At 39.6% G+C, this 57,671-nt stretch carries 50 protein-coding genes and 5 pseudogenes (1 of these 55 running past the window's edge); 43 read left to right on the top strand and 12 right to left on the bottom strand.

Annotated elements, in window-relative coordinates:
• Positions 1-858: the 5' portion of an ABC transporter ATP-binding protein gene (locus O3633_RS07515; RefSeq protein WP_371620876.1), read on the bottom strand. 234 nt of this gene lie to the left of the window's left edge; only the first 858 of its 1,092 coding nucleotides appear in the window; its start codon is at positions 856-858; its stop codon lies beyond the left edge, outside the window.
• Between the two features lie 12 nt (positions 859-870).
• Positions 871-1,911 (bottom strand): ABC transporter substrate-binding protein, encoded by a 1,041-nt coding sequence (locus O3633_RS07510; protein WP_371620875.1) that lies wholly within the window; start codon positions 1,909-1,911, stop codon positions 871-873.
• Between the two features lie 320 nt (positions 1,912-2,231).
• Here O3633_RS07510 and leuS point away from each other — a divergent pair, with 320 nt between their 5' ends.
• The 4 genes from leuS (at position 2,232) to O3633_RS07490 (ending at position 6,654) form a co-directional block, all read left to right on the top strand.
• Positions 2,232-4,733, top strand: coding sequence for a leucine--tRNA ligase (gene leuS, locus O3633_RS07505; RefSeq protein WP_371620874.1), 2,502 nt, complete (start codon positions 2,232-2,234; stop codon positions 4,731-4,733).
• A gap of 259 nt (positions 4,734-4,992) precedes the next feature.
• Positions 4,993-5,406 carry a YjdF family protein gene (locus O3633_RS07500; RefSeq protein ID WP_371620873.1) on the top strand — a complete coding sequence of 138 codons (414 nt, stop codon included), beginning with the start codon at positions 4,993-4,995 and terminating at the stop codon, positions 5,404-5,406.
• Between the two features lie 121 nt (positions 5,407-5,527).
• Positions 5,528-6,220 carry a GNAT family N-acetyltransferase gene (locus O3633_RS07495; protein WP_371620872.1) on the top strand — a complete coding sequence of 231 codons (693 nt, stop codon included), beginning with the start codon at positions 5,528-5,530 and terminating at the stop codon, positions 6,218-6,220.
• A gap of 11 nt (positions 6,221-6,231) precedes the next feature.
• Complete coding sequence (locus O3633_RS07490; protein ID WP_371620871.1) at positions 6,232-6,654, top strand: GNAT family N-acetyltransferase; 423 nt, start codon at positions 6,232-6,234, stop codon at positions 6,652-6,654.
• A 289-nt stretch (positions 6,655-6,943) separates the two neighbouring features.
• Here O3633_RS07490 and O3633_RS07485 read toward each other — a convergent pair whose 3' ends face one another.
• Together O3633_RS07485 and O3633_RS07480 are read right to left on the bottom strand one after the other, a co-directional pair.
• A complete protein-coding gene (locus tag O3633_RS07485; RefSeq protein ID WP_371620870.1) occupies positions 6,944-7,822 on the bottom strand; it encodes an AraC family transcriptional regulator in 879 nt (292 codons plus the stop codon).
• Between the two features lie 113 nt (positions 7,823-7,935).
• Positions 7,936-9,135 carry an L-lactate MFS transporter gene (locus O3633_RS07480; RefSeq protein ID WP_371620869.1) on the bottom strand — a complete coding sequence of 400 codons (1,200 nt, stop codon included), beginning with the start codon at positions 9,133-9,135 and terminating at the stop codon, positions 7,936-7,938.
• A 220-nt stretch (positions 9,136-9,355) separates the two neighbouring features.
• On the opposite strand from O3633_RS07480, the gene O3633_RS07475 reads away from it, so the two are divergent.
• A complete protein-coding gene (locus O3633_RS07475; RefSeq protein WP_371620868.1) occupies positions 9,356-9,964 on the top strand; it encodes an NADPH-dependent FMN reductase in 609 nt (202 codons plus the stop codon).
• A 25-nt stretch (positions 9,965-9,989) separates the two neighbouring features.
• Positions 9,990-12,401 (top strand): flavocytochrome c, encoded by a 2,412-nt coding sequence (locus tag O3633_RS07470; RefSeq protein WP_371620867.1) that lies wholly within the window; start codon positions 9,990-9,992, stop codon positions 12,399-12,401.
• A 556-nt stretch (positions 12,402-12,957) separates the two neighbouring features.
• Here the strand turns inward: O3633_RS07470 and O3633_RS07465 are convergent.
• Positions 12,958-13,185: pseudogene (locus O3633_RS07465) on the bottom strand (tyrosine-type recombinase/integrase); the annotation flags it as partial.
• 317 nt (positions 13,186-13,502) lie between these two features.
• Entirely contained in the window at positions 13,503-13,619 is a 117-nt protein-coding gene (locus O3633_RS10330) for a type I addiction module toxin, Fst family (RefSeq protein WP_524539363.1), read from the bottom strand.
• 133 nt (positions 13,620-13,752) lie between these two features.
• On the opposite strand from O3633_RS10330, the gene ruvB reads away from it, so the two are divergent.
• From ruvB to O3633_RS07365, 20 genes and pseudogenes are all read left to right on the top strand, one after another.
• Positions 13,753-14,751, top strand: coding sequence for a Holliday junction branch migration DNA helicase RuvB (gene ruvB, locus O3633_RS07460; protein WP_371620866.1), 999 nt, complete (start codon positions 13,753-13,755; stop codon positions 14,749-14,751).
• Positions 14,732-15,304: a nucleotidyltransferase family protein gene (locus tag O3633_RS07455; RefSeq protein WP_371620865.1), complete on the top strand. Its 573-nt coding sequence runs from the start codon at positions 14,732-14,734 to the stop codon at positions 15,302-15,304. The genes ruvB and O3633_RS07455 overlap by 20 nt, the downstream gene beginning before the upstream one ends.
• 557 nt (positions 15,305-15,861) lie before the next feature.
• A pseudogene (locus tag O3633_RS07450) lies at positions 15,862-16,990 on the top strand (IS3 family transposase).
• A gap of 40 nt (positions 16,991-17,030) precedes the next feature.
• Positions 17,031-17,507 (top strand): annotated as a pseudogene (locus O3633_RS07445) (GT-D fold domain-containing glycosyltransferase); the annotation flags it as partial.
• Positions 17,508-17,533: 26 nt separating this feature from the next.
• Positions 17,534-18,541, top strand: a complete 1,008-nt coding sequence (locus tag O3633_RS07440; RefSeq protein WP_371620864.1) for a sugar transferase — start codon at positions 17,534-17,536, stop codon at positions 18,539-18,541.
• A 102-nt stretch (positions 18,542-18,643) separates the two neighbouring features.
• Positions 18,644-19,873 carry an accessory Sec system protein translocase subunit SecY2 gene (gene secY2 / locus O3633_RS07435; RefSeq protein WP_371620863.1) on the top strand — a complete coding sequence of 410 codons (1,230 nt, stop codon included), beginning with the start codon at positions 18,644-18,646 and terminating at the stop codon, positions 19,871-19,873.
• 15 nt (positions 19,874-19,888) lie between these two features.
• On the top strand, positions 19,889-21,463 hold the full coding sequence (gene asp1 / locus O3633_RS07430; RefSeq protein WP_371620862.1) for an accessory Sec system protein Asp1: 1,575 nt from the start codon (positions 19,889-19,891) through the stop codon (positions 21,461-21,463).
• On the top strand, positions 21,453-22,985 hold the full coding sequence (gene asp2, locus O3633_RS07425) for an accessory Sec system protein Asp2 (RefSeq protein WP_371620861.1): 1,533 nt from the start codon (positions 21,453-21,455) through the stop codon (positions 22,983-22,985). The genes asp1 and asp2 overlap by 11 nt, the downstream gene beginning before the upstream one ends.
• Positions 22,985-23,464, top strand: a complete 480-nt coding sequence (gene asp3 / locus O3633_RS07420) for an accessory Sec system protein Asp3 (RefSeq protein ID WP_371620860.1) — start codon at positions 22,985-22,987, stop codon at positions 23,462-23,464. Before asp2 ends, asp3 begins: the two co-directional genes overlap by 1 nt.
• Positions 23,454-25,832: an accessory Sec system translocase SecA2 gene (secA2, locus tag O3633_RS07415; protein WP_371620859.1), complete on the top strand. Its 2,379-nt coding sequence runs from the start codon at positions 23,454-23,456 to the stop codon at positions 25,830-25,832. Before asp3 ends, secA2 begins: the two co-directional genes overlap by 11 nt.
• A gap of 12 nt (positions 25,833-25,844) precedes the next feature.
• The gene (gtfA, locus tag O3633_RS07410; RefSeq protein WP_371620858.1) at positions 25,845-27,365 is read left to right on the top strand and encodes an accessory Sec system glycosyltransferase GtfA; all 1,521 of its coding nucleotides are present in this window, start codon (positions 25,845-25,847) and stop codon (positions 27,363-27,365) included.
• Positions 27,349-28,695 (top strand): accessory Sec system glycosylation chaperone GtfB, encoded by a 1,347-nt coding sequence (gene gtfB, locus O3633_RS07405; RefSeq protein ID WP_371620857.1) that lies wholly within the window; start codon positions 27,349-27,351, stop codon positions 28,693-28,695. Before gtfA ends, gtfB begins: the two co-directional genes overlap by 17 nt.
• Positions 28,688-28,867 carry an accessory Sec system protein Asp4 gene (asp4, locus tag O3633_RS07400; RefSeq protein ID WP_070458810.1) on the top strand — a complete coding sequence of 60 codons (180 nt, stop codon included), beginning with the start codon at positions 28,688-28,690 and terminating at the stop codon, positions 28,865-28,867. Before gtfB ends, asp4 begins: the two co-directional genes overlap by 8 nt.
• Positions 28,868-28,871: 4 nt before the next feature.
• Complete coding sequence (asp5, locus tag O3633_RS07395; RefSeq protein ID WP_371620856.1) at positions 28,872-29,096, top strand: accessory Sec system protein Asp5; 225 nt, start codon at positions 28,872-28,874, stop codon at positions 29,094-29,096.
• Positions 29,097-29,443: 347 nt separating this feature from the next.
• Positions 29,444-30,166 (top strand): pseudouridine synthase, encoded by a 723-nt coding sequence (locus O3633_RS07390; protein ID WP_371620855.1) that lies wholly within the window; start codon positions 29,444-29,446, stop codon positions 30,164-30,166.
• Between the two features lie 110 nt (positions 30,167-30,276).
• Positions 30,277-31,611, top strand: a complete 1,335-nt coding sequence (pepC, locus tag O3633_RS07385; protein WP_371620854.1) for an aminopeptidase C — start codon at positions 30,277-30,279, stop codon at positions 31,609-31,611.
• Positions 31,612-31,749: 138 nt separating this feature from the next.
• On the top strand, positions 31,750-33,066 hold the full coding sequence (locus tag O3633_RS07380) for an ISL3 family transposase (RefSeq protein WP_049529840.1): 1,317 nt from the start codon (positions 31,750-31,752) through the stop codon (positions 33,064-33,066).
• 261 nt (positions 33,067-33,327) lie between these two features.
• Positions 33,328-33,906: a DUF4230 domain-containing protein gene (locus tag O3633_RS07375; RefSeq protein WP_371620853.1), complete on the top strand. Its 579-nt coding sequence runs from the start codon at positions 33,328-33,330 to the stop codon at positions 33,904-33,906.
• 166 nt (positions 33,907-34,072) lie between these two features.
• A complete protein-coding gene (locus tag O3633_RS07370) occupies positions 34,073-34,333 on the top strand; it encodes a hypothetical protein (protein WP_049529838.1) in 261 nt (86 codons plus the stop codon).
• Between the two features lie 318 nt (positions 34,334-34,651).
• On the top strand, positions 34,652-35,071 hold the full coding sequence (locus O3633_RS07365) for a leucine-rich repeat domain-containing protein (RefSeq protein ID WP_275043271.1): 420 nt from the start codon (positions 34,652-34,654) through the stop codon (positions 35,069-35,071).
• 233 nt (positions 35,072-35,304) lie between these two features.
• On the opposite strand, the gene O3633_RS07355 is transcribed toward O3633_RS07365, so the two are convergent.
• The 3 genes from O3633_RS07355 to O3633_RS07345 are packed head-to-tail and all read right to left on the bottom strand — an operon-like array spanning position 35,305 to position 38,071.
• On the bottom strand, positions 35,305-36,216 hold the full coding sequence (locus O3633_RS07355; protein WP_006151300.1) for a PTS system mannose/fructose/sorbose family transporter subunit IID: 912 nt from the start codon (positions 36,214-36,216) through the stop codon (positions 35,305-35,307).
• Between the two features lie 14 nt (positions 36,217-36,230).
• Complete coding sequence (locus O3633_RS07350; RefSeq protein WP_006151319.1) at positions 36,231-37,043, bottom strand: PTS mannose/fructose/sorbose transporter subunit IIC; 813 nt, start codon at positions 37,041-37,043, stop codon at positions 36,231-36,233.
• Between the two features lie 29 nt (positions 37,044-37,072).
• Positions 37,073-38,071, bottom strand: a complete 999-nt coding sequence (locus O3633_RS07345) for a PTS sugar transporter subunit IIB (RefSeq protein WP_371620852.1) — start codon at positions 38,069-38,071, stop codon at positions 37,073-37,075.
• Positions 38,072-38,391: 320 nt separating this feature from the next.
• Here O3633_RS07345 and O3633_RS07340 point away from each other — a divergent pair, with 320 nt between their 5' ends.
• From O3633_RS07340 to O3633_RS07305, 8 genes are all read left to right on the top strand, one after another.
• Entirely contained in the window at positions 38,392-39,669 is a 1,278-nt protein-coding gene (locus O3633_RS07340; protein WP_371620851.1) for a glutamate-cysteine ligase family protein, read from the top strand.
• A gap of 74 nt (positions 39,670-39,743) precedes the next feature.
• Entirely contained in the window at positions 39,744-41,228 is a 1,485-nt protein-coding gene (gene thrC / locus O3633_RS07335; protein WP_371620850.1) for a threonine synthase, read from the top strand.
• Between the two features lie 60 nt (positions 41,229-41,288).
• Complete coding sequence (locus O3633_RS07330; protein ID WP_371620849.1) at positions 41,289-42,569, top strand: MATE family efflux transporter; 1,281 nt, start codon at positions 41,289-41,291, stop codon at positions 42,567-42,569.
• 3 nt (positions 42,570-42,572) lie between these two features.
• A complete protein-coding gene (locus O3633_RS07325; protein WP_371620848.1) occupies positions 42,573-43,187 on the top strand; it encodes an HAD-IA family hydrolase in 615 nt (204 codons plus the stop codon).
• 176 nt (positions 43,188-43,363) lie between these two features.
• Positions 43,364-44,446 carry a LysM peptidoglycan-binding domain-containing protein gene (locus tag O3633_RS07320; protein WP_371620847.1) on the top strand — a complete coding sequence of 361 codons (1,083 nt, stop codon included), beginning with the start codon at positions 43,364-43,366 and terminating at the stop codon, positions 44,444-44,446.
• Positions 44,447-44,596: 150 nt separating this feature from the next.
• On the top strand, positions 44,597-45,460 hold the full coding sequence (locus tag O3633_RS07315) for a DUF2262 domain-containing protein (protein WP_371620846.1): 864 nt from the start codon (positions 44,597-44,599) through the stop codon (positions 45,458-45,460).
• Between the two features lie 158 nt (positions 45,461-45,618).
• Complete coding sequence (locus tag O3633_RS07310) at positions 45,619-46,044, top strand: MarR family winged helix-turn-helix transcriptional regulator (RefSeq protein ID WP_371620845.1); 426 nt, start codon at positions 45,619-45,621, stop codon at positions 46,042-46,044.
• 10 nt (positions 46,045-46,054) lie between these two features.
• Positions 46,055-46,417, top strand: a complete 363-nt coding sequence (locus O3633_RS07305) for a DUF1304 domain-containing protein (RefSeq protein WP_070458779.1) — start codon at positions 46,055-46,057, stop codon at positions 46,415-46,417.
• A 47-nt stretch (positions 46,418-46,464) separates the two neighbouring features.
• On the opposite strand, the gene O3633_RS07300 is transcribed toward O3633_RS07305, so the two are convergent.
• Positions 46,465-47,322 (bottom strand): DUF975 family protein, encoded by an 858-nt coding sequence (locus O3633_RS07300; RefSeq protein WP_371620844.1) that lies wholly within the window; start codon positions 47,320-47,322, stop codon positions 46,465-46,467.
• A 115-nt stretch (positions 47,323-47,437) separates the two neighbouring features.
• On the opposite strand from O3633_RS07300, the gene tgt reads away from it, so the two are divergent.
• The 3 genes from tgt (at position 47,438) to O3633_RS07285 (ending at position 51,136) form a co-directional block, all read left to right on the top strand.
• Positions 47,438-48,580 carry a tRNA guanosine(34) transglycosylase Tgt gene (tgt, locus tag O3633_RS07295; protein WP_371620843.1) on the top strand — a complete coding sequence of 381 codons (1,143 nt, stop codon included), beginning with the start codon at positions 47,438-47,440 and terminating at the stop codon, positions 48,578-48,580.
• A gap of 132 nt (positions 48,581-48,712) precedes the next feature.
• The gene (locus O3633_RS07290; RefSeq protein WP_371620842.1) at positions 48,713-50,530 is read left to right on the top strand and encodes an acyltransferase family protein; all 1,818 of its coding nucleotides are present in this window, start codon (positions 48,713-48,715) and stop codon (positions 50,528-50,530) included.
• Between the two features lie 264 nt (positions 50,531-50,794).
• On the top strand, positions 50,795-51,136 hold the full coding sequence (locus O3633_RS07285) for a metal-sulfur cluster assembly factor (protein ID WP_049530778.1): 342 nt from the start codon (positions 50,795-50,797) through the stop codon (positions 51,134-51,136).
• A gap of 177 nt (positions 51,137-51,313) precedes the next feature.
• Here the strand turns inward: O3633_RS07285 and O3633_RS07280 are convergent, their stop codons facing one another.
• Both O3633_RS07280 and ilvD read right to left on the bottom strand, forming a co-directional pair.
• Positions 51,314-51,682 (bottom strand): VOC family protein, encoded by a 369-nt coding sequence (locus O3633_RS07280; RefSeq protein WP_371620904.1) that lies wholly within the window; start codon positions 51,680-51,682, stop codon positions 51,314-51,316.
• 105 nt (positions 51,683-51,787) lie between these two features.
• Positions 51,788-53,491, bottom strand: coding sequence for a dihydroxy-acid dehydratase (gene ilvD / locus O3633_RS07275; RefSeq protein WP_371559304.1), 1,704 nt, complete (start codon positions 53,489-53,491; stop codon positions 51,788-51,790).
• Between the two features lie 183 nt (positions 53,492-53,674).
• Here ilvD and O3633_RS07270 point away from each other — a divergent pair, with 183 nt between their 5' ends.
• From O3633_RS07270 to tnpA, 6 genes and pseudogenes are all read left to right on the top strand, one after another.
• Positions 53,675-54,682, top strand: coding sequence for an SPFH domain-containing protein (locus tag O3633_RS07270; protein ID WP_371620841.1), 1,008 nt, complete (start codon positions 53,675-53,677; stop codon positions 54,680-54,682).
• A 2-nt stretch (positions 54,683-54,684) separates the two neighbouring features.
• Positions 54,685-54,885, top strand: coding sequence for a type II toxin-antitoxin system antitoxin (locus O3633_RS07265; protein ID WP_075229745.1), 201 nt, complete (start codon positions 54,685-54,687; stop codon positions 54,883-54,885).
• A gap of 148 nt (positions 54,886-55,033) precedes the next feature.
• A complete protein-coding gene (rpmF, locus tag O3633_RS07260) occupies positions 55,034-55,216 on the top strand; it encodes a 50S ribosomal protein L32 (protein WP_000290417.1) in 183 nt (60 codons plus the stop codon).
• Positions 55,217-55,231: 15 nt separating this feature from the next.
• Entirely contained in the window at positions 55,232-55,381 is a 150-nt protein-coding gene (gene rpmG, locus O3633_RS07255; protein WP_001265622.1) for a 50S ribosomal protein L33, read from the top strand.
• A gap of 95 nt (positions 55,382-55,476) precedes the next feature.
• Positions 55,477-56,832 (top strand): annotated as a pseudogene (locus O3633_RS07250) (IS3 family transposase).
• Positions 56,833-57,031: 199 nt separating this feature from the next.
• Positions 57,032-57,495: pseudogene (tnpA, locus tag O3633_RS07245) on the top strand (IS200/IS605 family transposase).
• Positions 57,496-57,671: the final 176 nt, after the last annotated feature.

Genomic DNA, 57,671 nt, shown 5'->3' with positions numbered 1-57,671 from the left:
ATCTTTGATAAACTCTTCGGGACGGATACTTACAAGAATAGCCTGTTCCTTAGCCTGATCAAGAGTTGGCATCGGGAGGGCATAGCCATCTGAAAAGACGATATAAGCACCGTCGCTCCGTTTTGTTAGTTTGGCTGGGATGAGATTTGTGCGTCCAATAAAGGTTGCCACAAACTCATTAGCTGGTTTATGATAGAGTTCCTTTGGTCGTCCGACTTGTTGGATGACTCCGTCTTTCATAACAGCAATCTGGTCTGAAATAGCCATCGCTTCTTCTTGGTCGTGGGTCACATATACAGTTGTAATTCCCACTTCGTGTTGAATTTCTCGAATAACTTGGCGCATATCTAAGCGAAGTTTCGCATCCAGGTTACTAAGTGGCTCGTCCATGAGGAGAACACTTGGATTAACAGCTAAGGCACGTGCCAAGGCGACACGTTGTTGTTGTCCACCACTGAGTTTATCGGGCTTTCGATCTGCGTATTGATCAATTTGCATTAGTTCCAGATATTTATTAGTTTGTTGAACTAATTCATCTTTTGGAACCTTTTTTTGTTTAAGACCAAAAGCAACATTATCTCGAACAGTCAAATGTGGGAAAATAGCGTAGTTTTGGAAAACCATACCGATGTTGCGTTTGCTGGGTTCTACGTTATTGATTTTAGTATCATCGAAGTAAAATTCTCCGCCTTCAATACTGTTGAAGCCTGCAATCATTCGAAGAAGAGTCGTTTTTCCACAACCTGAAGGTCCAAGAATGGTGAAAAGACTTCCTTTTGGGATCGTAACATTTAAATTCTCAATGACAGGAATGTCATGGTAGATTTTTTTTGCGTTAATAATTTTGATCTCACTCATAGTGAACCTCTTTTACTGTTTCGATTGAATATTAGTGAAAATATCATTGTACTTTTTAAGAATAGCTGATTTATTTTGGATGACGTAATCAGAATCTTCAGTGGCGATATTGATTTCGGCCATTGATTTCATATTTTTATTGGTTTTAGCATTTTTTCGAATGGGTCTAATGGTTGTTTCAGTTCCTAGTTTATCCTGAATGTCTTGAGAAAGAAGGAAATCGATAAATTTTTTAGCGTTTTCCATGTGCTTGGCATTTTTGATAATAGCTGCGTTACCAGGCAAAAAGACGGTTCCTTCTTTTGGATAAATGACTTTTACATCAACGCCATCGTTTAAGAGTTTCAAGGCAGGATCTTCATAGGTGAGTCCGACAGCCATTTCTCCGTCAGCGACTGATTTGTAGACATTTGAAGAACTAGAAGCAATTTTCCCATCTACTAAGCTAAATAGATTTTTCACATAGGTCCAAGCTTGCTCATTTTCATATCCCCCCTGATCTACGAGCATGTTTGTTAATTGAGCAAAGGCGCTAGAAGAATTACTTGGATCAGCAGTTGCGATTTTTCCTTTTAATTTAGGATTGAGTAGATCATTGTAGCCTTCAATTTTAATATCTTTTGTAAGAGCTGAATTGGCAATGATGACACTGACATCAAGTGTATAAGGCGTGTAGAATCCAGTTTTATTTTGATATTCAGGGATTATCTGGTCGTTCTCTTGAGAAATATAAGGTTCAAAAAGATTTTCGTTAGAAGAGAAGAGGGCGTAGGAGCCTCCGAAAATGACATCGGCTACAGGGGATTCTTTTTCAGCATCAGCTTTTTTGAACAATTCACCAGTGCTGGCTTGTACTAAGTCAACCTTAATACCATATTTTTCTTCGAAGGCTGGGATTGTTTCTTCGATAAGGTCTTCAGGGTTAGGCGAGTAGATAACCAAAGTGTTATCTGAATCTTTTTCAGAGCTAGTTTCCGCTTCTGTTGTTGAAGAACATCCTGATAAAGTAAGAAATATCCATCCACAAGAGAGAAAGAATAGTAGTTTTTTCATAAGAGTCTCCTTTTTTTACGAACGTTTTTACTCTACGACTTGCTTAATGTTTATAATTTGCAGAGTTCTATAGGATATAATAAAAACCTTAAAGAAATCTAAAACGAGAAATATGAGTTAAAGAAGTTAGGGGAAGTAGCTACAAGAGACAAATAATCAATAGAAGTTAGCTCCGATTAGGAGCTAATTTTTTTCCTGTTAAATAAGTTGGATTTGCGATTCAGTCTTTCTTTCCATCCAAGCCCAAAAGAACATTTCTCGACTTTCAAATTCCCCCAAAAATGGTATAATAGGAGCATCACGAAAATTGGAGAGGCGCTATGAGTTTTTACAATCATAAAGAAATCGAGCCTAAGTGGCAAAAATACTGGGCTGACAATCACACTTTTAAGACAGGAACAGACGCTTCAAAACCGAAGTTTTATGCGCTTGATATGTTCCCTTACCCATCTGGAGCGGGTCTTCACGTAGGACACCCAGAAGGCTACACAGCGACTGATATCCTCAGCCGTTTTAAACGTGCGCAAGGCTACAATGTCCTTCACCCAATGGGATGGGATGCTTTTGGTTTGCCTGCAGAGCAATATGCTATGGATACAGGAAATGACCCAGCGGAATTTACAGCGGAAAACATTGCTAACTTCAAACGCCAAATCAATGCGCTTGGATTCTCTTACGACTGGGATCGTGAAGTTAACACAACAGATCCAAACTACTACAAGTGGACGCAATGGATCTTCGCTAAGCTTTACGAAAAAGGTTTGGCTTATGAAGCTGAAGTGCCAGTAAACTGGGTTGAAGAATTGGGAACAGCTATCGCCAACGAAGAAGTTCTTCCAGATGGAACATCTGAGCGTGGGGGTTATCCAGTTGTCCGTAAACCAATGCGCCAATGGATGCTTAAAATCACTGCCTATGCAGAACGCTTGCTCAACGATTTGGATGACCTTGACTGGCCAGAGTCTATCAAGGATATGCAACGCAACTGGATTGGGAAATCAACAGGTGCTAACGTAACTTTCAAAGTGAAAGGGACTGACAAGGAATTCACCGTCTTTACGACACGTCCAGATACCCTTTTCGGTGCGACTTTCACTGTTTTGGCTCCTGAGCATGACTTGGTAGACGCTATCACAAGTCCTGAACAAGCTGAGGCTGTAGCTGACTACAAACACCAAGCTAGCTTGAAATCAGACTTGGCTCGTACTGACCTTGCCAAGGAAAAAACAGGGGTTTGGACGGGTGCTTATGCCATCAACCCTGTCAATGGCAAAGAAATTCCAATCTGGATTGCGGACTATGTTCTTGCTAGCTACGGAACAGGTGCTGTTATGGCTGTACCTGCCCACGACCAACGTGACTGGGAATTTGCCAAACAGTTTGGACTTCCAATTGTAGAAGTGTTGGAAGGTGGAAACGTTGAAGAGGCTGCCTACACAGAAGATGGACTTCATGTTAATTCTGACTTCTTAGATGGATTGAACAAAGAAGACGCTATTTCTAAAATCGTGGCTTGGTTGGAAGAAAAAGGCTGTGGTCAAGAAAAAGTGACCTACCGTCTCCGCGACTGGCTCTTTAGCCGTCAACGATACTGGGGTGAACCAATCCCAATCATTCATTGGGAAGATGGGACTTCAACAGCTGTTCCAGAAAGTGAATTGCCACTTGTCTTGCCAGTAACCAAGGACATCCGCCCTTCAGGTACTGGTGAAAGCCCACTGGCCAACTTGGCAGACTGGCTTGAAGTGACTCGTGAAGATGGTGTCAAGGGTCGTCGTGAAACAAACACCATGCCACAATGGGCAGGTTCAAGCTGGTACTACCTCCGCTATATTGACCCACACAATACTGAGAAATTGGCTGATGAGGACCTTCTCAAACAATGGTTGCCAGTAGATATCTATGTGGGTGGTGCGGAGCATGCCGTTCTTCACTTGCTTTATGCTCGTTTCTGGCATAAATTCCTCTATGACCTTGGTGTTGTTCCAACTAAGGAGCCATTCCAAAAACTCTTTAACCAAGGAATGATCTTGGGAACAAGCTACCGTGACCACCGTGGCGCACTTGTGGCAACTGACAAGGTTGAAAAACGTGACGGTTCCTTCTTCCATGTGGAAACAGGGGAAGAGTTGGAGCAAGCGCCAGCTAAGATGTCGAAATCCCTCAAGAACGTGGTTAACCCAGACGATGTGGTGGAACAATACGGTGCGGATACCCTTCGTGTCTATGAAATGTTCATGGGACCACTCGATGCTTCCATCGCTTGGTCTGAAGAAGGCTTGGAAGGAAGCCGTAAGTTCCTTGACCGTGTTTACCGTTTGATCACAACCAAAGAAATTGTTGCGGAAAACAATGGCGCTCTTGACAAGGTTTACAACGAAACCGTTAAATCTGTTACAGAGCAAATCGAGTCTATGAAATTCAACACAGCCATTGCCCAACTCATGGTCTTTGTCAACGCAGCTAACAAGGAAGACAAACTCTATGTGGACTACGCCAAAGGCTTTATCCAATTGATAGCCCCATTTGCACCTCACTTGGCAGAAGAACTCTGGCAAACAGTCGCAGCAACAGATGAGTCTATCTCTTACGTAGCTTGGCCAACATGGGATGAAAGCAAATTGGTTGAAGACGAAGTTGAAATCGTCGTCCAAATCAAAGGTAAAGTCCGTGCTAAACTTATGGTCGCTAAAGATCTTTCACGCGAAGAATTGCAAGAAATGGCTCTGACTAACGAAAAAGTTAAGGCAGAGATCGATGGCAAGGAAATTGTGAAAGTGATTGCGGTACCTAATAAACTCGTTAATATCGTTGTAAAATAACGAGTTTATTAGCCCTATCTGCCACCTTCAATAGTCCAGTGGACTATTGAAGCCAACTAAACTCGTTAATATCGTTGTTAAATAAGAAATGAATCCTTCAGAGCTAAGCTTTGGAGGATTTTTAAATTGGATTATGCTATAATTATCTCAACTAAGATAAAAACACAGTTCTGGTTGGTAGTCCAGACGTAGGCAAGCCTATCAGTAACCTTCCTCCTTGGTTGTCCATTCTTAGGGATAGATTTAAGGAGGTGCTGTCGTGGAAACAATTTCAATTGGATTGACAGTTTATTTTGAAGATGGATTTTGGCATGGTTTGTTTGAACAAGTGTATCGAGAAACTTATCAAGTTTGTCGTGTGACATTTGGTCAGGAGCCAAAAGATGATGAAATTCTAGAGATTTTACAGACTCAGTTTACTCAATTATCTTTTAGTCCAGAAACTACAGTTAAGCAACATGTAAAAATCAAGAATCCTAAACGATTACAACGAATGGTGAGGAAACAAGTAAATCAAAAAGTTTCTTCCAAGTCGAAAGAACTATTGCAGTTGCAGTATGAGGAAAGGAAAAAGATTTCAAAACATCAATCTAGTGTCCAAAAGCAATTGCTCAAACAAGAGAAATTCGAACGCAAACAGCAAAAACGTAGAGAGAAGCACAAGGGGCATTAACTCACTCGTTTCCATATTTGATCAATCCTCCATAAACTGGAGGATTTTTTGAATATTATGCGTGAGATGTGATATACTATTCACATCTTTAAACTTATAAGAGTGAGATAAGGAGAAAACTATGCCAGTAAATGAATATGGTCAGATGATTGGTGAACCTGTAGACGATACACCTGGAGTTTTACCGTCACTTGTACGGATAGAAGGACAGTATACGATTCTAGAAGCTCTTTCGGTGGAAAAGCATGCGAAGGATTTGCTGGCTGTTTATGGTCCAGAATCACCTCGAGAGATGTGGACCTATCTCTTTCAACCACCAGTAGAAAATCTTGAAGAATTAATTGTTGCTATAAAGCAGATGATTGAGCGCAAGGATCGCTTCTATTATGCGATTATCGAGAAAGCGACTGGAAAGGCGCTGGGAACATTTTCTCTCATGCGCATTGACCGAGCCAATCGCGTGATTGAAGTTGGCGCGGTGACCTTTTCTCCTGCTCTCAAACAGACAAGGATGGGAACAGAAGCCCACTATTTGCTTGCTCGTTATGTCTTTGAAGAGCTTAACTATCGCCGTTATGAGTGGAAATGTGATGCACTAAATCTACCTTCTAGAAAAGCGGCAGAACGTTTGGGTTTTATCTACGAAGGCACTTTCCGTCAAGCTGTTATTTATAAAGGGCGTACCAGAGACACGGACTGGATGTCTATGATTGATAAGGATTGGCCAAAGGTTAAAGCTCGTTTTGAATCGTGGTTGCGTTCGGATAATTTTGATGAAAATGGGCAACAGTTGAAATCTCTTAGAGAATGTTAGAAAGGTTTACTATGATTAAGATTACAAAAGAAACATCTGTTTCACTTGATGACGTTTTGCATCTCTACCAGGCAGTTGGTTGGACAAATTATACCAATCAGCCCCAAATGTTGTCCCAGGCTCTGACTCATTCGCTAGCGACTTATCTTGCCCGTGATGGTGAGGAAGTCGTTGGTCTAGTTCGCTTGATTGGAGACGGTTTTTCTTCGGTTTTTGTCCAGGATTTGATCGTCTTGCCTACCTATCAGCGTCAAGGAATTGGCAGCACCTTGATGAAGCAAGCTCTAGCTGATTATAAGGATGCCTACCAAGTACAACTAGCGACAGATGAGTCAGAAAAGACTCTTGGATTTTATCGTTCCTTAGGTTTTGAAACCTTGTCTAGCTTCCAGTGTACGGGCATGATTTGGGTGAATCGAAAAAATTTAAAATAATTCTTTCACTTAAGCTAACTTTAAGTCTGCTTGCGTATCATGTAATCATTAAGTAAAGACCTCCTAATACTCTTCGAAAATCTCACCATACTTCGTTAGAGTCGACTTACCTAACTATAGTTATGCTTACGTCGCTCGGTCTAGTCTGCTTTCGATTTTCATTGAGTAACCTTTAATTAATAGAAATCCTAACCTTTTTTTCATCATAATCTCCTAATGAAGTCACCCAATTTGGTGGCTTTTTATTTGAAAAAAATTCTCCCTAGTGAGTTACTAAGGAGAGATATGGTTAAGTTTCTTTTTTGAGTTGTTGGTTTCGATATTGTCTAGGAGTTAGTTGGAAGTGTTGTTTGAATTGTCGATTGAAGTTTGAGAGGTTGGTAAAACCGACCTGACTTGCTATTTCTTGAACACTTTGATTGGTCTGGACGAGCTTTTCACAAGCTTTTTCCAGGCGCAATCGTATGAGATAGTCCATACAGCTTGTCCCAGTGTGTTGTTTGAAAATATTCATAAAGTGATTTTTGCTGTATCCAAATGTTGCAGCAAGTTGATCGATTTGAATGGGGTATGCATAGTGTTGCTCAAGATAACCTATCATTTCTTTTAATTTTTGGTATTTTTGATAGGTATCATCCGTATAGTGCCGATTGACATACCTGTATTTAAAGAGAAGATAGAGAAATTCATAGAGTTTGGATTTAAGGAGGAGATCGTAGTAAATACTCTGTTGTTCAAGGATAGAAAAGAGAGAAAAAAGACAATCGCGAATTGGTTCGTAAGCATGGTCATTTGGTGAAACCCGAGGTGTGAGATAAAAATGGCCAGAGTATAGAGGTTGGATATAGCGCTGGCTAAAGCTGTCTATTTGATTCCTACCTAGAAAATCTAGATGGATGCGAAAAACTGTAGAAATTTGTTCTTGATTTTCAATAGAGTAGACAGCATGAGGAGACGTTGGCTGAATCAGAAAAATATCGCCTTCATGACTTTCAAAGCGCTCAGAGTTGATATACAAGGTAGCAGTTCCTTTTTTGACATAGATAATCTCGAGTTCTGGATGCCAATGATAAATGGTATCGGCTGATTGCTTAGATAAGATTTGTTTTTCAAAATCATAGGGAAAACCAGATGGGTTATCTCGTAAAAGTCTTGATTGCTGAGCCATGATAAAACCTCCTGATAAGCTATTTCTAGTTTTATTATACCAAAAAAGGCCGGGACAAAAAATCCCGACCCTGCTTTAGACTAGCAATGAGCATTTGGCGAGAACGTCTTTCTCTAACCTTTCTTCTTCATATAAAGGAAGTTAAGGAGAAGTCCGACAACTGCTAAAGCGATAGCGACGTAGAATGCGGCGCTGTAATTTCCATTGTTGGCTGTTGCCATTTGAACCGCAACCTTAGGTGCAAAAAATGCAGCTAAAGAATAACCTGTGAAGACGATACCGTAGTTGACACCTTGATTAGCAGGTCCGTAGTTCTCCATGACAATAGATGGGAATACTCCCATAACACCACCGAAGCAGATGCCAAGACCGATGATTCCTAGCGTAAAGCCAAATTGTCCAGGGACGATTGTTAGGGAGAAGAGTGCCAAAACGATGACTGAATAGATAATCAATAAGGTTTTTGAACGCCCAATTTTATCAGAGAGGGATCCCCAGATAAAGCGCCCACTTGAGTTCGCGATTGAATAAAGAGAGACATAGAGTGCTGCTGTTCCCGCAGAGAGTCCAAACATGGATTGACCAATTGGTGATGCTTGAGAGGCAATCATCAAACCAGAGAAAGCGCCGACAAAGAACATGCTGATAATAATGTAAAATAGCGGACTTTGTAGCATTTCTTTCCAGTTTTTATTAGCAGGTCCTTGTTTAGTTTGTACGGGAGCTTTCCAACCTGCTGGTTGGTAGCCGCTTGAGGCTGCCTTTATGAAGAAAATGGCACAGATAATAACAACAATATAGACAAGTCCAATGGTTCGAAAAGCAAAGAAGGCATCTTGCTTTTGAATAAGACTACTTGCAACTGGTGACGCGATAACTGCGGCAAATCCCATACCTCCTGTTAGAATCCCAGAAGCTAAACCACGTTTATCTGGAAAGAGGCGAAGAGAATTTGAGAGGGCTCCTGAATAAGCAAATCCTTGACCAAGACCTGCCATCAAACCATAGGTAAGATAGAGCATGGCTGGTGAACTAGCATAACCAGTTAGGAAAAAGCCACTAGCAAATAGAAGAGCACCAAGGGCAATTGTCCATTTTACATATCCCTTATCTACCAGATAACCTCCGAAAATCATGGGGATAGGTCCGATTGCTGAGTTAATTGCAAATGCAAGCATGATTTCGGACATTGACCAACCTGTTGAAGAACTGAGAGGCCCAGCAAAAACAGAAAAAGAATAGACAGCACCTGTACAGAGAAGAATAGCAGTTGATGCAGCTAAAACTTGCCAACGATTGAATGTCTCTTTCATAAGAAGACCCTCCTTTAACTTAATACATATTTTCACAAAGACTATAACATAGTTAAAAATGAGGGTCAATACTTTCTCGTAAAATATTGTTAATTTTTTCACTAATTTATACTAAAATAAGATAAACTGATAGAATAACACAATGTTTTAGTGTCGTGAATGTCGAAGATAATTTAAAGTAGTATAATGAAAGTGAATAAAACAAAAAGGGGGTAGCAAGATGAAATTAGTTGCTATCGTTGGAACAAACTCTGACCGCTCAACCAATCGGAAACTATTGAAGTTTATGCAAAAGCATTTTTCAGATAAAGCCGACATTGAGGTGTTAGAAATCAAACAATTGCCAGCATTTAACGAACCTGAGGACAAGTTAGCGCCAGCCGAAGTTCAAGTTTTTTCAGAAAAGATCCTGGCTGCAGATGGTGTGATTATCTCAACGCCTGAGTATGATCATACGATACCAGCACCCTTGACTTCAGCCTTGGAATGGATTGCCTATACTAGTCGCGCTTTGATTAACAAACCTACGATGATTGTAGGAGCTTCACTTGGGTTGCTTGGAACATCTAGGGCTCAAGCGCACTTGCGCCAGATTCTTGATGCGCCTGAACTAAAAGCGAGAGTTATGCCAGGGACTGAATTTTTCCTAGGTCATTCTGAACAAGTGTTGGATGATGACTATCATTTGAACAATCCTGAAAAAGTCGCTGAGTTGGAAGAACATTTTGCAGAGTTCCAGAATTTTGTTGAACTAACAAAAGCCTTAGTTAAACCAGAAGATACAAATCGTAAGAAATCTTTCATCTGGGAAGAATGGTTGAAAGCATAAGCATTTCAAGAAAGGAGAACAATCCATGAAATTAGTAGCTATTGTTGGTACCAATGCCAAACAATCTTATAACCGTAGTTTGTTGCAATTTATGCAAAGACATTTTGCAACCAAAGCGGATATTGAGATTTTAGAAATTACCGATGTACCGATGTTCAATGAAACCGATGATCAAACAGATACACCTGTTATTCAGAAGTTTAACCAAGCGATTTCGGAAGCAGACGGTGTGATTATTTCGACACCTGAGCACAATCATACAATTCCATCAAGTTTAAATAGTTTGCTCGAGTGGTTGTCTTTTAACATTCATCCACTAGATGGAAAGCCAACCATGATTGTAGGAGCGTCCTATGATGTTCAAGGTTCTTCGCGTGCCCAGCTTCATCTTCGTCAGATTCTTGATGCACCTGGAGTAAATGCAACAGTTATGCCGGGGAGTGAATTTTTACTTGGTCGAGCTCATCGAGCATTTGATGCAAATGGAGATTTGGTTGATGAACGAACAGTCGATTTCTTAGATAGCTGTTTCTATCGTTTTCTTCGCTTTGTATCCGTTGCAAACCAACTAAATCTTCCTGAAGAAATTCGCTTTGAACCAGGAACTTATCATGTTACAACTGAAGGACATAATGGTAAATTACCAATGGACGTCACAGTTTCTGAAGACCGTATTGAAAAAATTGAAATCGATTCTTCTGGAGAATCTTCAGGAATCGCAGATGTTGTCTTCACTCGTATTCCAGCAGAAATCATTGAAGGGCAAACCTTAAATGTTGATGCGGTGTCAGGAGCTTCTGTGACTTCAAATGGTGTCTTGGATGGGGTTGCGCGTGCGGTCAAACAAGCGGGTGCAAATCCAGATGTTTTACGCAAACGTTCCAAAGCTCCATCTGCCTTGGATAAGGAAGATAAAACTTATCAGGCAGACGTGGTCATTGTCGGAGGTGGAGGAGCTGGTTTAGCTGCAGCTGCAGCAGTCTTACAAGCTGGTAAGAAGCCAATTGTCGTAGAGAAATTCCCAGCAATTGGAGGAAATACTGTTCGTGCAGGTGGTCCAATGAATGCACCAGATCCAGCATGGCAAGGAACCTTCGCAGCTCATCCAGGTGAGGCAAACACTCTTCAAGAATTGATTGCAACAGATGAATCAACGATTGACCCAGAATATTTAGAGGACTTTAGAGCCTTAAAGGTTGAGGTTGAGAAGTATTTGCAAGATCCAAGCTATTTGTTTGACTCTACCTTACTTTACCGTATCCAAACCTATATCGGTGGAAAACGAAAAGATTTACAAGGACATGAAATTTATGGCCAATATGATTTGGTTTCTGTATTGACTGAACGTGCCCTGGAATCTGTTCGCTGGTTGGAAGACATCGGTGTTGAATTTGTTCGTAGTGAAGTCACAATGCCAGTTGGAGCCCTTTGGCGTCGTGGTCATAAGCCGGTTCAACCAATGGGATATGCCTTTATTTCGGTTCTACAAAAATATGTTCTAGAGAATGGAGGCACAATTTTGACTGACTCTCCAGTCAAAGAATTGCTTGTAGAAGAGGGAGCTGTCAAGGGTGTCAGAGCAGAAGGTCGAAACGGTCAAACCATCATCGTTCATGCAGATGCCGTTGTTCTAGCTTCTGGAGGATTTGGCGCCAATACCAAGATGTTACAAAAATACAATACCTACTGGACTGAAATCGCGGATGATATTGCCACATCTAATACACCAGCCGTAACAGGGGATGGAATCGTCTTGGGTCAAAGTGTAGGTGCAGATCTAGTGGGTATGGGCTTTAGCCAAATGATGCCAGTATCCGATCCAGTGACAGGAGCCCTCTTCTCAGGACTTCAAGTTCCTCCAGCTAACTTCATCATGGTAAATACTGAAGGGAAGCGATTTGTGGATGAGTACGGTAGCCGAGATAAGTTATCTCAAGCAGCGATTGACAATGGGGGCTTGTTCTACTTGATCGCAGATGACCGCATCAAGGCAACAGCCTATAACACTAGCCAAGAAAAAATCGATGCTCAAGTCAAAGCAGGAACTCTCTATCGTGCAGATACGATAGAAGAATTGGCAGTTCAGATTGGTATTGCCCCACAAGTCTTAGCAGATACAATCAAGAAGTACAACTCTTATGTTGATGCAGGATTTGACCCTGAATTTAATAAAGGTAGTTTTGATCTCAAGTGTGAGGTTGCACCGTTCTACGCAACACCAAGAAAACCTGCCGTTCACCATACAATGGGTGGACTCAAGATTGATACTTCAACACATGTTTTAAATGAAAAAGGTCAGATAATCCCTGGTTTGTATGCTGCCGGAGAAGTCGCAGGAGGACTTCATGCAGGTAACCGTCTAGGAGGAAATTCGCTTACGGATATCTTTACTTTTGGACGTATTGCAGGTCAAACAGCTGTTCAAGAAAATTGTTAGTAATGGATTTAAAATCTTAAGCCAACTTTAAGTCTTGTCCTGTATCATGTAATCATTAAATAAAGACCTCCTAATACTCTTTGAAAATCTCACCATACTTCGTTAGAGTCGACTTACCTAACTTTAGTTATGCTTGCGTCACTCTGCCTAGTCTGATTTCGATTTTCATTGAGTAACCTTTATTTAATAGAAATCCTAAACTTTTCTTTTTCATAATAATCTCCTAATAAAGTCACCCAATTCGGTGGCTTTTTTCTTGTTTGCTTTTAGCAATTTTTAATTAGTATTCATTATTTTTGAACAAAAGTAAAAACTAGAAAATCTTAAGTTAACTTTAAGACTTTTCTTGTATCATATAGTTATTAAGTAAAGACCTCCTAACTTTATTTAATAAAAAATCCTAAACTTTTCTTTTTCATAATAATCTCCCTTAACTCCACCCAATCAGGTGGAGTTTTTTGGCTCTATTTCAGGCTTTTTGGGACTATTCTAAAAATAATTTTCCGATATTTTCCGGTATTTTTCGGATTTTGATCGGGGAATTGGCGGGGACTTTTTAGCGAATATGACTAAGAAATAGGTCTGTCGTCGCTTCAGCGAGTTCGTCCTCAACTTGGTTATAACGATCCGTCATATAAACCTTTGTATAAGTTAGCGCCTGGCTTAATTGTTCAATTGGATTTCCTGCAATGATGCTTTGAGTTGTGAAGAAGTGGCGCATAGTACTAGGTGTGACATGTGGTATTGTCGCTTCGTTTGTTAGATTCTAATTTCTGTTTGACTTACTTAGGTTGACGAGTGTCTCTTTGTTATTGAAGTTGATATAAGTTATAACTTTAGCTTGATCGTGAAAGTCTTATTGGATAGGGGCTATTAAGCAAGCGAGTGGACGAGGATGTAAACCTTTGACAAAAATCGCGAACTGTGGGATAATAAAAGAGAATTAAGGATTAGTTCTATATCATAGGCTAGAAAAGACCCAAGCTCACGACCAAATAAGCTTGGGGTCTTTTTTGACACTATCTATCTTTGTTTAGCCATTTATCGACTAATACTCTTCGAAAATCAAATTCAAACCACGTCAGCTTCACCTTGCCGTACTCAAGTACAGCCTGCGGCTAGCTTCCTAGTTTGCTCTTTGATTTTCATTGAGTATAAGCAAAGAACGACACCGACCGCGATTGGTCCGATGATAGTTTTAAGGATTAGTTCCATCATGGGCTATTTCACCTCCTTTCGTAGGCGGTGTAGCAGTGCCGTAGAATATTATATCACATCAGTACTAAACTCGGGAGCCACCAAATCAGGTGGCTTTTTTGTTTGTGGGTTGGATTTTTGATATAATAGAGTCATGAGTAGAATTTTAGATAATGACATCATGGGAGATGAGGAGTTGGTAGAACGTACCCTCCGTCCCCAATATTTACGTGAATATATCGGACAAGACAAGGTCAAGGATCAGCTTCAAATCTTTATCGAGGCGGCTAAAATGCGTGATGAGGCACTGGATCATGTTCTTTTGTTTGGCCCTCCAGGTCTCGGGAAAACGACCATGGCCTTTGTCATTGCCAATGAATTGGGAGTTAATCTCAAGCAAACTTCAGGTCCCGTTATCGAAAAAGCGGGTGACCTTGTAGCGATTTTAAATGACTTGGAACCAGGAGATGTTCTTTTTATTGATGAAATTCATCGCTTGCCCATGTCGGTAGAAGAGGTGCTATACAGTGCCATGGAAGATTTTTACATTGACATTATGATTGGTGCTGGGGAAACTAGCCGAAGTGTTCATCTGGAATTGCCACCTTTTACCTTGATTGGTGCGACGACTCGGGCTGGTATGCTTTCAAATCCTCTTCGTGCACGTTTTGGGATTACTGGTCACATGGAGTATTATGCCCATGATGATTTGACAGAAATTGTCGAGCGGACGGCAGATATCTTTGAGATGGAAATTACACATGAAGCTGCTGCTGAGTTGGCCCTCCGTAGTCGTGGAACTCCTCGTATCGCCAATCGTCTCCTCAAGCGCGTGCGCGACTTTGCACAGATTATGGGTGATGGCTTGATTGATGATGGGATTACGGACAAGGCTCTTACTATGCTGGATGTAGACCATGAAGGTTTGGACTATGTAGACCAGAAAATCCTTCGCACCATGATTGAGATGTACGGTGGGGGTCCTGTCGGTCTAGGAACTCTTTCGGTTAATATCGCTGAAGAGCGTGAGACGGTAGAAGATATGTATGAACCTTACCTGATCCAGAAGGGCTTTATCATGCGAACTCGTTCAGGTCGGGTGGCGACGGCCAAGGCATATGAACATTTAGGGTATGAATACATTGAAAAATAAGACTGAAATTTTAGACTCTTTTAGAGAAAATTCTGATATGATGGCTATTCTGACCATCATTCGTAACTTGGAGTTGAAAGATTCCTGGTTGGCGGCTGGTTCGGTTCGAAATTTTATCTGGAATCTCTTGTCAGACAAGCCAGCCTTTGACCGTGAAACGGATGTGGATGTGATTTTCTTTGACCCAGATGTGAGTTATGAAGAAACGCTGGCTATAGAGAGCAAGCTGAAAGAGGACTTTCCCCAGTATCAGTGGGAGTTGAAAAATCAAGTCTATATGCATCAGCATAGTCCCCATACGGAGCCGTATAGAAATTCCTGCGATGCCATGAGTAAATATCCTGAACGTTGTACGGCAGTAGGGCTTCGCTTGCAAGCTGACGCAACGTTAGAGCTCTTTGCCCCTTATGGTTTGGAGGATATTTTGAACTTTCAGGTTGCTCCGACTCCTCATTTCTTAGAAAATCAAGACCGGATGAAGCTCTATCAAAAACGTTTATCTAAGAAAAACTGGCAAGAAAAATGGAAAAATCTCACAATTAAAAATACTTAAGGAAACTTTAAGATAGGAGCTGTATACTTATCTCATAAGTTAAGAAGAACTTAACTTATACTCCTAAAACTTTTTCATAATAATCTCCCTATAAAAAAATTAAGTCGCCCAATCAGGCGGCTTTTTTGATGGATTGATAATTTTCTATATCTCCGTGTGGCATTCTCAACTGTACGATTTGTGTTTTTAAAAAGGAAGATAAATGATTATTGTGCAAAAAACAAACTTTAAATACACACGAACTCTACAAAAGGTATGGGGATTTGTATTAATATAGATATGTACTCAAATATTTGGACAATAAGAAATAAAATGTGATATAATAAAGTGTTTTAAAGAATAATCTATATCAGAATAGTTTAAACTTTAACACTAATTTATATGTTGGGGATGATCTGATTTTCCAATATAAGGCTAGTTTATCTTGAAAAACATTTTGATATTTTTATTTTTTATAAAAAAGATCTCAAGGAGAAAAGGCACTGCCCCCATAAAATGAGACACAAGAAAAACACTCCTGTTGAAATCTGGTAAACTAGAAACAGGAGTGTTTTGTTATGGCCAAAAAAGCATATTCACTAGAAACTAAGCTAGCCTGTATCGAAATGAAAAAGACAGGTCAATCAAATAAGGTTATCATGGATACCCTCGGTATTAAAAATGTTAGTCAGGTCAAGACCTGATGGCAATGGTATTAGAATGATGAATTGTTCCGTTTCCACCAACCTGTGGGGAAACAGTATACTTATGGTAAAGGGATGAAGCAGTTATCTGAAGTCGAACAGTTACGTTTGCAGGTAGAATTACTAAAAAGTATCAGAGCTTGATAAGAAAATAGACAAAGTAAGTCTTATCAATCTAGTGGAAGAGTATCAGAAAACCTACCCTGTATCTCTTATTTTAGAGTGCTTCGGCGTCAAACGTTCCACCTTTTACCGTTGGAAAGCAGAAAGCAAGGTGGTTAAGAAGAGAGACGAAATAGCGGATAAAATCGAACAACTCTGTAGGGAGAATTACTTTATTTACGGCTATCGAACCATCACTCGCTTGCTCAAGAAAGTTTATAACCTCGTCGTTAATCACAAGAATGTCTATCGTATTATGAAGGAAAAGGGCTGCCTTTGCCGTGTCCGTCCCAAGAAGGGACCTAAATTAGGGAAGCCTTACCATGTAACAGACAATGAGCTGGATCGTGATTTTCAGGCAGAAAAGCCTATGGAGAAGCTTTTCACAGACATCACCTACCTCTACTTTGGCAACTGTAGGCTCTATCTATCCTCTATCATGGATCTCTATAATCATGAAATTGTAGCTTATACCATATCCGAGTGCCAAGATACGGACTTTGTGCTCGACACACTTCATCAACTTGAGCTACCTCAAGGAGCACTTTTACACAGCGACCAGGGATCTGTCTACACCTCAAAAGCCTACTATCAGTCTTGTACAGCAAAAGGCATCACCCGCTCCATGTCCCGAAAAGGAACACCAGCAGATAATGCCTGTATCGAATGGTTCCACTCTGTTCTCAAGTCTGAAACCTTCTATCTCCATAAGTGGAGAAACTTAACCAAAGATAGTATAACAGATATTGTCAAAAATTACATCATATTTTATAATGAAACTAGAATTCAACAGAAATTAAATGACCAATCTCCTGTAGATTACAGAAAACTGACCGCATAAGAGGGGGTTTCTCTTGTCCCATTATTGAGGTGCAGTGCCTTTCTATGGTTCTACTTTTATATCACGTCCTTATATGGACCTCAAAGATAAGTCTGCTTCGGTTGCTCACTTTGAAAAATTAAAGAAACTTTGGGATAAACGAGATATCTTGATCGTCGAAGGTGAAAACTCACGTTCAGGAGTTGGGAACGATCTTTTTGACAATGCTCAGTCGGTTGAGCGTATTATCTGCCCTTCTAGAAATGCCTACAGTAAAGTTCAGTCAATTCAAGAAGCGATAGAGAAGCATGCCGATGGTAAATTAGTATTCTTGATGCTTGGTCCTACAGTCAAGGTTTTAGCTTATCACTTAAGCAAAAAAGGCATACAAGCGATTGATTTAGGTCATATTGATTCCGAATATGAGTGGTTTAAGATGGGAGCAACTTCAAAAGTAAAATTCTCACACAAGCATACCGCAGAGCATAATTTTGATCAAGAAATTCAGCTAGTTGAGGATGAAATTTATAATAAGTAAGTTGTCGTAAGGATTTAAATAGGATTATGAAGATAAATATTACAAATATTTACGGTATGTCTGGTCAGAGTACAGCTTTGATCGCCCAGAATGAAACCGTTAAAATTGCAAGAAAGTTAGACTTTCACGAGCTTGGCTTTTACTTTTACGATATTTATAGTGATAGTCAAGGTGAGTTGAATAGTCGTTTAGATGGTGTCATGGCTCGAGTGGGTTACGGTGATATTGTCGTTTATCAATCTCCATCATGGAATGGTAGGGAGTACGATCAAAATTTCATTAGGAAATGTAAGATTTTAAATACGAAAATTATTACCTTCATTCATGATGTTCCACCCCTTATGTTCCCATCAAATTATTACTTGATGCCTGAGTACATTGAAATGTACAACCAATCGGATCTAGTAGTTGTTCCATCAGAACAAATGAAGGAACGGCTCATTCAGGAAGGATTGACAGTTCAAAAAATTATTATCCAAGGTATGTGGGACCATGTTCATGACTATCCTTTGAGACAACCTGTTTTTCAGAAAAAACTATCTTTTGCAGGTAGTGTGGAGCGTTTTGAGTACTTATCCAACTGGGCTTACTCAACCCCTCTCGATATTTTCTCAGAATCTAATCAAGAGAATCGTAACCCAACAGTTTCCTTTAAAGGTTGGAAAACAGATCCAGAGTTGCTTCTTGCTTTGTCAGAGGGAGGATTTGGTTTAGTATGGGGAACCAGTGAAAATCCAGTGGATGAGGCAGACTACTATCGCTTGAATATCTCTCATAAAGTTAGCACCTATCTTGCTGCTGGAATTCCAGTAGTAGTGCCATCCTATCTCTCAAATGCCAGTTTCATAAGGGAAAAAGGCTTAGGTTATGTAGTGGATAGTTTGGAAGAGGCCAATCGTCTAGTAGAGGAAACGACAGCAGAAGCTTATCAATACATGGTTGAAAATGTATATAAAGTTAGTTATGCCTTGAAACAAGGCTACTTTACAAAAAAACTATTGATTGATGCAGTGATGCAAGTTTTGGATATCTAGAGCATGATCGTTATGGAATACCATTATTGGCAAAAGATTTATTGATAGATTTAGCCATTTTTATTAGAACATTTCATTGGTTAAATAAAGTAGGAGAAAAATTTGAAGAAAAAATTGACATCGGTCGTCGTTAAAAGAGTCATGTGGACGATTTCTTTCTTATTCATCTACGTTCTAGGTAGTAGATTGACACTTCCCTTTGTAAACGTAAATGATACAAATTTTTTGGGCGGAACTACAGCATTCTTGGCCTTTTCAACTGCTATCACAGGTGGAAATCTTCGGAGTCTTTCCTTATTTTCTGTTGGACTGTCTCCATGGATGTCGGCTATGATTTTATGGCAAATGTTTAGTATGTCTAAAAAACTTGGATTGGGGAGTTTGCCAATTGAAGTTCAAGATCGAAGAAAAATGATCTTAACTTTTGTAATAGCTTTGATCCAATCGTTAGCCATTACCCTAAATCTCCCAATTCAGTCAGGGGTGAATTATGGGTTAGTATTGACTTTGAACGTTTTACTCTTGATTGCGGGAACTTTTTTCTTAGTCTGGTTATCGGATCTGAATTCTTTGTTTGGTGTAGGGGGCTCCCTAGTTATCTTGATGTCTAGTATGGTAGCTAGTATGCCACAAAATATAGTCAATAGCATTAAAGAATTACAGGGTAGCCCGTTATTTGTCGTACTATTGCTTATACTTTCTCTTGCTTTTATATATATATCTGTTATCATGCAAAGGGCACGCTACCGTATTTTAGTGAATAAGATTACGATTCACAATCGTTTTAAACGCTATTCTTATTTGGATATTCAGTTAAATCCTGCAGGAGGGATGCCTTTTATGTACGCCATGTCCTTGGTATCTATCCCGCAGTATTTTCTAATGTTACTCCAAGTTATTTTTCCAAATGCTTCCTGGATACAGGATTGGATAGGCCAATTTGCAATTGGACGACCGGTCTGGCTGTATACCTATATTGTGGTACTGTTTATATTGGGACTTGCTTTCTCTTTTATTAATATGAATGGGGAAGAAATTGCTGAGAAGATGAAAAAATCTGGGGAGTATATCTATAATATATATCCAGGAGAAGAAACAAGTCGTTATATCAATTGGCTGATCTTGCGTTTTGCAGTAATTGGCTCTACTTATACTGTTCTGATGGCAGGATTACCAATGTTGATTGTATTATATGATCCGCGCTATATGCAACTAACGATGCTTCCAGGATTATTCTTTATTTTTAATGGCATGGTGTTTAATATCAAGGAAGAAATTGATGCTTTGACATTAAATGAGAATTATAGACCACTCTTAGAAATTGATTCATAATTGTGAGGAGGATATATGTATTATTTCATCCCTTTTTTAGAAAATAACAATCAATCTTGGCAGGCAAGTATTGTACCTTGGTATCGAACACCTTATCGCTTAGAATTTGATGATGTGTTGCACCAAATTCGAATTTTTAAACGCCAAGAACTAGAATCTAAGATACTATGGTTGACCTATCATCCTCATCTACGCTACTTACTACATAGACAAGATTTATTGGAGTCGGAAGTTTTCTCTGTTTTCGATGCTATTCAAAACATTGAACATGAGGAGATGCATCCCTTACAGTTAAAAGATTTAACATGGGATGAAGACTGTGACTTTATCTACACTCCTTTCTTAATTGTAGTCAAGCAAAAGGGAGCACTCTATGCTGAAATTGAATATGGTTCAGAAGGATTTATCAGCTACATCACGTATTTTAAAGATAACCAAGTTGATTTTATTTGCTATTTTGATGATCGTGGTTTTTTGTCTAGTCTTGTAGAGTATAGGGATCAAAGACCAGCTACTCGTTATTATTACAACGCCAAAGGTCAGTGGCAATTAAGGGAAAATTTGCAGGGAGAAGAGCCAATTGTGAAGGTAAATCCAGCAGTAGGCTACCGTTTTGGAAAATTAACTTATGAAAGTATAGATGAAGTTATTTGGGAGTTCCTAACAAAATTTTTAAATCAAGACTATGAGGTTGGAGATTCATTTGTTTTGGCAGCTAATACCAAGTTTCAAAATCAATTGTTAGAAAGATTGCCAGAAGAGGCTCCTAAAATTATAAGTTTCTTTATTGAAAGAAATCAAGCAGATAATTTACAAGATCATCGTCAGGTAGTGGAGAAGTCCAGATTTTTGATTAGTGATCGGAAAGATTTTCTAGAGCGATTGCAAGAGACTTATCCCCAATTTACTTCAAAAATGCATCATTTACCTTCTTTTGATACGCGTTTGAAATTAGGAGTTAGTCAACGATTAAAGGAATCAAAAATTTATGTCCAATTAGATGTACAGATGCAACAAGATCCAAAAGTTTTGTATGAAATCTTACATTTTGTCTCGAAAAATCCTTTGACGGAGGTTGTTTTTTCATTATTCAATGCCGAAGGTTATCAAATTGAAGCTTTGCAAAATCAACTTGATACGCTGATTATGGAGCGTCTTAACCCGAGGGATCTATTAAAGGATTCTGTGCTATCTGATGCAGAAAATACATTAGAGGAAAATACTAGAGATGATTATCGCTTTAAGATTATCAATCTAAATGATGAGATGGGCTTGATTCGAGAGTTAGAGTACACTCGTTTAATTGTTGATTTAAATCCAGTCGCTAATATTTACACGCAGATTGCAGGGATTAGCGCAGGAATTCCTCAAATCAATTTTTCCGAGTCAGAATATGTTACTCATTTACAAAATGGTTATATCTTATCGGATTTATCAGAGTTTAGTAAAGCGGGACACTACTTTTTAGATACCTTGGAACATTGGAATCAAGCCTTAATTTACTCAATTGATAAGATTCGACAAAATACAGGTGATCAATTTGTAGACAAGTGGGAAAAATGGTTAGAGGAGGCAAATAGTGAGTCATAAATTACAGATTTTGCAGATAGGAACTAAAAATTGGAGCCATGACTATGAACTTCCTGAGAATATGGACTGGCATTTCTTTTGGCCAGGATCAACGACTGCCATAAGGAAGGTCATGAAAATGGAAGGATTAAAGACTTTTTCAGCTGTTTTAGTTGAAAATCCTGAGCATCTATCTGATTTGCTTCCTTTGATGAGAATGGTGACTCCTTATACTATTTTCTATCCCGATACAGCTGAACCTCAATCAGAAGATGTTCAAGATTTTTTGAAAAAAACTTGTGCTCAATCAACAGATTTTTCAAACCCAGCAGAACTGTTACGACTTTTATCGAAGGCCTTGTTTAGAGGTCAGTATGGGGATAAGTTAGTTGCGATTGATATGATTGTCAATCCTGCTTTTACGGGGCAGGTTCGTTATAATGGTTATGAAAATTTAGAACTATTAGGGAAGTACGGTGACGTCTTCCGCCCCTTAATCAGCTGGAAGTATAATATCCGAGCTAGTGATTTCAATCCAGTTGAGCTCTGGCTAGAATATGAGAAGGATTTAACTTGTGACATTCGACTCATTGTTAGAAATATTCAAGATGCCTCTACTGCTAATTTTGTCAAAGAACGAGTTTTCACTGTTGAAGATATGCAGTCTGCCCTGGTGCTGGACGATGATTTTTCTTCATTTATCAGCGTTTCTTTAGAAGCTAGAGGAGCAGGACATCTGAAAATAGGAGCTCTTCACCAGCGTTTAACGCGCTACCAATTTGGTAAGTATGTTCTTGGTGGTGGCATTATTCATAATGACAAGCGTGAGGAAATCAATTACTTCTTCTATCCAGGAGACTTTAAGCCACCTTTAAATATCTATTTCTCTGGTTATCGCCGAGCGGAAGGGTTTGAAGGTTTCGGTATTATGAAATATTTGGGAGCCCCTTTTATCTTATTTTCTGATCCTCGGATAGATGGGGGAGCTTTCTATTTAGGCGATGAATATCTTGAAAATGGGATTCGAAATGTTATTCAAGAGTATTTAGATTTGTTAGGATTTTCAAATAAAGAATTAATCCTTTCAGGGATGTCTATGGGGACCTATGGTTCTATGTATTATAGCTCTTTTTTTGAACCCCGAGCAGTTATAGTTGCTAAACCCTTAACCAATCTTGGCTTGATAGCTGAAAGAGGTAGACTCGAAGCACCTGGACTTTTCCCGACTGCTTTTGATATCTTACGTCATCATTCTAAGGGGGATGCTAGCATAGATGCCATGAGAGCACTGGATGACCGCTTTTGGACTGCCTTTAAAAAAGCAGATTTTAGCCAAACAATTTTTGGACTCTCATATATGAAAGAGGAAGATTATGATCCACGCGCTTTTGAGGGATTAGTAGAGGCCCTTTATCATTCGGGGGCTCACATCATGGTAAAAGGTACTTCGGGTCGCCATAACGATGATAGTGCTACAAGTACAACATGGTTTATGAATTTTTATAAGATAGTATTAGAGCAAAATTTTGGGAGAAAGTTTTAATGATTATCAAACGGAATAAAGAAATTTATTGGGGAGAATTTAGAGGGGCCAGCTTTGGAGTTTTAGCAGAGAATAGCTTTTTATATGGGTCAGTCGTTATCTACCATTCACGTGATCATGTTTATTTTGAAAATAGTATGGTGAATTCTGGTACTATGATTCATGAGTGGACCTCAAGTTTTAATTTTCAGGGAAATCGCTTGACCCCAACCTTACCTCTTTTAAAAAGGGGCCATCGTTACCGTTTGGTTAGTCAGATGACTGTTCAACCTCAAAATGGTTTATATTTTAGACTCATTTTTATGGATCGTTATAATAAGCAGGTCGATCAAGTGATTGAAAAAGATTTTGATTTCACCTTTACCTATCCAGAAGAGGCCTATCATTACAAAGTACAGCTGTTGAGCGCAGGTCTTCAATCAGTTGATTTTCATTCATTTTCAATAGAAGAGGATTATTCTAAACAAGATGTGGAATAACAACAGACAATTGAGCAAGGTGAAAAAAATCTTGCATCAAATCAATCTAAAAAAAGAAGAGATGGCCTCGCTAACAGATGGTGAATTAGCAGGTAAAACACAAGAATTTAAAAAGAGATTAACTGCTGGAGAAAGCTTAGATGATATTCTAGTAGAGGCTTTTGCGGTTGTCAGAGAGGCTGATAAACGAATCTTGGGGATGTTCCCCTATGATGTACAAGTCATGGGTGGGATTGTCATCCACCAAGGGAATGTTGCTGAGATGAATACAGGTGAAGGTAAAACTCTGACAGCTACGATGCCGCTTTATCTTAATGCCTTAACGGGTCAGGGTGTTATGTTGGTGACGACCAACGATTATCTTGCCAAGCGCGATGCAGAAGAGATGGGGCAAGTCTACAAGTTCTTAGGACTAACAATCCGTATTCCTTTTTCTGAAGACGATGATGAAGAGTTGACAGCTGAGGATAAGAGGGAAGTTTATAGTGCAGATGTGGTTTATACCACCAACAGTGGTCTTGGTTTTGACTATTTGCTTGATAATCTAGCTTCCAGTGAGGATAAAAAATATATGCCAGAATTTAACTTTGTCATCATAGATGAAGTTGATGCAGTCTTGCTAGATAGCGCTCAAATACCACTTGTTATTTCAGGATCACCTAGGGTACAATCTAATTTTTATGGAATTATTGATACCTTGATGACGACTCTGGTCGAGGGCGAAGATTATATATTTAAAGAAGAGAAAAAAGAAGTATGGCTCACTACAAAGGGAGCTAAAACAGCAGAGAGTTTTCTCGGAATTGATAATCTATATTCAGAAGAACATAGTGTATTAGCAAGACATTTGACATTTGCTTTACGAGCCCATACCTTATTCAAAAAGGATAAAGATTACATCATTCGTAATGGTGAAAAAGGTGAGGAACTTGTTTTAGTAGATCAAAGCACGGGTCGTTTATTAGAAATGACCAAGCTTCAGGGGGGCTTGCACCAAGCCATTGAAGAAAAGGAACATGTTCCCTTGTCAGAAGAAACTCGGGCAATGGCTTCGATTACCTACCAAAGCTTATTCAAGAAGTTTAAAAAAATTTCTGGGATGACTGGGACTGGAAAGGTTGCAGAGAAAGAGTTTTTAGAAACTTATGGGATGTCAGTCATTCGAATTCCTACTAATCGTAAGAATCAGCGAATTGATTATCCAGATAATCTCTATGTTACCCTACCTGAAAAAGTGTATGCTTCACTTGCTGAGATTAAATATTATCATGAAAAGGGTAATCCTTTATTGATTTTTGTTGGATCCGTAGAAATGTCTGAACTTTACTCCTCCCTATTATTACGGGAAGGAATTGCTCATAACGTTTTAAATGCCCATAATGCGGCGCGTGAAGCTCAGATGATTGCAGAGTCGGGTCGCATGGGAGCTGTGACAGTTGCGACTTCTATGGCTGGTCGTGGGACTGATATTAAACTTGGTCCAGGAGTTGCTGAGCTTGGTGGACTAGTTGTCATTGGTACCGAACGGATGGAGAGTAAACGCATTGATTTACAGATTAGAGGACGTTCTGGTCGACAGGGAGATCCTGGTTTATCAAAATTTTTTGTCTCACTAGAAGATGATGTGATCAAGAAGTATGGTCCTCCTTGGGTGCATAAGATGTATAAGGATTATACAGTAAACCAACAGATAAGCCCTGAACCCCTAGAAGGAAGACGCTATCGAAAATTAGTAGAAAAAGCGCAGAAGGCAAGCGATAGCACTGCTAGATCATCAAGAAGTCAAACTTTAGAGTATGCTGAGAGCATGAATATCCAAAGAGAGATGGTCTATAGTCAAAGAAACCGCTTGATTGATGGGACTGAGGATCTTGATGGTTTTGTGGTAGATGTTCTAGATGAGTTCGTAAGAAAAAGCTTGTCAGAAGAATCCTTTGAAAGTAGAGAAGAACTGTATCATTTTATCGTTAAAAATATCAGTTTTCTTTATCATGCAGTTCCGCGAGAGTTGGATATGACGGATAAGGATGCTGTTAAACGAGTTCTGGAGATAACAGTTCAAAAGAGTTTACAAGAAAAACGAACGCTTCTGGAAACACTTGATCTCTTTTCTCATTTTCAGCGCTTAGCATTGCTAAAAGCAATAGATGATAACTGGGTAGAGCAGGTAGACTACCTTCAACAATTGAGTCTAGCGATTGGTGGCCAATCAGCTGCACAAAAGAATCCTATCGTTGAGTATTATCAAGAAGCTTATAATGGCTTTGAAGAGATGAAAAAGCAGGTCAAGAAGGATATGGTTCGAAATCTTCTATTGAGTCGAGTAGACATTTCGCCTGATGGGGAAATTATAACTTATTTTCCATAAAAAGGGGACAATATGACAATTTACAATATAAATTTAGGAATTGGTTGGGCCAGCAGTGGTGTTGAATATGCCCAAGCTTATCGTGCGGGTATTTTTCGCAGTCTGAATCTACCGTCGAAGTTTATCTTTACAGATATGATTTTAGCTGATAATATCCAGCATTTGACAGCTAATATTGGATTTAATGATGAGGAAGTTATTTGGCTATATAATTATTTTACGGATATCAGAATTGCACCGACCAGTGTGACGGTAGCTGATGTTTTGACTTATTTTGAAGGTGTAGAAAGCCATCGTGAAAGAAATGGGAAAATTGAACGAATCTTCTTCTCAGATGAAGACAAGTTTATCACTTGTTATTTGGTAGATGAGGAAAAAGATTTTGTCCAACATGTGGAGTATGTGTATGCTGGTAAATTGATCCGCAAGGATTACTTCTCATACACACGCTACTGCACAGAGTATTTTGCTCCTAAAGACAATGTAGCGACACTCTACCAAAGAACCTTCTACAATGAAGATGGGACTCCAGCTTATGAGATGTTCATGAATCAAGGAACCGAGGAAGTTTACCGTTTCAAAGATCGCATTTTATACGGGAAGCCTGCCTTGATCCGTTATTTCATGCAGACACTTCAGTTAAGTAAATCAGATTTAGTAATTTTGGATCGTGAGACAGGGATTGGTCAGGTGGTCTTTGAAGAAGCGCGTGCTGCTCACCTTGCTGTTGTTGTTCATGCGGAGCACTATAGTGAAAATGCGACTAATGATGACTATATCTTGTGGAACAACTATTATGACTATCAATTTACAAATGCAGATAAGGTCGATTTCTTTATCGTTTCAACGGATCGTCAAAAGGAAGTTCTAGAGCAACAGTTTGCTCACTATACCTCGCATGCTCCTAAGATTGTGACCATTCCAGTTGGAAGTGTAGATCAATTAACAAAACCACAAGAGAGCCGTAAGCCATTTTCTCTTATTACAGCTTCGCGTCTAGCTAAGGAAAAACACATTGATTGGCTCGTGAAGGCTGTAATTGAGGCTCATAAGGAGTTGCCAGAATTAACCTTTGATATCTACGGTAGTGGTGGCGAAGAAGGACGTCTTCATGAGATTATCGCTGCAGGTCAGGCAGAGGAGTATATTAAACTCAAGGGCCATGCCGAACTTTCCCAAATCTATTCACAGTATGAAGTTTATCTAACTGCTTCTACAAGTGAAGGATTTGGGTTAACACTCATGGAAGCAATTGGTTCGGGCTTGCCATTGATTGGTTTTGATGTTCCTTATGGAAATCAAACCTTCATCGAAGATGGCGAAAATGGCTACTTGATTCCAAGCTCATCTGACCATGTCGAAGATGAAATCAAGAAAGCTTATGCAGAAAAAATTTGCCAACTGTATTTGGAAAATCGTTTGGAAAGTATGAGAGAAAAATCCTACCAGATTGCTGAGAAATTCTTGACTCAAGAGATTTTGAACACATGGGAAAATACAATCAAGGAGGTAGTGGATGATTCAGTTATTTGATGTATATAATCAAGAAAGCCAAGATTTGCACTATAGTCTGACTGCGGCAGGACTATCTGATTTGGCTGTGGTTATTGAACCAGATGGATTTTTACCAGATGGAGTTGTCTCACCCTTCACCTATTATTTGGGTTATGACAGTGGTAAACCCTTGTATTTTAACCAAGTTCCCGTACCAGACTTTTGGGAGATTGCTGGTAATAATCAATTTGGAACCATCAATGACCTTAATCAAGAACGAGCAGTGATTCATTTTGCAGATGGCTTACAGGCTCGTTTGGTAAAAAAAGTCGAATGGAAAACACCAGCGGGTCGGATCTTTCAAGTAGATCACTACAATCGTTTTGGAGCTTGCTTTGCTAAGACCACCTTTGATGCTTCTGGTCAAGCTATCATGACTTCTTATCGGAACGTAGATCAAAAGGAAGTTATTTTGGAAAACCATGTCACAGGTGATATTCTTTTGACCTTGGAAGGTCAAGGATTGCGTCATTTTTCTGGTCGAGTGGCCTTTATTATAGACTTCTTACAAGGTTTGAAAGTGAATCTCGGCCACATTCTCTTTAATACCCTATCTACATCGTTTTTGACTTCCTTCCATTTCCCAGAAAAATCAGGTCAGGATATCTTGGTTTGGCAAGAACCATTGCAAGGTCATATTCCAGGAAATATGCAACTGATTTTGGAGAATGACCAGCTTCGTGCTAAGACCATTATCATTCCAGATTATGCGACTTATGAACGCGCTCTGCAATTGACGGATGAAAAATTCCATCATAAGTTTAGTCATCTAGGCTATCATTATCACTTTAAGCGCGATAATTTTGTTCGTTCTGATGCCTTGATAGTGACCAATTCGGACCAACTAGAGCAAATCGAAAAACTGGTGGAAAATTTGCCAAGTGTTACTTTCCGAATAGCAGCAGTGACAGAAATGTCGACCAAGTTGCTGGATATGCTCCGCTATCCCAATGTTGTACTCTATCAAAACGCCAGTCCACAAAAGATTCAGGAGCTTTATCAGTTATCAGATATTTTCTTAGATATTAACTATGGTAATGAACTACTTCAGGCTGTTCGCCAGGCTTTTGAACACAACCAACTGGTCCTAGCTTTTGAAGAAACTGCCCATAACCGTCGCTATACAGCACCGAATCATATTTTCGCTAAGGAAGCAGTTGACGACATGATTCACACCATTGAGTTAGCCCTTTCTCATGTCAAAGAGATGGGACGAGCTCTTGGAGATCAAGGGTACCACGCCAATTATGTAGATCCAATTATGTATCAGGAGCGGATGGAAACCATTTTAGGAGAAAGCCATGACTAAAAAAGATCTATTTTATCAAGATGTTGAGGGTCGTATGGAGGAGATGAAACAACAACCCATAAAAAAAGAAAAAGCAACACGTGGGGAAAAGATTAGTAAAACTTTCTCTTTCTTGTTGGGGTTAGTTATCTTGATTGGTTTATTATTTACTTTGATAGGACTTTTGAGGTAGTTAAATGACTGAATTATTGATAATTTTGACCATTATACTAGCTATTTCCTTAATCATCCTTGTGACCATTCAACCAAGACAAACTCAAATCTTTTCTACGGATGCTACTAGTAATATTGGAAAGCCCAGTTATTGGCAAAGCAATACGCTTGTTAAAGTCTTAACCTTGCTTGTTAGCTTATCACTATTTGTGTTGTTACTCCTCTTTATGGTTTTAACTTTTAACTAATCGTTATCTGTATTGCTAGAACGTTTGATTTTAACAGTGAAGATTTAAAGAAATTTAAGTTTGAGGAGAAAATTTTAAGAAAACTTTTAGGAATCTAGTTTATACTGTAGGCATAAGTTAAGAAGACCTTAACTTTAACTCCTAAAAATTTTTCATAATAATCTCCCTATAAAATAAAGTCGCCCAATCAGGCGGCTTATTTTTGTACTAATACTCAATGAAAATCAAAGAGCAAACTAGGAAGCTAGCCGCAGGCTGTACTTGAGTACGGCAAGGGGACGCTGACGTGGTTTGAATTTGATTTTCGAAGAGTATAAGATTAAGTTTGTTCATGGTATAATAGTACTATGAGATTAGATAAATATTTGGTTGCCTGTGCTATAGGGAGTCGGACTGAGGTCAAAAACTTTCTCAAGTCAGGGCGCGTGACAGTGAATGGTAAGAAAGAAAAATCTGCCAAGTTGCAAATCAATGAAGACACGGAGGAAATTTGCTTTGACGGGCAAAAGCTAACCTACGAGGAGTTTGTTTACTATATGATGAACAAGCCCCAGGGTGTTATTTCAGCAACTGAAGATCCTCAACATAAGACTGTGTTGGATTTGTTGGATGACTTATCTCGTTCAAAGGAAGTTTTCCCAGTAGGGCGTTTGGATATCGATACGCATGGACTCTTGCTCTTGACCAATGATGGTCAGTTGGCTCATGCTCTTCTTTCTCCTAAACGTCATGTGGATAAGACTTATCTGGCGCAGGTCAATGGAATCATGACCCAAGAGGATGTAGAGACATTTGCGCAAGGCATTCCGCTCAAGGACTTTACCTGTCAGCCTGCCAAGTTGGAGCTTGTATCGGTAGATTCAGAAAAGAATCAAAGCCAAATCCGCGTGACCATTGCAGAGGGAAAATTCCACCAGGTCAAACGCATGGTTGCCTACTGTGGCAAAGAGGTGGTGAACTTGAAACGTCTGACCATGGGAACTTTGACCTTGGATGAAAATCTAAAGCGTGGGGAATGGCGTCGCTTGACCAAAGAGGAATTAGAAGGCTTGCTCGAAAGTGTTAGGTAAACTGTGTAATCGTTGAAAAAGGTGAGGAAAATATCCTTGCCTTTTTCAGTTTTTGGTTGCTTCCTTTGTGAAAAGAGTTATAATAGACTGTAGAATAAAAGGAGGATTTTATGAACGCGATTCAAGAATCATTTACAGATAAATTATTTGCCAACTATGAAGCAAATGTCAAATACCAAGCTATCGAAAATGCTGCTAGCCACAATGGAATCTTTGCAGCCCTTGAGCGTCGTCAAAGCCATGTAGACAACACACCTGTTTTTTCACTTGATTTGACAAAGGACAAGGTCACTAATCAGAAGGCTTCTGGTCGTTGCTGGATGTTTGCAGCCCTCAATACTTTCCGCCACAAACTCATCTCTCAATACAAACTTGAAAACTTTGAATTGTCACAAGCCCACACCTTCTTCTGGGACAAGTATGAAAAATCTAACTGGTTCTTGGAGCAAGTGATTGCAACTGCTGATCAAGAATTGACGAGCCGCAAGGTTAGCTTCCTTCTTCAAACACCTCAACAAGATGGTGGACAATGGGATATGGTAGTAGCTCTTTTTGAAAAATATGGTGTCGTACCTAAATCAGTGTATCCTGAATCTATCTCATCTAGCAGTAGCCGTGAGCTAAATGCAATCCTTAACAAATTGCTTCGTCAAGATGCTCAAATCTTGCGTGACCTCTTGGCTTCAGGTGCTGATCAAACGACTGTTCAGGCTAAGAAAGAAGACCTCTTGCAAGAAATCTTCAACTTCCTTGCAATGTCACTAGGCCTCCCACCGCGCAAATTTGACTTTGCTTATCGTGACAAGGATAACAACTACCAAAGTGAAAAGGGTATTACTCCACAAGAGTTTTACAAGAAATATGTCAATCTGCCTTTAGAAGATTATGTTTCTGTGATCAATGCTCCAACTGCTGACAAGCCTTATGGCAAATCTTATACAGTTGAGATGTTGGGAAATGTCGTTGGTAGCCGTGCAGTTCGTTACATTAACGTACCTATGGAGCGCTTGAAAGAATTGGCGATTGCCCAAATGCAAACAGGAGAAACTGTTTGGTTTGGTTCAGATGTCGGTCAGCTCAGCAACCGTAAAGCAGGAATCCTTGCGACAGATGTTTATGACTTTGAATCAAGTATGGACATTCAACTCACTCAAGACAAGGCTGGACGTTTGGACTACGGCGAAAGCTTAATGACCCACGCTATGGTCTTGACAGGTGTTGATTTGGACGAAAACGGTAAATCAGTCAAGTGGAAAGTTGAAAACTCTTGGGGAGACAAGGTCGGTACAGATGGATACTTTGTTGCCTCAGACGCTTGGATGGATGAATACACTTACCAAATCGTTGTTCGCAAAGAATTACTGACAGCAGAAGAACGAGCTGCTTACGAAGCAGAACCAATCGTTCTTGCACCATGGGATCCAATGGGTGCCTTGGCAGAATAAATGAGATATAAAAAGAACGGTTCTATAATTTTTAGGGTTGATGGAAATTTTCCACCAACCCTATTTTAGTGTATACAAAAAGGCCAACATCCATTATATTAAAAGCGCCTAAACCTAAAACAAAAGGATGATGACCATATGAACAATATACTAGAAGCTACACTACAAATCAAAGATAAAAACATTATTTGGGATAATAATGTTCAAGAGAAGATATTAAAAAATAGAAAATCTTTATTTTATTCAGCTACATATACGCATAAACCAGAATTTTGTGCCGTTTGTGGGTGCGTTAGCCAAAATAACAATATAGTTAAAAACGGGACGAAAACTTCTCGTATCACTCTCTGTTCTGTTTCAGGCCTTCCAGCCTACTTAAATCTACGAAATCAGAGATTTCTCTGTAGAGAATGTGGTTCTTCATTTACTGCAGATACTAGTCGAATTGTAGAAAAATACTGTCATATCTCGAAACGATTAAAAAATGAAATTAAGGCAAAAATAAGTGAAACAGTATCTGAAACATATATTGCCAAAGAAACAAATGTTTCAATTCATACCGTTAGACGTATCATAGATGATACAGCACGATTATTAACGATTAAACCATTACATGATTTACCCGAGCATTTGTGTTTTGATGAATTTAAATCTGTTAAATCTTCCGATAGTAATATGAGCTTCATTATTTGTGATAGCACTACACACAAGTTGGTCGATGTTGTACGAGATAGAAAATCTTACAGTTTGAAACAATATTTTTATCGTTTTGAGCCTAAGACTAGATTAAAGGTGAAAACTATCTCCATCGATATGTACTTGCCATACATTCAATTAATAAAAGAAATGTTTCTTAACGCAAAAATTATCATTGATCCTTTTCACATTGTACAAGCCTTGAATAGAGAATTAAATCGAACTCGGGTACGTATCATGAATCAGCATCGTTATAAAAATCCTAAATTATATCGAAAGTTAAAACATTATTGGAAGTTAATTTTAAAGAACCCTAATGAACTTCAGAACTATAAATATAATCGTTATAAGCTTTTTGAAAGCTTCATAACAAGTAAAGGAATCGTAGATTATATCTTAGAAAACAATCCATCTCTAAAAAATGATTATGAGGTTGTACATTCACTTCGTGAATGTACACAGGATAGAGATTATATAGAATTCAAGGAAACGATTGAAGCAGCTACGCAATTAGACCTATCTCCTGGTTTAAAAAGAGTATTAAAGACTCTTATGACTTACTTGCCATATATTCAAAATACTTGTGAGTATCCAACTAGAACAAATGGCCCTATTGAAGGAATAAACAATAAAATAAAAGTGCTTAAAAGAAATGCCTACGGCTTTAGAAACTATTACCATTTTAGAAATAGGATTATTTTAATAACAAAAATGTTTGGCCCAAAACAAAAAGGAATTAAGCAACAATTAGTTGCTTAATCCCTTCCTAAATTTCTTCATCAACACTATTTGACAAAGAGCCCTTTTTTAGTGCTCAAAATAGCACTCAATTTTAAATGGATTTGGTGTTCAAAAAATATAATCAAATGCAACAAACTAATTTCATTTTTAATAGGCACAATTAATTTTAGAAGATAGTACGAAAAAATATTGACTATTTTCTTTAGAATGTGTAAAATTTAGATAGATTATTTAAAGTGAGGTTTTTTTATCTTGTCTATATTAAAGAAGAAAGTTAATATGTTTAGTGTACTATTGAATGTGGTATTAATAGCTATTATAGCTATTGGAGTGCTATTTTTCTTACCTAAGGAACATAAATCAGAAGTCAAATCGTCAATTAATATCGAAAGTATTGAAAAAGTGAATGAAGTTGTATTTTTGAATGCGGGAATTAATGAAATTATTTCTGAAACAAAAACAACTCAAGTTTTTGGGTTTGATGTGCCGTTCTCTAAAAAAGCAGCATTAGTAATTTTAAATTATAACGCTAAATTTGGAATTAAAAGTAGTGTAAAGGTTGAACAAATAAGCGAAAAAGAATATAAGGTTATTGTTCCAAAATTGGAAGTAATTGGTGTTGAACTTTCAAAAGATGATCCTTATGATTTATATGATAGTCATGGAGAGTTATTAAGTGGGACTACAGAAGATGTTGATACTGGGAAATTGGTCACAAACCAACTTTCTAGTGATAAACAAGTAGAGTATTTAGATAAATTTAAGAGTGAAATTAAAGAATCTGCAATCAATTATTATAAAACAATATTTTCTTCAATGGATTCTGAAGTAAAAGTAACTATAGAATTTACAGAATAATTTTTGAAATACAAAACCCTGACCATCTCTGGTCAGGGTTTTGTGTGGTTCTATAATTTTTAGGGTTGATGGAAATTTTCCACCAACCCTATTTTAGTGTATACAAAAAGGCCAACATCCATTATATTAAAAGCGCCTAAACCTAAAACAAAAGAATGATGACCATATGAACAATATACTAGAAGCTACACTACAAATCAAAGATGCACACAATGAAGGTGTTACATTCCATTTCTTAGAGAATATTAAAGAAGTATTGCGTGATGAGAGTGGGAAAGTAACTGGTGTAAAGGTTATTACAATGGAACTTGGTGAATCAGATGAAAGTGGAAGAAGATCAACGCATGAAGTGGCAGGTAGTGAACATATTATTCCATGTGACCTTGTCGTTGCAGCAATTGAACAAAAGTATACTTTAGTGTTCTAGATGAAAGGTAAAAATTTGACTTTCGGTCAACATCAGAAAACAATAGAAATAAATAATAACAGGTGATGCATATTTAGGTCCTCAATCTATCGCAACCGCAATTAAAGGCGGGCGAGAAGTTGCGACAGAAGTACATGAATCGTTTAAAGAAAATACATAAATAACTTGTGGTGCCTTTCGTTTTTTTACTGGAAAAATTAAGGAACTATAGTTATAAAAGTTATAAATACTTAAAGACTTCAATATATTAACATGTATATATTTATGAGAAGATTAAATAGAAATATTTGATATTAGCAACAATATCTACATCAGGAAATTAAGGGTAAACCTGTTATCGCAATAGGAGAACGTGGTCTTGCGAACTTGGAACATTGTGAGGCAATCGTTTTACCAGATACAGTACGGTATCTTGGAAAAACTGCATTTGCGATTGATGAAGCTCTAAAGTATGTCTACTTAGGTAAGTCAATAGAAACAGTAGAAGATGATATCTTCAATGGATGTAGTTCTCTTGAAGAAGTAACTTTCCCAGAAGGCACAAAGAGTATTGGAACATTAGTATTCTGGGGTACATCATCAATTAAATCCATTACAATTCCAGCAAGTGTAACAGAAATTACAGAATACTTCTATTTTGTGAAAAACTGTAATCCAGATGTAGAAATTCATACACCTAAGGGATCAAAGGCAGAAGAAGTGGCTAAAGCAATGAAACTTAAAGTAGTAAATGACTAAAGGGGAATAGTATGAACAAGAAACTACTATCAGGCTTAGGGACTGACCCCAAAAAGTGAGAATTTAATAAAAACACCCTAGGGCTACCGTCTTCGGTATTCAACCGGAGACAGGTAGTCCAATTTTTGTTGGATTCTTTTTTCATTAGGTTCTTCATCAACACTATTTGACAAAGAGCCAAAAGAATCAGGTGATAAACCTGATTCTTTTTTGTTTGTATATTCTCACCGAGATTACATGATACCGAAGTAACGAGCTGCGATACCAACTGCAAAGAGTGCAAGGATGATTGTGATTGGAGATACTTTTTTCTTAAGCAACCACATGCAAAGGAAAGTAAGGAGAAGTCCCATCAATCCTGGGATCAATGAGTTCAACTGACCTTGAAGCGTTTGTGGTTGAACGCTATCCAAACTCAAACCGCTAAGTGCTTGGCCGAGGATTCCCTTCAATTCTCCACCTGTAACAGGACCTTCTGGGAAGACGATGTAAGCACCTTCTGACAATTGTTTACCTGGAAGGTTGATAGTGAAGTTGATTGATACCCAACGTTGTACAAGAACGGCAAGGATGAACATACCAAGGATAGAAGCTCCTTTAGTGATGTCTTTCAAGATACCACCTGACATGTCTTTGGTGATTTCAGATCCAGCCTTGTAACCAAACTCTTGTGTATACCAAAGGAAAGACATACGGATTGCATTCCATCCAAAGAAGAAGAGAAGTGGTCCAACGATATTACCAGTTGCTGCAAGTGATGCACCAAGGGCACCAAGGATAGGACGTACTGTAAACCAGAAGACTGGGTCACCGATACCAGCAAGAGGTCCCATCATACCAATCTTAACACCTTGGATAGCAGCATCATCGATGTCAGTACCGTTTGCGCGTTCTTCTTCAAGTGCAAGAGTAACCCCCATGATTGGAGCAGCTACGTATGGGTGAGTGTTGAAGAACTCAAGGTGGCGCTCAAGAGCAGCGGCTTGGTCTTCTTTTTTAGTGTAAAGTTTCTTGATAGCTGGGATCAAAGAGTAAGCCCAACCCAAGTTTTGCATACGTTCGTAGTTCCATGAACCTTGAAGGAATTGTGAACGCCACCAAACTTTTTGGCGATCTGATTTTGATAATTGAATTTTTTCAGCCATGATTGTTCCCCTTTCTAGTAGTCTTCTAGGATATCACCGATTGGATCGTTAGAAGTTGCAGCTCCTCCGCCACCGTTTCCACCTTGTTTAGAAAGGTTGAGGTAGATGAAGGCAAGGGCAACACCGATGACACCAAGGGCAATCAAAGTCAATTGAGAGATTGCTGCAAGAGCAAAACCGATAGCGAAGAATGGCCATACTTCACGAGTAGCCATCATGTTGATAACCAAAGCGTAACCAACGGCAACGACCATGGCACCACCGACAGCCATACCACCTTTAAGCCATTCTGGCATAAGTTCCAATACTCCTTGAACTGCTTCAGTTGGCATTGCAAGCAAGAGTGCAGCTGGGATAGCAATACGTAGACCTTGAAGAGCAAGGGCAAAGTAGTGAGCGCGTTCAACAGCTGCAATGTTTCCTTCTTTAGCAGCAGCATCTGCAGTGTGAACCAAACCAACTGAGATTGTACGAACGATCATAGTCAAGAAAAGTCCAGCTACGGCAAGAGGGATTGCAGTTGCAGTTGCGACTGCGATACCTTCAGTAGTAAAGTTACCACCTTTGATCATGATAATTGCAGCAGCAACAGAAGCAAGAGCCGCGTCAGGAGCTACGGCAGCTCCGATGTTAGCCCAACCAAGGGCGATCATTTGAAGTGATCCACCAAGCATAACCCCTGCTTCGAGGTTACCAGTTACAAGACCGATAAGGGTACATGCTACGATTGGTTGATGGAATTGGAATTGGTCGAGGATACCTTCAAGACCTGCGAAGAAGGCAACAACTACAACCAAGATAGCAGAAATGATTGAAATATCTGACATGGTTTTATTCCTTTTCTATTTAATGTTAATTATTGAACGTTAGCTTTGCTAATCAAGTCAAACAAATCTTTTTTAGTGTCGTTTGGTACTTTACGTACGTCAAATTCAACACCAAGATCACGCATTTTTTCAAATGTAGCAACGTCGTCTTTGTCCATTGACAATACGTTGTTGATCATTGTTTTACCAGTTGAGTGAGCCATTGATCCAACGTTAAGAGTCTTAATTGGCACACCGCCTTCGATAGCACGAAGGGCGTCTTGAGGTGTTTCAAACAAGATAAGGGCGTGTGTGTTACCAAAACGAGGATCTTTTGCAACCTCAATCAATTTTTTGATTGGAACAACGTTAGCTTTCACTCCGTTAGGAGCAGCTTGTTTGATCAACTCTTTACGCAATTCGTCGTTTGCAACGTTATCTGAAGCAACGATGATACGGTCTGCTTTTGAATCTGGTGTCCAAGCAGTTGCGACTTGTCCGTGAAGAAGACGTGTGTCAAGACGAGCAAGATTGATTTTCAATTTACCGTCTCCGATAACTGTTCCTTCTGGGATAGCAGCTTGGGCTACAGGAGCAGCTGCAGCAGTTGCAGCAGTTGCAACTTCCTCAGCTGGGTTTAGCTCTTCTGGAAGAGCCTTGATGCCATCTTTAGCTTCTTTAATGATGTTCGCAGCGACTTTATCCACTCCAGCATTCGCGTCCATAAGACGCTCTGTGTAGGCTTGGATCAACATCGGCAAGTTAAGTCCAGTGATGATGGCAAATTTACGCTCAGGATTTTCTCCCATTACGCGACTAGCTTGGTTAAATGGAGAACCACTCCAAAGGTCAGCCAAGACTAGAACCTCATCTTCTGCGTCAAATGCAGCCACAGCATTGTTGAATTTGGCGTATAAATCATCTGGACCTTCGTTTGGCATAAAGGTTACAACTTGAACCTTTTCTTGTTCACCAAAGATCATAGATCCTGACTGATGAATACCCGCGGCAAATTCACCGTGGCTCGCAATAATGATTCCGATACTCATTATTGTCATTCCTCCTTATAAAATGTTTGACTTGTAGTTTAAGAAAACTTTAAGACTCCTTAAGTATAAATCGATTTCAGAAAAAAAGCAACTAATTATAATAAAGATTAAGAAAATGCTCAAATTTTCATCTTTTTAAATATTAACATATAAGCTTTTTTAAAGAAGGTTGTGAAAGAAAATCTGCAAAATTTAGTATAAAATCCAAATCTACCATCATTTTTTGGAAAGTTTTTTTCGACAAGCTTGTCTCCGATTTTTGGTATAATATAGAAAGCAATTGATCTTTCTAGTAAGAGAATTTAGAGTGAGAGGTATCTATGTCCCCTTCTATCCAGTTATTGAAAAATCGTTATCTAAAAAATATCAAAGAAAATCCAGATCTATACATCGGTATTGAGTTGGAGTTTCCTATCGTACATACGAAAGGGAAACCTACAGATATTGAAGTCAGTAAGGACTTGATGCGCTTTTTGGTGGATGCTCTCAGTCTAGAAGTTGAAAAGGAGGATCAGGATGGCAACCCGATTCAACTTGTAGAACCGATGAGTCAGGATCGAATTCTGTTTGAGGTTTCCTACACGACCTTGGAGTTTGCCTTTGGTAGAGCTCAGAATATCCAAGAGGTCGAAAAACGCTTTGAAGCCTATATGAAGGTCATTCAGGAAAAGCTTGGAGAAAAGGATCATGCTATCCAGGGGTGGGGGATTCATCCAAACTGGAATCAAAATGACAATCGACCTGTGGCTTATCCACGTTACCAAATGTTGATGGCTTATCTGAATATGGGAAGTCGTCAAAAGAGAGCTGATTTGCATGACTTTCCACAATATGGAGCCTTTATCTGTGGGAGTCAAGTTCAGTTGGATGTATCGACTGCTAACTACCTACGTGTCATCAATGCTTTCACTCAGCTTGAGGCAGCCAAAGCTTACCTGTTTGCCAATTCTCAGTTTTCGGGAGCAGAATGGGATACTTTGATTTCACGAGATATTTTTTGGGAAGATTCCATGCATGGAATTTATCCAGAGAATGTCGGCGTCAATGCAAAACTCTTCAAAGATGAGGATGATTTCTTTGATTATCTAGACCACTCTGCGATTTTTACAGCAGAACGTGATGGGGAAACCTACTATTTTTCTCCAATTCGGGCTAGAGATTACTTAGATACTGATGAGATTACTGCCTATACTCTAAATGGAAAAGAAACTCTGCTTGTTCCTCAAGAGAAGGATTTCCAAGCGCACCGTAGTTACCAATTCCAAGACTTAACAACTCGAGGAACGGTCGAATTTCGTAGTGTTTGTACACAGCCACTAGACCGAACCTTTTCTTCGGCAGCCGTTCATTTAGGCTTGCTGGTGAATCTAGACAAGCTTGAAATTTACCTAGAAACAGCACCTTTCTTTGAGAGATTTGGTCGTGACTACAAATCTTTGAGACGCCAGTTTTCTAAGAAACAGCTTTCAGATGAGGAGACAACTGGAATTGTTCAATTCTCAAGAGACTTGCTAGCGATAGCAGAGCAAGGTCTTAAGATAAGAGGTCAGCAAGAAATGACCTATTTAGAGCCTTTGAAAGAAAAATTGACTCTATAATTTTCTTATAAAGGGAGAATTTTCTGAAAAATCATGTTATAATGGATGAGACTATAGATAAAGGATAGAGATTTATGACATTAGTTTATCAATCAACGCGTGATGCGAAAAATACAGTAACAGCCAGTCAAGCGATTTTGCAAGGTTTGGCAACAGATGGAGGCTTATTTACTCCAGTTAGCTATCCAAAGGTTGATTTGGATTTTGAAACATTAAAGGACGCTTCTTACCAAGAAGTAGCTAAGCTTGTCTTGTCAGCTTTCTTGGATGACTTTACAGCAGAAGAGTTGGACTACTGTATCACCAACGCCTATGACAGCAAGTTTGATACGCCAGCCATTGCTCCTCTTGTGAAACTAGATGGCCAATACAACTTGGAACTTTTCCACGGTTCAACCATTGCCTTTAAGGATATGGCCTTGTCTATCTTGCCATACTTTATGACAACAGCTGCCAAGAAACATGGCTTGGAAAACAAGATTGTTATCTTGACAGCGACGTCTGGAGACACTGGTAAAGCTGCCATGGCAGGATTTGCGGATGTTCCTGGAACTGAAATCATCGTCTTTTATCCAAAAGACGGTGTCAGCAAGGTACAAGAGTTGCAAATGACTACTCAAACAGGGGACAATACTCATGTTATCGCCATCGATGGAAACTTTGATGATGCTCAAACCAACGTTAAGCACATGTTCAACGATGTGGAGCTTCGTGAAAAATTGGCTGCTAATAAGCTCCAGTTCTCATCAGCCAACTCTATGAATATCGGTCGTTTGGTACCACAGATTGTCTATTATGTGTATGCCTACGCTCAGCTTGTTAAAACTGGTGAGATTAAGGCTGGTGACAAGGTTAACTTCACCGTACCGACAGGGAACTTTGGGAATATCTTGGCTGCCTTTTACGCTAAGCAAATCGGCCTACCAGTTGGCAAGTTGATCTGTGCTTCAAATGACAACAATGTTTTGACAGACTTCTTCAAAACTCGTGTTTATGACAAGAAGCGTGAGTTTAAGGTAACCACTAGCCCATCTATGGATATCTTGGTCTCTTCAAACTTGGAGCGCTTGATTTTCCACCTTTTGGGTAATGATGCGGTTAAGACAGCTGAACTCATGAATGCTTTGAATAACCAAGGCCGGTATGAATTGACAGATTTTGATGCAGAGATTCTTGACCTTTTTGCAGCAGAGTATGCGACTGAAGCGGAAACAGCAGCAGAAATCAAGCGTGTTTATCAAACAGATGCCTACATTGAGGATCCACATACAGCGGTTGCCTCAGCTGTTTATAAAAAATACCAAGCGGCGACAGGTGATGTGACTAAGACCGTGATTGCTTCAACAGCTAGTCCTTATAAATTCCCAGTGGTTGCAGTAGAAGCTGTAACTGGGCAATCAGGTTTGAGCGATTTTGAAGCCTTGGCTCAACTACATGAAATTTCAGGAGTAGCAGTGCCACCTGCAGTTGATGGCCTCGAAACAGCTCCAGTTCGTCACAAGACAACTGTTGCAGCAGCAGAGATGCAGGCTGCAGTAGAATCTTATCTAGGACTTTAAGACAGAGGAAGTAAACTCGGTTGGGCAACTAACTGAGTTTCTTTTCATCAGGAGGAAGGATTGTTTAAGAAAAATAAAGACATTCTCAACATAGCCCTGCCAGCCATGGGTGAAAATTTCTTGCAGATGCTCATGGGGATGGTCGATAGCTATCTGGTGGCACATTTGGGCTTAATCGCCATTTCGGGTGTGTCTGTAGCGGGCAATATTATAACCATTTACCAAGCGATTTTTATTGCTTTGGGAGCGGCTATTTCCAGTGTCATTTCCAAAAGTTTGGGACAGAAAGATCAATCTAGACTAGCCTATCATGTGACAGAAGCACTTAAGATTACTTTGCTACTGAGTTTAGTTTTAGGTGTCTTATCCATCTTTGCAGGACGAGAGATGATTGTCCTTTTGGGGACAGAAGCGGCTGTGGCTGAGAGTGGAGGACTATACCTAGCTTTAGTTGGAGGGACAATCGTCCTCTTGGGCTTGATGACTAGTCTAGGAGCCTTGATTCGCGCCACCCATAATCCGCGCCTTCCCCTTTATGTGAGTTTTTTATCCAATGCTTTAAACATCCTTTTTTCAAGTATCGCCATTTTTATCCTTGATATGGGGATAACTGGTGTAGCTTGGGGGACTATTTTGTCTCGTTTGGTCGGGGTTGTGATTTTGTGGTCGCAATTAAAACTTCCATATACGAGACCAAATTTTGGACTGGATAAAGACCTGCTGACCTTGGCTTTACCTGCAGCGGGAGAACGTCTCATGATGCGAGCTGGAGATGTGGTCATTATTGCCTTGGTTGTTTCTTTCGGAACTGAGGCAGTCGCAGGAAATGCAATTGGTGAAGTTTTGACACAGTTTAACTATATGCCTGCCTTCGGTGTTGCGACAGCAACAGTCATGCAGGTAGCTCGAGCAGTTGGGGAAGATGATTGGGCAAGGGTAGACAACTTAAGTAAGCAAACTTTTTGGCTTTCTCTCTTTCTTATGTTGCCCTTAACACTTAGTATCTATACTCTCAGAACGCCCCTAAGTCACCTCTACACTAGTGATCCTGTGGCTATTGAAGCCAGTGTTATGGTGACGCTGTTCTCTCTACTAGGGACTCCTATGACGACGGGGACAGTCATCTATACAGCTGTCTGGCAGGGTTTGGGAAATGCCCGACTTCCCTTTTATGCGACAAGTATCGGAATGTGGTGTATCCGTATCGGAACAGGGTATCTGATGGGAATTGTTCTTGGTTGGGGCTTGCCTGGTATCTGGGCAGGAACGCTTTTGGATAATGGTTTCCGTTGGATTTTCCTACGCTATCGTTATAAGCAATATATCTCTTTGAAAGGATGACACATGAACAAAATTGGATTTATTTGGGATTTGGATGGAACATTATTGGACTCTTATGAGGCTATTTTAGCAGGAATCGAAGAGACTTTTGCCCAGTTTGACATTCCTTATGATAAGGCTGAGGTTCGTGCCTTTATTCTACAAACTTCCGTTCAAGATCTGTTGGAAAAAGTGGGAGAAGAAAGAGGCTTGGATGCTGATATGCTCAATCAGGTTCGTGCTCAGAGCTTGGCTGAGAAGAATGCTCAAGTGGTTCTGATGCCAGGGGCGCGTGAAATCTTAGCTTGGGCAGATCAGCAAGGGATTGAGCAGTTTGTTTACACCCATAAAGGGGACAATGCTTTTACAATTTTGGAGAATTTGGGTTTGGCCCACTATTTCACAGAAATTTTAACCAATCAAAGTGGCTTTGCTCGGAAGCCTAGTCCAGAAGCTGCGATTTATCTTTTAGATAAGTATGGATTAAATCCTCAGCAGACTTATTATATCGGCGATCGGACTTTGGATATCGAATTTGCTCAAAACAGTGGGATTCAGAGTATCAATTTCCTTGCCTCATCTGCAGCTTGTAATCAACAGATAGAGCATTTAGAAGACATTAGCTCGCTTTCCTTCTAGAATTTTCTTCAAGAAGAATGTGTCAGCCTGATGACAAGAAACTGACAAACTATTTCAAGTAATGTGATTTGTTACAACGAATGTACAGTTCTGTTAAATAGCCCCAAAAGGGCTTTTTTTCTATTTTCTTTGTGTTATGATAGACAGGTACTACATTTGAAAAGGAGTTTGATAGTATGAAGAAAAGAATTATTTTAGCATCAACAGTAGCCTTGTCCTTTGCCCCTGTATTGGCAACTCAAGCAGAAGAACTAGTATGGACAGCGCGCAGTGTTGAGCAAATTCAAAACGATGTTACTAAGAATGAGAATAAAACAAGCTATACGATTCAGTATGGAGACACTCTAAGTACCATTGCCGAAGCTTTGGGAGTGGATGTGACCGTTCTTGCTAACTTGAACAAGATCAGCAATATTGATCTGATTTTCCCTGAGACAGTCCTTACAACAACTGTTAATGATGAGGAAGAAGTGACGGAAGTTGAAATCCAAACCCCTGACACAGCTCAGGCAGGTGAAGGCACAACTGCAAGAGCAGATTTGACAACCAACCAAGTCACTGTAGATGACCAAACTGTACAGGTTGAAGATTTAACTCAACCAGTTGAAGAAACAGAAGCTAAAGTTGAGCCAGTAGCACCACAAGTGACTGAAGAAGCAGTAGCAGAAACTACAACAGAAGCCTCAGTACCAGCAGCAGAACCAGTGACAGAAACTACGGCAGAAGTTTCAGCACCAGCAGAAAAAGCAGTAACAGAAACACCTGTAGTGGAAGAAACCACTACAACAGAAGCCCCTGTTACAGAAACTCAATCAACACCATCAACTTACCAAGCTGAAGCAAGCCAAGGTTCATCAGCTACTTATGCAGCACCAGCAGCACCTGATTATGCAAGTATTGCAGCTTCAAAATCAGAAAATACAGGTCTACAACCACAAACAGCTGCCTTTAAAGAAGAAATTGCTAACTTGTTTGGTATCACATCATTTAGCGGCTACCGTCCTGGAGATAGCGGAGACCACGGAAAAGGCCTTGCAATTGACTTTATGGTTCCAGTAAGCTCAGCTCTTGGAGACCAAATTGCAGATTATGCGATCCAGAACATGGCGACCCGTGGAATTAACTATATCATTTGGAAACAACGTTTCTATGCACCATACGATAGCAAATATGGACCAGCCTACACTTGGAATCCAATGCCAGATCGTGGTAGCGTAACAGAAAACCACTATGACCACGTTCACGTATCTATGAATTAAGAATAATAAGAAGCTATACATTTAAAATGTGTAGCTTCTTTTTGTGTAAAATAGTATTGATAAGTGAAATAAAATCTAAAACATGTTAGAATGTAAGCGAATACAAAACTATACTAACGCTTTTAAGCATAGAGAGAAAGGATGAAGTGAATGACAAACCGATTAAAAACTCCATTTGAGAAAACAAGAAATGATTTTGAACAGGAATTTACTGGAGAAATTGTCGAACTCTTGATTTTTACCCTCCAAAATGTAAATGGAGCTGCTTCTTTAAAAGATGGGTGTCTAATACCGTCCGTTCATTTTAAAGCTAGTGTCAATGTCGCAACTCAGGACTTCTCTGAACTTGAAGGACGTTTGGAATGGCTCTTGACTCCAGAAGAATTTAAAGAAAAGCATTGGGGATTTAGTTTTGAACCCTACAAAATTCATCGTATTAAATGTCAAAAACGCCCCTTCATGGAGCTAGAGCCTTATATGTCAGAAGTGGCTAACAACTGCTACCGCTTGCTAGAATACCTAGATGACCAATCTACGGATGCTAGGTTAGAGACCTTGATTGAAAGCTATCAAAAACCGGTCATTATTCAAGACGCTCTTGGCGAATTCACCTTAAACAGAGCCTATTCTTGGTTTGAAGGATTTATCACTTACGAGGGTGGTAAGATTCATGCTATCTTTGCTGCGAGTGCAGATGAAAGTCTTCCTCCAAGTTCTTTCGATACTCTAAAGAAATTTATGGGAACTTTCCAAGTCCATGATGATCAGATTAAAAACTATATTGTCAAAGAACTCTGGGAAACAGCTCAAGACTGGATTGATTCAGATGAAAATGATGTGGAGTTAACAGAAGAGTATTTTACCAACTCACTTTCCTTGAGTGAACTATCGATCAACGAAGACGGAGAATTGACCCTCTACTATGATGATAGCGAGGAAATTTTTGCGGGCCATGCCATCGAAGTTGTCATCGATAAAGAGGGAGAAATCCTTCGAGTGGACTTGGTAGGCTAGTGCTGGATTTTATCTAGAATATAGAAATAATAGCCTTTTGGGATTGAAACCAAGAGGCTATTTTTCGTGAGTAAGCAAAATAGTTGCGTTTTTAATCTTTCTGTAATATACTTGATAAGTCAATAGTTGACAAATCAAGTTTACGCAGGGAGGTAGAAATGAAAAAAATTAACGACTTACTGTACCAGCTCCATTTAACAGATCAGATGATCACTCAACTTTTTGAGAAACAATTGGGAATTAGTTTGACCCGCTATCAAATCCTGCAGTTTTTACTGCAGCAGTCACCCTGCAACCAGATTGCCGTTCAAGAGAAGTTACAGATTGACCAGGCAGCTTTGACCCGTCATTTTAAGGTTTTAGAGTCAGAGGGCTATGTCAGTCGCAAGCGTAATCCGGCCAATCAGCGAGAAGTCTTAGTTGAATTAACCCAAGAAGCCAAGAATCAACTCTTGGTTAATCCGCCTCAGCATCACCTGAAGGTGAAGGAACAGATGGAGAGTATCTTATCGACTGCAGAGCAGAAAGAGCTGACAGCTTTGTTGACAAAACTAGTGTCAGGTTTAGAAAAAATAGAATTTTAAGGAGAAAACGATGTCAATCATCACTACTATTTTAGCAACCCTTGTTGCTCTAGAGCATTTTTATATCTTTTATTTGGAGAGTATGGCAACCCAATCAGATGCAACCAGCCGAGTCTTTAATATGGACAAGGAAGAGTTGACTCGCCCCTCTGTCACCTCACTGTTTAAAAACCAAGGAATTTATAATGCCTTAATTGGGGTATTTCTTATTTACGGAATTTATTTCTCACATAGCTTAGAAATCGTAACAATCTTTGTGTTGTTTGTCATAGGAGCAGCGACTTATGGTGCCTTAACAGCAGATAAAAAAATTATTCTTAAGCAAGGTGGTCCAGCAATCTTAACGCTTTTAAGTATCCTTTTCTTAAAATAAAAACAACCAGCACTTTCCATAGAAGGTGCTGGTTTTAATCATTCACATTAAACTTTTCTCCGCTTGATTTCGAGTAATCTTTGATAGAAGAAGAACTGACTACTATAGATAAAAGGGAAAGAAGGGATGCTCGCAATTCCAAAGCTGATCCAGATAAGAAGATACCATGGTAGGAGTTGTAAATCAAGTACGAAGCGTTGGAACTTATAGCCTTTCATAAGGAAGCGACTTGTTTTGAGTACGCGACTTGGCTTGGCAATTCCAATTGCAAGGGTATCACAAAGGAGCAGCTCTACTTGGGAATAAGCGTAGTATTGCGGCAGATAGGCAATGGTTCCCAAAATCATCAGAAAGACGCTACCAAAGAAGTAAAGTGCAAAAGTGAGCAGAAAATGTTCGATATCTGAATTGGTGACGTCGACAGCTGGAAATTCGGGATGAAGTTCTACAAATTTATGAGCCATAGCACTGCTGTAAAAGAGCAAGTAAACTCCAAAAAGATTAGGGATGCTCCACAAAAAGAGATAGAAACGCTTGAGCAAGAGAGTCAGAAAGGTCTGGGTGAAGAAGCGATTGTCAAGTAAGGACAGACTATCTTTAAAAGAAAGCTCTATCTCGGAAATTCTGTAAAGATTAATGGTTGTAAAAAGAGCACCAGCTAGGATAATAGAACTTGTGAATCCAACTGCTAGAGGAAAGAGTGAGGACTGGATCAAACTCATCAAAAAAGTAAAGAAGGATTGCTCAAGAATCCCCTCATCAAGTAGGGATAACGGACTTATGAAGCTGGATAGAATCAAGAAAATGCTTGGTAATAAAAAGACAAGCAATAAACGTGGATGTTCAGCTTGAAACTGTTTAGCTTGTTGACGAACTTCTTTTAAATCAATTTTTGGGTATTTCATTCTTTCATTATACCATAGTTCGTGACAGTTCCTGTTTTTTTTGATAGAATCATACAGTATGCCCTTGGGCACAAAGTAAGAACTGGGACTGTCTTTCCCAGCTTCGGAGGTAAAAATGTCAGATTCACCAATCAAATATCGTTTGATAAAAAAAGAAAAACACACGGGAGCTCGTCTGGGTGAGATTATCACGCCACACGGAACCTTCCCAACTCCTATGTTTATGCCGGTTGGGACACAAGCAACGGTCAAAACCCAATCGCCAGAAGAATTGAAAGAGATGGGGTCAGGGATTATCCTCTCTAATACCTATCACTTGTGGCTACGTCCTGGAGATGAACTCATTGCGCGTGCAGGTGGGCTTCATAAGTTCATGAACTGGGATCAGCCTATCTTGACAGATAGTGGAGGTTTCCAAGTTTATTCCCTAGCGGATAGCCGTAATATCACAGAAGAAGGAGTAACGTTTAAGAATCACCTCAATGGTTCCAAGATGTTCCTTTCACCTGAAAAGGCCATCTCTATCCAAAACAATCTAGGCTCAGACATTATGATGTCCTTTGACGAATGTCCTCAATTTTATCAGCCTTATGATTATGTGAAGAAGTCAATTGAACGTACCAGCCGTTGGGCAGAGCGTGGATTAAAAGCTCATCGTCGTCCACATGACCAAGGTTTGTTTGGGATTGTACAAGGTGCAGGCTTTGAAGATCTTCGCCGTCAGTCAGCCCATGACCTTGTCAGCATGGATTTCCCAGGATACTCTATCGGAGGGTTGGCAGTTGGAGAAACTCACGAAGAGATGAATGCAGTTTTGGACTTCACCACTCAACTCCTTCCTGAGAATAAACCTCGCTACTTGATGGGAGTGGGAGCGCCAGATAGCTTGATTGATGGGGTTATTCGTGGGGTCGATATGTTTGACTGTGTCTTGCCGACTCGTATCGCTCGTAACGGTACTTGTATGACTAGCCAAGGACGTTTGGTTGTCAAGAATGCCCAGTTTGCGGAGGACTTTACACCACTTGATCCTGAGTGTGATTGCTACACATGTAAGAACTACACCCGTGCCTACCTTCGTCACCTACTCAAGGCTGATGAAACCTTTGGTATTCGCTTGACCAGTTACCATAATCTTTACTTCTTGCTCAATCTGATGAAGCAGGTTCGTCAGTCTATTATGGATGACAATCTCTTGGAATTCCGTGAGCATTTTGTTGAAAAATATGGCTACAATAAATCAGGTCGTAATTTCTAAGATTATCAATCTAAAGCTCAAATCCTAAGTTTTCTCTTAGGATTTTTCTTCTTTTTTTGATAAAATAAAGGTAATATGGAATGAACATTAGATGGTTTTTTTACTACTCTAATGAACGGAGAATAACCTCGTATGCGTATTAAATGGTTTTCCTTGATCAGGATTACAGGCTTACTCTTGGTACTTTTGTACCATTTCTTTCAGACGATTTTTCCAGGAGGATTCTTCGGGGTTGACGTCTTTTTCACCTTCTCAGGTTTCCTAATTACGTCACTCTTATTAGAAGAATTTGGACAAAAAGGGAAGATTGATATCCTAGGATTTTTCAGAAGACGTTTCTATCGGATTTTTCCACCAGTTGTCTTGATGATCCTTGTCGTTATTCCCTTTACTTTCTTGGTTCGGCAGGATTATGTAGCCGGGATTGGTGGTCAGATTGCTGGTGTCCTTGGTTTTATGACCAACTTCTATGAAATGTTAACAGGGGGAAGTTATGAATCTCAGTTCATTCCTCATCTCTTTGTTCATAACTGGAGCTTAGCTGTTGAAGTTCATTACTATATCTTGTGGGGCTTGGCAGTTTGGCTCATGTCTAAGCAAGCCAAAACAGGTGGGCAACTACGGGGAATGGTTTTTCTACTATCTTCAACTACCTTTGTTGTTAGCTTCCTTTCAATGTTTATTGGTAGCTTTATCGTTTCTTCCTACTCAACGCTTTACTTTTCAAGTCTAACTCATGTTTATCCATTCTTCCTAGGTAGTTTCCTAGCTACCTTGATAGGGGTCCGTCATACGACACCTCTTCTCAAACGTTTGAATCAAATCTTGGACTTGAAACAGACCTTGTTAGTCTTTTCAGCAGGTCTCGGAGTTTTACTCTTATTGACCTTCTTCGTGAAATTCAATTATCTCTTTGCCTACTTACTTGGCTTCTTGTTGGCAAGTTTAGCTGCTCTTCTGATGATCGTTGCAGCACGACTTTTGCATGAGAAAACTCCGACGATTGAAGAACCAAAGGTAATTAGCTTCTTAGCTGACACCAGCTATGCCGTCTATCTTTTCCACTGGCCGTTTTATATTATTTTCTCTCAGTTGATGAGCAATCTACCAGCTGTGATTCTCACCACTATCTTTTCTTATCTCTTTGCAAGCCTTTCTTTCTATGTGATTGAACCTTTCATTGCAGGGAAGAACAGTAGCTTATTGCAAAAGGTAAAAGAAATTCCGCATATTCAACCAATTTTTGCGGGTAGCGTTGGTTTCCTTAGCTTACTGACACTGATTGTGATGCTTATTGCTCCCCAAGTCGGTGCTTTTGAAACGGATTTGATGGTAAATGGTCTCAATCAAGCTCAAACCAATATTACCCGTACAAAAACCATGGCGGATCAAGCAGAAGCAAGTCGCTACAATATTGCCGAAGGTGTATCCATCATCGGAGATTCGGTAACCTTGCGTGCAACACCTGGACTTAAAGAGGTTCTACCAGACGCTCAGACAGATGGTCAAGTAAGCAGAAATACCAAGCAAGCCAATGCTATTATGCTCAACCACAGTCAGAATAAAGTCCTCCCTAAAATAGTCGTTATTGCTACTGGAGTGAATAACCCTGAGGATTATAAGGCTGATATTGATTCTTTGATAACAAATCTACCTAAGGGCCATCAGCTTGTACTTGTGACACCTTATGAAGGGGACAAAACTCAAGCAACTCAGCCTTATGTAGAACAGTATGCTAGCTATGTGCGTGACGTAGCTCAAAAGTATCCTTACATTGAGGTTGCAGACTGGAATCAGGTATCTAAAGATCATCCAGACATCTGGAAAGGAACGGACCAGGTTCACTTTGGAAATGATAATACCAAACTAGAAGAGGGTGCTAAGCTCTACGCAGAAACGATAGTATCAGCTATCAAAGCCTTGGCAGATAAGCCTGTGAAGTCAAAATAATATTTAAAAAGTAGAGATGACCGTTCTCTACTTTTTCTGTTTAGAAAGTATTTCTTAGAAGCTCAATCATTCTCTGAGCTTATCTCTCTAACCTATGCCAATATCCTCTTGCTCTAGGTTGCTAGCTCTTTGGGTAGTTTGGCTAAACTATGACTGATTTCTAGTCTGTAGTTTTTATGGCGAATCCAGTCTTGATTGGGAAAGACTTGCCAAATTGTCAGAATTATGAGAAAATAGGTGCAGTTTACAAATGGAGGGAATGCAATGAGAGAAGATATCAAAATCAATGATCGTGCTCTAGCATTAGGAGAACAAATCATTGAAAAACTAGAAAAAGTTTACGATACAGATGTGGAACTAGATGTCTATAATCTTGGCTTGATTTACGAGATTCATTTGGACGAGGCTGGTCTTTGTACAATTGTCATGACCTTCACCGATACTGCCTGTGACTGTGCAGAAAGTTTACCAATCGAAATCGTTGCAGGTTTAAAACAGATTGAAGGGATTGAAGATGTCAGGGTTGAAGTTACCTGGTCACCTGCTTGGAAGATTACGCGAATCAGTCGCTATGGTCGCATAGCGCTTGGTCTACCACCACGCTAAAATACAAGAGAGGTTGGGACAAAAAGATTTTGATTTTAGGAATTCTTTATTATAAATTTTTAAAATCGATAGATTAGACAAAAAAGCGAACAAGACAGTATTCTGAGTGTCAGACAACTCGTTTTGTTCGCTTTTTATATTTAAGGTTAGACTTTTGTCCCAGACTCTGTTTTGTTATTAGATTCCCCTAACTGCGAAATAGTGTCCACTTGGATTTGCAAAGTTAAAGTGAGGGAAAGGTTGGGTATTGATTGAACTTGTGGTTTCCGTTACTGCAGCTATGCGCTCGTGAAGACTGCAAAGGTCCGCTGATTCAAAGAGTAGGCTAGGTTTCATATCAACTACCTCTGGCGATACCTGACGAATAAAGTCTTTGGCGTAGACAGTAAAATTCAGTGTACTGTCCGTGTGAGATTTCATTTCAAAAGTTTCAAAACCCATAATTTCTGATTGATTAAAAACTTCAAAACCGATAGCAGACCAAAAGTCCCTCTCGGCTGCTACGTCTTCTACGTAGATCATAATTCCTGTATTTTGTGAAAACATCATTTCTTCTTTGTAATCATAGTTAGAGCAATTATCTTACACATTTCACGAGATAAGATAAAGGATTAGAAAAAGCAGTCATTTAGCGACTGCTTATTTTTCTAGTTATTTTTTACCAGATTGTTCCATATTCCAGAAATCTGTAACGGCACCACGGGATGCAGAAGATACAGTGTGGGCGTACTTACCGAGGACACCACGACTATAGAGTGGTGGTAAGGTTGTTTCTGCCTTACGTTTTTCAAGTTCTTCATCAGATACAGCCATGGAAATTTCTTTAGTATCTTGGTCAACGGTGACGATATCACCTGTGCGGAGGTAGGCAATTGGTCCACCATCCTGAGCTTCAGGAGCGATATGTCCAACAACCAGTCCATAAGTACCACCAGAGAAGCGTCCGTCTGTCAAGAGAGCAACCTTGTCTCCTTGACCTTTACCAACGATCATTGATGAAAGTGATAGCATCTCAGGCATACCAGGACCACCCTTAGGTCCAACGAAACGAACAACGACAACGTCGCCATCAACGATTTCATCAGACAAGACAGCTTGGATGGCATCTTCTTCAGAGTCAAATACCTTAGCTGGACCAACGTGACGACGAACTTTAACACCGGATACCTTGGCAACCGCACCGTCAGGAGCAAGATTACCGTTCAAGATGATAAGCGGACCATCTGCACGTTTTGGATTTTCGAGTGGCATGATAACTTTTTGACCTGGTGTGAGGTCTGCAAAGTCAGCCAAGTTTTCAGCAACAGTCTTACCAGTACATGTGATACGGTCTCCGTGAAGGAAGCCATTTGCCAGCAAATACTTCATAACCGCAGGCACACCACCAACTTCGTAAAGGTCTTGGAAGACATACTGACCAGAAGGTTTCAAATCGGCCAAGTGAGGCACACGTTCTTGGATGGTATTAAAGTCCTCAAGTGACAAGTCAACATTAGCTGCGTGGGCAATAGCAAGCAAGTGAAGAGTGGCATTTGTAGAACCACCTAGAGCCATAGTCACAGTAATGGCATCTTCAAAGGCTTCACGAGTCAAGATATCTGATGGTTTGAGACCGAGCTCCAGCATCTTAACAACAGCACGTCCTGCTGCTTCGATGTCTTCTTTCTTATCAGCAGATTCTGCTGGGTGAGAAGAAGAACCTGGCAAGCTCATCCCCAAAACTTCGATAGCAGTAGCCATAGTATTGGCAGTATACATACCACCACAACCACCAGGGCCAGGGCAGGCGTTACACTCGAGACGTTTCACGTCCTCAGCTGTCATATCACCGTGATTCCACTTACCGATTCCTTCAAATACAGAAACCAAGTCGATGTCTTTGCCATCCAGTTTTCCAGGGGCGATAGTACCACCGTAGGCGAAAATAGCTGGGATATTCATATTGGCAATGGCAATCATAGAACCAGGCATGTTCTTGTCACAACCACCGATAGCCACAAAGGCATCCACGTTGTGACCGCCCATAGCAGCTTCGATAGAATCCGCAATGATATCACGTGACGTTAGAGAGAAGCGCATACCAGGCGTTCCCATGGCAATCCCGTCTGCTACCGTAATGGTTCCAAATTGAACCGGCCAAGCACCAGCAGATTTGACACCTTCTTTTGCAAGCTTACCGAAGTCATGCAAGTGGATATTACATGGTGTATTTTCTGCCCAAGTCGAAATGACTCCCACAATTGGTGTTTCAAAGTCCTTATCTGTCATACCAGTCGCACGAAGCATGGCACGGTTTGGTGATTTAACCATGCTGTCATAAATGCTACTGCGGTGACGTTTATCTAATTCTGTCATTTGTTCCCTCCCATTTCAGTTTTTACCATTATAGCACATTTTAAAAACAATGAACAGAAGAAAATTCTTGAATTTTCAGACAATTCAAACCATTGAAATCTTCTTAAAAAAGATTGCATATTTTTGTTGACATTTAAAATTAAAGTGATATCATTTAGATATCAAATGCAGGAGGTCATTCTGATGACTGAAAAACTAATCAATTCAAAACCAAATGGTGTAGTAGCATTGGTACTCATTGAGTTGGCACTCGTACTTGGTTTCCTTATATTTATAATGGGTGCTGGTTCGGAAAACATTTTTGGAATTATTATCGGGCTTTTATTAATCTTAATTTCAGCTCTAGCTCATGCTGGTTTAAAAGTTGTTAAACCTCAGGAAGCACTGGTTTTGACCCTCTTTGGTAACTATACTGGTACCATCAAAGAACCTGGTTTTTACTTTGTCAATCCCTTCAGTATAGCGGTCAACCCTGCAAATCACACTCGACTTGGTCAAAGTGGTGACGTTAGCACGAAATCCCCTTTTTCAGGGATGAAATCATCAAATGGCAATGATGTAAACATTGAAATTGGCAAGAAACAGATTTCTCTCAAAGTTATGACCTTGAGTAATTCTCGTCAAAAGATTAACGATTGCTTAGGGAACCCTGTAGAAATCGGAATCGCGGTAACTTGGAGAGTTGTCGATACAGCTAAAGCAGTTTTCAACGTTGATAACTACAAAGAATACCTTTCATTGCAATGTGATAGCGCCCTTCGTAATATTGTCCGCATCTATCCTTACGATGTGTCTCCGAATGTGGATACTACAGGTGATGGGCAAGCAGATGAAGGCAGTCTCCGAGGCTCTAGCGAGATTGTAGCTAGTCGCATTCGTGAGGAAATTCAAAGTCGTGTAGAGGACGCTGGCTTGGAAATCCTTGAGGCACGTATTACTTACCTAGCTTATGCACCGGAAATTGCAGCTGTCATGCTTCAACGTCAACAAGCATCAGCCATTATCGATGCACGTAAGATGATTGTTGATGGCGCTGTAGGAATGGTTGAAATGGCACTGGAACGTCTCAATGAAGGAGAATTAGTAGAACTTGACGAAGAACGAAAAGCTGCTATGGTTTCAAATCTCCTAGTCGTTCTCTGTGGCAATCATGATGCACAACCAATTGTCAATACAGGAAGCCTTTATTAAAAATGGCAGAAGCTAAAAAGAAGCAGATTCCCCTTCGACTTTCGGCAAAGTTATATGCTGCACTCGCATCATGGGCAGAAGATGACTTTCGATCAGTCAACGGGCAGATTGAATATCTCCTCACAGAATGTGTCAAGCAACGAAAGAAAGACGGGAAATACGTCTCAGAAACCATTGATGAACCATTCGAGATTGATATTTAGTCTATTTTCCTATCCAGAAGATTGGATAGGAAAATTTTTTAATCTTTTTTTGTCAAGTAACTTTACTTTACAAAAAAGTTTTGATATACTATTAAAGTTGATGAAAATCAAACCTAACTGAATTTATATCTTAAAAGGAGAAATCAAAATGGCAGTACCTGCACGTCGCACTTCAAAAGCGAAGAAAAACAAACGTCGTACACACTACAAAGTAACAGCTCCATCTGTAAACTTTGACGAAACTACTGGAGATTACTCACGTTCACACCGTGTATCACTTAAAGGATACTACAAAGGACGTAAGATCGCTAAAGCTGCATCAGCTGAATAATAGAAGGGAGATACCATGCGCGTAAATATTACACTTGAACACAAAGAATCTGGTGAACGCTTGTACCTTACTTCTAAAAACAAACGTAACACTCCAGACCGTCTTCAATTGAAGAAATACTCACCAAAACTTCGCAAACACGTTGTGTTTACAGAAGTGAAGTAAGCATTCAATACGAATCAATACATAAGAAAAACGCTGATTTTGAACTGCACCCCAAAAGTTAGACATAAAAATCTAACTTTTGGGGTGTTTTTATTATGAAATTAACTTATGATGATAAAGTTCAGATCTATGAACTTAGAAAACAGGGATATAGCTTAGAGAAGCTTTCAAATAAATTTGGGATAAACAATTCTAATCTTAGGTACATGATTAAATTGATTGATCGTTACGGAATAGAGTTCGTCAAAAAAAGGAAGAATCGTTATTATTCTCCAGAACTAAAACAAGAAATGATAGATAAAGTTCTTTCTGCTGGAAGGTTGTTCTTATAGAAGTGTCAGCCTTGATTATGCTCTCCCAAACCAAGGAATGCTTTCAAATTGGCTAGCACAATACAAGAAAAACGGGTATACTATTGTTGAGAAAACAAGAGGGAGACCAGCTAAAATGGGACGTAAACGAAAGAAAACTTGGGAAGAAATGACAGAATTAGAACGACTCCAGGAGGAGAATGAACGCTTACGGACTGAGGTGGCCTACCTAAAAAAGTTAAAAGAGTTAGAGGAAAGGGACGAAGCCATACAGCGAGAAAGGCAGAGACAATTAGAGAAATGGTCTCAGGAGGATTTCGACTAGATTTACTTCTTGAAGCGGCTCGTTTACCTCGCTCAACTTACTACTATCAGTTGAAGGAACTAGATGGGCACGACAAAGATAAAGAGATTAAAGCTGAAATTCAGGAAATTTATTATGAGCATAAAGGAAATTATGGCTATCGCCGAATAACCCTTGAATTAAGGAATCGTGGTTTTGTAGTGAACCATAAGAAGGTCCAACGTTTGATGAAAATCCTTGGTTTAAGTGCTCGAATTCGTCGTAAACGGAAGTATTCTTCTTACCAAGGAGAGATTGGCAAGAAAGCAGATAACCTTATTCAACGCCAATTTGAAGCAGCCAAACCAATGGAAAAATGCTACACAGATGTGACAGAATTTGCCATTCCAGTAAGTAATCAAAAGCTCTACTTATCACCAGTTTTAGATGGCTTTAATAGCGAAATTATCGCCTACAATCTTTCAACTTCACCAAACTTAGAACAAGTGAAAGCTATGTTAGACCAGGCTTTCGGTGAGGATTATTACACAAATACTATTCTCCATAGTGATCAAGGATGGCAGTATCAACATCAGTATTATCATCGTTTTTTAGAGGATAAAGGAATCCAACCGTCCATGTCACGTAAAGGAAACAGTCCAGATAACGGTATGATGGAATCCTTCTTTGGCATTCTTAAGTCTGAGATGTTTTATGGTTATGAGAATACGTTTCACTCACTTGAGCAATTGGAACAAGCTATTGTAGACTATATTGATTATTACAACAACAAACGAATTAAGGTAAAACTAAAAGGACTCAGTCCTGTGCAATACAGAACTAAATCCTTTGGATAAATTAATTGTCTAACTTTTTGGGGTCAGTACATTTTAAGCGTTTTTTTCTTTTATGTGACTTTCAGTCCGTCTCGCTCCGTTAGGTGCGAGACAAAAGAACCACCCGCTATGCGGGTGCGCATCGAAGGTTATACCAAAAAACTCCAAACGCGATACAATTAAGGTGTTCAAGCCAATTGTAAAGCGAAAGGAGAAAAATATGGCTCAAAAAGCACATAGTTTATCACACACGAAATGGATGTGTTCTATCACATTGTGTTCACCCCTAAGTATAGACGAAAAGTGATCTATAATCAATATCGAAGTAGTTTGGGAGAAATATTCCATAGATTATGTAGTTATAAAGGTGTTGAGATTATCGAAGGCCATTTAATGCCAGATCATGTTCATATGTTGGTAAGCATTCCACCTAGAATTAGTGTTGCAAGTTTTATGGGATATTTAAAAGGGAAAAGTGCTCTAATGATGTTCGATAAACACGCCAATCTGAAATATAAGTTTGGGAATCGACATTTTTGGGCAGAGGGCTATTATGTTAGTACAGTTGGCCTCAATGAAGCCACAATAAAAAAATACATTCAGGAACAAGAGCGAAAAGATATGGCTTTAGATAAGTTGAGTGTAAAAGAATATGAAGATCCCTTTAGGGATGGTGGCAAGTAGTACGTACGCCTCTTTGAGAGGGTTGTGACGAGTCAAATGCAATAAGGCTTGAACAAAGTAAAAGCCAGCGTCTTTAGGCGCTGGCTAGTTATCTGGGCTTATAGCCCTTGTACAAACCACCCGTTTGACGGGTGGTCATGATTTGCCAAATGCGATATATTGCACTGTATTTCAAT

Origin of the sequence: Streptococcus sp. 27098_8_22 (assembly GCF_041432415.1) — a bacterium.
Taxonomy (GTDB): domain Bacteria; phylum Bacillota; class Bacilli; order Lactobacillales; family Streptococcaceae; genus Streptococcus; species Streptococcus pseudopneumoniae_M.
This window is presented reverse-complemented; position numbering and strand designations above follow the sequence as displayed.

What these genes read in the sequence shown, in the direction of transcription:
- O3633_RS07480 (WP_371620869.1), bottom strand. Translation starts at nt 9,135, where the DNA reads ATGAAAGAGACATTCAATCGTTGGCAAGTTTTAGCTGCATCAACTGCT.
- O3633_RS07485 (WP_371620870.1), bottom strand. Translation starts at nt 7,822, where the DNA reads ATGGCTCAGCAATCAAGACTTTTACGAGATAACCCATCTGGTTTTCCC.
- O3633_RS07440 (WP_371620864.1), top strand. Translation starts at nt 17,534, where the DNA reads ATGAAGATAAATATTACAAATATTTACGGTATGTCTGGTCAGAGTACA.
- asp1 (WP_371620862.1), top strand. Translation starts at nt 19,889, where the DNA reads ATGTATTATTTCATCCCTTTTTTAGAAAATAACAATCAATCTTGGCAG.
- pepC (WP_371620854.1), top strand. Translation starts at nt 30,277, where the DNA reads ATGAACGCGATTCAAGAATCATTTACAGATAAATTATTTGCCAACTAT.
- O3633_RS07490 (WP_371620871.1), top strand. Translation starts at nt 6,232, where the DNA reads ATGATTAAGATTACAAAAGAAACATCTGTTTCACTTGATGACGTTTTG.
- O3633_RS07475 (WP_371620868.1), top strand. Translation starts at nt 9,356, where the DNA reads ATGAAATTAGTTGCTATCGTTGGAACAAACTCTGACCGCTCAACCAAT.
- rpmG (WP_001265622.1), top strand. Translation starts at nt 55,232, where the DNA reads ATGCGCGTAAATATTACACTTGAACACAAAGAATCTGGTGAACGCTTG.
- O3633_RS07280 (WP_371620904.1), bottom strand. Translation starts at nt 51,682, where the DNA reads ATGTTTTCACAAAATACAGGAATTATGATCTACGTAGAAGACGTAGCA.
- secA2 (WP_371620859.1), top strand. Translation starts at nt 23,454, where the DNA reads ATGTGGAATAACAACAGACAATTGAGCAAGGTGAAAAAAATCTTGCAT.
- ruvB (WP_371620866.1), top strand. Translation starts at nt 13,753, where the DNA reads ATGAGTAGAATTTTAGATAATGACATCATGGGAGATGAGGAGTTGGTA.
- O3633_RS07495 (WP_371620872.1), top strand. Translation starts at nt 5,528, where the DNA reads ATGCCAGTAAATGAATATGGTCAGATGATTGGTGAACCTGTAGACGAT.
- asp3 (WP_371620860.1), top strand. Translation starts at nt 22,985, where the DNA reads ATGATTATCAAACGGAATAAAGAAATTTATTGGGGAGAATTTAGAGGG.
- O3633_RS07320 (WP_371620847.1), top strand. Translation starts at nt 43,364, where the DNA reads ATGAAGAAAAGAATTATTTTAGCATCAACAGTAGCCTTGTCCTTTGCC.
- O3633_RS07470 (WP_371620867.1), top strand. Translation starts at nt 9,990, where the DNA reads ATGAAATTAGTAGCTATTGTTGGTACCAATGCCAAACAATCTTATAAC.
- O3633_RS07265 (WP_075229745.1), top strand. Translation starts at nt 54,685, where the DNA reads ATGGCAGAAGCTAAAAAGAAGCAGATTCCCCTTCGACTTTCGGCAAAG.
- O3633_RS07340 (WP_371620851.1), top strand. Translation starts at nt 38,392, where the DNA reads ATGTCCCCTTCTATCCAGTTATTGAAAAATCGTTATCTAAAAAATATC.
- gtfB (WP_371620857.1), top strand. Translation starts at nt 27,349, where the DNA reads ATGATTCAGTTATTTGATGTATATAATCAAGAAAGCCAAGATTTGCAC.
- asp4 (WP_070458810.1), top strand. Translation starts at nt 28,688, where the DNA reads ATGACTAAAAAAGATCTATTTTATCAAGATGTTGAGGGTCGTATGGAG.
- O3633_RS07390 (WP_371620855.1), top strand. Translation starts at nt 29,444, where the DNA reads ATGAGATTAGATAAATATTTGGTTGCCTGTGCTATAGGGAGTCGGACT.
- gtfA (WP_371620858.1), top strand. Translation starts at nt 25,845, where the DNA reads ATGACAATTTACAATATAAATTTAGGAATTGGTTGGGCCAGCAGTGGT.
- O3633_RS07370 (WP_049529838.1), top strand. Translation starts at nt 34,073, where the DNA reads ATGAACAATATACTAGAAGCTACACTACAAATCAAAGATGCACACAAT.
- O3633_RS07510 (WP_371620875.1), bottom strand. Translation starts at nt 1,911, where the DNA reads ATGAAAAAACTACTATTCTTTCTCTCTTGTGGATGGATATTTCTTACT.
- O3633_RS07300 (WP_371620844.1), bottom strand. Translation starts at nt 47,322, where the DNA reads ATGAAATACCCAAAAATTGATTTAAAAGAAGTTCGTCAACAAGCTAAA.
- O3633_RS07350 (WP_006151319.1), bottom strand. Translation starts at nt 37,043, where the DNA reads ATGTCAGATATTTCAATCATTTCTGCTATCTTGGTTGTAGTTGTTGCC.
- rpmF (WP_000290417.1), top strand. Translation starts at nt 55,034, where the DNA reads ATGGCAGTACCTGCACGTCGCACTTCAAAAGCGAAGAAAAACAAACGT.
- O3633_RS07345 (WP_371620852.1), bottom strand. Translation starts at nt 38,071, where the DNA reads ATGAGTATCGGAATCATTATTGCGAGCCACGGTGAATTTGCCGCGGGT.
- asp5 (WP_371620856.1), top strand. Translation starts at nt 28,872, where the DNA reads ATGACTGAATTATTGATAATTTTGACCATTATACTAGCTATTTCCTTA.
- O3633_RS07305 (WP_070458779.1), top strand. Translation starts at nt 46,055, where the DNA reads ATGTCAATCATCACTACTATTTTAGCAACCCTTGTTGCTCTAGAGCAT.
- O3633_RS07310 (WP_371620845.1), top strand. Translation starts at nt 45,619, where the DNA reads ATGAAAAAAATTAACGACTTACTGTACCAGCTCCATTTAACAGATCAG.
- ilvD (WP_371559304.1), bottom strand. Translation starts at nt 53,491, where the DNA reads ATGACAGAATTAGATAAACGTCACCGCAGTAGCATTTATGACAGCATG.
- O3633_RS07455 (WP_371620865.1), top strand. Translation starts at nt 14,732, where the DNA reads ATGAATACATTGAAAAATAAGACTGAAATTTTAGACTCTTTTAGAGAA.
- O3633_RS07380 (WP_049529840.1), top strand. Translation starts at nt 31,750, where the DNA reads ATGAACAATATACTAGAAGCTACACTACAAATCAAAGATAAAAACATT.
- tgt (WP_371620843.1), top strand. Translation starts at nt 47,438, where the DNA reads ATGTCAGATTCACCAATCAAATATCGTTTGATAAAAAAAGAAAAACAC.
- thrC (WP_371620850.1), top strand. Translation starts at nt 39,744, where the DNA reads ATGACATTAGTTTATCAATCAACGCGTGATGCGAAAAATACAGTAACA.
- O3633_RS07315 (WP_371620846.1), top strand. Translation starts at nt 44,597, where the DNA reads ATGACAAACCGATTAAAAACTCCATTTGAGAAAACAAGAAATGATTTT.
- leuS (WP_371620874.1), top strand. Translation starts at nt 2,232, where the DNA reads ATGAGTTTTTACAATCATAAAGAAATCGAGCCTAAGTGGCAAAAATAC.
- O3633_RS07355 (WP_006151300.1), bottom strand. Translation starts at nt 36,216, where the DNA reads ATGGCTGAAAAAATTCAATTATCAAAATCAGATCGCCAAAAAGTTTGG.
- O3633_RS07375 (WP_371620853.1), top strand. Translation starts at nt 33,328, where the DNA reads ATGTTTAGTGTACTATTGAATGTGGTATTAATAGCTATTATAGCTATT.
- O3633_RS07285 (WP_049530778.1), top strand. Translation starts at nt 50,795, where the DNA reads ATGAGAGAAGATATCAAAATCAATGATCGTGCTCTAGCATTAGGAGAA.
- O3633_RS07325 (WP_371620848.1), top strand. Translation starts at nt 42,573, where the DNA reads ATGAACAAAATTGGATTTATTTGGGATTTGGATGGAACATTATTGGAC.
- O3633_RS10330 (WP_524539363.1), bottom strand. Translation starts at nt 13,619, where the DNA reads ATGATGGAACTAATCCTTAAAACTATCATCGGACCAATCGCGGTCGGT.
- O3633_RS07270 (WP_371620841.1), top strand. Translation starts at nt 53,675, where the DNA reads ATGACTGAAAAACTAATCAATTCAAAACCAAATGGTGTAGTAGCATTG.
- O3633_RS07290 (WP_371620842.1), top strand. Translation starts at nt 48,713, where the DNA reads ATGCGTATTAAATGGTTTTCCTTGATCAGGATTACAGGCTTACTCTTG.